Source organism: Streptomyces sp. APSN-46.1 (genome assembly GCF_022815725.1).
GTDB lineage: Bacteria > Actinomycetota > Actinomycetes > Streptomycetales > Streptomycetaceae > Streptomyces.
In genome coordinates, this window is sequence record NZ_JALGRF010000003.1 from 399,643 (window position 1) to 440,537 (window position 40,895).

Annotated in this window: 40 protein-coding genes and 3 pseudogenes (1 of these 43 running past the window's edge); 17 read left to right on the forward strand and 26 right to left on the reverse strand. The window is 72.6% G+C overall.

The genetic code is table 11. The annotated features are described in order from the left end of the window. Positions 1 to 117 carry the end of a TetR/AcrR family transcriptional regulator gene (locus tag MTF65_RS14135; protein ID WP_243629014.1) on the forward strand. The gene continues 534 nt to the left of window position 1, outside the view, so the window shows 117 of its 651 coding nt (coding positions 535-651); its start codon lies off the left edge, out of view; its stop codon occupies positions 115 to 117. Positions 118 to 345: 228 nt separating this feature from the next. On the opposite strand, the gene MTF65_RS14140 is transcribed toward MTF65_RS14135, so the two are convergent. From MTF65_RS14140 to MTF65_RS14210, 15 genes are all read right to left on the reverse strand, one after another. Beyond that, positions 346 to 609 (reverse strand): hypothetical protein, encoded by a 264-nt coding sequence (locus tag MTF65_RS14140; RefSeq protein WP_243629015.1) that lies wholly within the window; start codon positions 607 to 609, stop codon positions 346 to 348. Between the two features lie 17 nt (positions 610 to 626). Then, the gene (gene lanKC / locus MTF65_RS14145) at positions 627 to 3,164 is read right to left on the reverse strand and encodes a class III lanthionine synthetase LanKC (RefSeq protein ID WP_243629016.1); all 2,538 of its coding nucleotides are present in this window, start codon (positions 3,162 to 3,164) and stop codon (positions 627 to 629) included. A 75-nt stretch (positions 3,165 to 3,239) separates the two neighbouring features. Beyond that, positions 3,240 to 4,547: a daptide biosynthesis intramembrane metalloprotease gene (gene mpaP / locus MTF65_RS14150; RefSeq protein WP_243629017.1), complete on the reverse strand. Its 1,308-nt coding sequence runs from the start codon at positions 4,545 to 4,547 to the stop codon at positions 3,240 to 3,242. After that, positions 4,544 to 4,897 carry a hypothetical protein gene (locus MTF65_RS14155; protein ID WP_243629018.1) on the reverse strand — a complete coding sequence of 118 codons (354 nt, stop codon included), beginning with the start codon at positions 4,895 to 4,897 and terminating at the stop codon, positions 4,544 to 4,546. The genes mpaP and MTF65_RS14155 overlap by 4 nt, the downstream gene beginning before the upstream one ends. A 14-nt stretch (positions 4,898 to 4,911) precedes the next feature. Further along, positions 4,912 to 5,655, reverse strand: a complete 744-nt coding sequence (locus MTF65_RS14160) for an ABC transporter permease (protein WP_243629019.1) — start codon at positions 5,653 to 5,655, stop codon at positions 4,912 to 4,914. After that, entirely contained in the window at positions 5,648 to 6,436 is a 789-nt protein-coding gene (locus tag MTF65_RS14165) for an ABC transporter ATP-binding protein (RefSeq protein ID WP_243629020.1), read from the reverse strand. The genes MTF65_RS14160 and MTF65_RS14165 overlap by 8 nt, the downstream gene beginning before the upstream one ends. Continuing rightward, positions 6,433 to 6,627: a hypothetical protein gene (locus MTF65_RS14170; protein ID WP_243629021.1), complete on the reverse strand. Its 195-nt coding sequence runs from the start codon at positions 6,625 to 6,627 to the stop codon at positions 6,433 to 6,435. Before MTF65_RS14170 ends, MTF65_RS14165 begins: the two co-directional genes overlap by 4 nt. Before the next feature lie 148 nt (positions 6,628 to 6,775). After that, positions 6,776 to 6,931: a daptide-type RiPP gene (locus MTF65_RS14175; RefSeq protein ID WP_243629022.1), complete on the reverse strand. Its 156-nt coding sequence runs from the start codon at positions 6,929 to 6,931 to the stop codon at positions 6,776 to 6,778. Between the two features lie 53 nt (positions 6,932 to 6,984). Next, complete coding sequence (locus MTF65_RS14180; RefSeq protein WP_243629023.1) at positions 6,985 to 7,161, reverse strand: daptide-type RiPP; 177 nt, start codon at positions 7,159 to 7,161, stop codon at positions 6,985 to 6,987. 102 nt (positions 7,162 to 7,263) lie between these two features. Next, the gene (mpaC, locus tag MTF65_RS14185; RefSeq protein WP_243629024.1) at positions 7,264 to 8,445 is read right to left on the reverse strand and encodes a daptide-type RiPP biosynthesis dehydogenase; all 1,182 of its coding nucleotides are present in this window, start codon (positions 8,443 to 8,445) and stop codon (positions 7,264 to 7,266) included. Beyond that, on the reverse strand, positions 8,442 to 9,782 hold the full coding sequence (mpaD, locus tag MTF65_RS14190; RefSeq protein ID WP_243629025.1) for a daptide-type RiPP biosynthesis aminotransferase: 1,341 nt from the start codon (positions 9,780 to 9,782) through the stop codon (positions 8,442 to 8,444). Before mpaD ends, mpaC begins: the two co-directional genes overlap by 4 nt. Then, positions 9,779 to 10,639 (reverse strand): daptide-type RiPP biosynthesis methyltransferase, encoded by an 861-nt coding sequence (gene mpaM, locus MTF65_RS14195; RefSeq protein ID WP_279399029.1) that lies wholly within the window; start codon positions 10,637 to 10,639, stop codon positions 9,779 to 9,781. Before mpaM ends, mpaD begins: the two co-directional genes overlap by 4 nt. Before the next feature lie 5 nt (positions 10,640 to 10,644). Then, complete coding sequence (mpaB, locus tag MTF65_RS14200) at positions 10,645 to 11,733, reverse strand: daptide biosynthesis RiPP recognition protein (protein ID WP_243629026.1); 1,089 nt, start codon at positions 11,731 to 11,733, stop codon at positions 10,645 to 10,647. Positions 11,734 to 11,800: 67 nt separating this feature from the next. Beyond that, positions 11,801 to 12,763 carry an LLM class flavin-dependent oxidoreductase gene (locus tag MTF65_RS14205; RefSeq protein ID WP_243629027.1) on the reverse strand — a complete coding sequence of 321 codons (963 nt, stop codon included), beginning with the start codon at positions 12,761 to 12,763 and terminating at the stop codon, positions 11,801 to 11,803. Positions 12,764 to 12,809: 46 nt separating this feature from the next. Next, positions 12,810 to 13,148, reverse strand: coding sequence for a hypothetical protein (locus tag MTF65_RS14210; RefSeq protein WP_243629028.1), 339 nt, complete (start codon positions 13,146 to 13,148; stop codon positions 12,810 to 12,812). Between the two features lie 267 nt (positions 13,149 to 13,415). Between MTF65_RS14210 and MTF65_RS14215 the strand changes: the two genes are divergently transcribed. The 3 genes from MTF65_RS14215 to MTF65_RS14225 all read left to right on the forward strand — a co-directional run bounded on the left by MTF65_RS14215 (position 13,416) and on the right by MTF65_RS14225 (position 15,303). Next, complete coding sequence (locus tag MTF65_RS14215; RefSeq protein WP_243629029.1) at positions 13,416 to 14,396, forward strand: LuxR C-terminal-related transcriptional regulator; 981 nt, start codon at positions 13,416 to 13,418, stop codon at positions 14,394 to 14,396. Positions 14,397 to 14,677: 281 nt separating this feature from the next. Continuing rightward, positions 14,678 to 15,016: a DUF6247 family protein gene (locus tag MTF65_RS14220; RefSeq protein WP_243629030.1), complete on the forward strand. Its 339-nt coding sequence runs from the start codon at positions 14,678 to 14,680 to the stop codon at positions 15,014 to 15,016. Beyond that, complete coding sequence (locus tag MTF65_RS14225; protein ID WP_243629031.1) at positions 15,013 to 15,303, forward strand: hypothetical protein; 291 nt, start codon at positions 15,013 to 15,015, stop codon at positions 15,301 to 15,303. Before MTF65_RS14220 ends, MTF65_RS14225 begins: the two co-directional genes overlap by 4 nt. Before the next feature lie 42 nt (positions 15,304 to 15,345). Here MTF65_RS14225 and MTF65_RS14230 read toward each other — a convergent pair. The 9 genes and pseudogenes from MTF65_RS14230 to MTF65_RS14270 form a co-directional block, all read right to left on the reverse strand. Further along, positions 15,346 to 16,246 (reverse strand): annotated as a pseudogene (locus MTF65_RS14230) (RNA polymerase sigma-70 factor). A 176-nt stretch (positions 16,247 to 16,422) separates the two neighbouring features. Continuing rightward, positions 16,423 to 17,128: pseudogene (locus MTF65_RS14235) on the reverse strand (FAD-dependent oxidoreductase). 12 nt (positions 17,129 to 17,140) lie between these two features. Next, a complete protein-coding gene (locus MTF65_RS14240; RefSeq protein ID WP_243629032.1) occupies positions 17,141 to 17,398 on the reverse strand; it encodes a DUF6213 family protein in 258 nt (85 codons plus the stop codon). Between the two features lie 131 nt (positions 17,399 to 17,529). Beyond that, positions 17,530 to 18,777, reverse strand: a complete 1,248-nt coding sequence (locus MTF65_RS14245; protein ID WP_243629033.1) for a PP2C family protein-serine/threonine phosphatase — start codon at positions 18,775 to 18,777, stop codon at positions 17,530 to 17,532. A 191-nt stretch (positions 18,778 to 18,968) separates the two neighbouring features. Next, a pseudogene (locus MTF65_RS14250) lies at positions 18,969 to 19,271 on the reverse strand (Hsp20/alpha crystallin family protein); the annotation flags it as partial. Positions 19,272 to 19,455: 184 nt separating this feature from the next. Continuing rightward, positions 19,456 to 20,355 carry a non-homologous end-joining DNA ligase gene (ligD, locus tag MTF65_RS14255; RefSeq protein WP_243629035.1) on the reverse strand — a complete coding sequence of 300 codons (900 nt, stop codon included), beginning with the start codon at positions 20,353 to 20,355 and terminating at the stop codon, positions 19,456 to 19,458. A gap of 29 nt (positions 20,356 to 20,384) precedes the next feature. After that, positions 20,385 to 21,392 (reverse strand): non-homologous end-joining DNA ligase, encoded by a 1,008-nt coding sequence (gene ligD / locus MTF65_RS14260; protein ID WP_243629036.1) that lies wholly within the window; start codon positions 21,390 to 21,392, stop codon positions 20,385 to 20,387. Then, positions 21,389 to 22,054: a DNA polymerase ligase N-terminal domain-containing protein gene (locus MTF65_RS14265; RefSeq protein WP_243629037.1), complete on the reverse strand. Its 666-nt coding sequence runs from the start codon at positions 22,052 to 22,054 to the stop codon at positions 21,389 to 21,391. The genes ligD (MTF65_RS14260) and MTF65_RS14265 overlap by 4 nt, the downstream gene beginning before the upstream one ends. A gap of 558 nt (positions 22,055 to 22,612) precedes the next feature. Then, positions 22,613 to 23,083 (reverse strand): universal stress protein, encoded by a 471-nt coding sequence (locus tag MTF65_RS14270; protein WP_243629038.1) that lies wholly within the window; start codon positions 23,081 to 23,083, stop codon positions 22,613 to 22,615. Between the two features lie 112 nt (positions 23,084 to 23,195). Here MTF65_RS14270 and MTF65_RS14275 point away from each other — a divergent pair, with 112 nt between their 5' ends. Then, the gene (locus MTF65_RS14275) at positions 23,196 to 23,549 is read left to right on the forward strand and encodes a DUF3040 domain-containing protein (protein WP_243629039.1); all 354 of its coding nucleotides are present in this window, start codon (positions 23,196 to 23,198) and stop codon (positions 23,547 to 23,549) included. Here MTF65_RS14275 and MTF65_RS14280 read toward each other — a convergent pair. Continuing rightward, positions 23,530 to 23,889, reverse strand: coding sequence for a hypothetical protein (locus tag MTF65_RS14280; protein WP_243629040.1), 360 nt, complete (start codon positions 23,887 to 23,889; stop codon positions 23,530 to 23,532). The genes MTF65_RS14275 and MTF65_RS14280 overlap by 20 nt on opposite strands. A gap of 72 nt (positions 23,890 to 23,961) precedes the next feature. On the opposite strand from MTF65_RS14280, the gene MTF65_RS14285 reads away from it, so the two are divergent. Further along, complete coding sequence (locus MTF65_RS14285; protein WP_243629041.1) at positions 23,962 to 25,767, forward strand: hypothetical protein; 1,806 nt, start codon at positions 23,962 to 23,964, stop codon at positions 25,765 to 25,767. Here MTF65_RS14285 and MTF65_RS14290 read toward each other — a convergent pair. Further along, complete coding sequence (locus tag MTF65_RS14290; RefSeq protein WP_243629042.1) at positions 25,735 to 27,912, reverse strand: ATP-binding protein; 2,178 nt, start codon at positions 27,910 to 27,912, stop codon at positions 25,735 to 25,737. The two genes, MTF65_RS14285 and MTF65_RS14290, sit on opposite strands and share 33 nt — an antisense overlap. Before the next feature lie 558 nt (positions 27,913 to 28,470). Here MTF65_RS14290 and MTF65_RS14295 point away from each other — a divergent pair. The 11 genes from MTF65_RS14295 to MTF65_RS14345 all read left to right on the forward strand — a co-directional run. Continuing rightward, positions 28,471 to 28,638: a hypothetical protein gene (locus MTF65_RS14295; protein WP_243629043.1), complete on the forward strand. Its 168-nt coding sequence runs from the start codon at positions 28,471 to 28,473 to the stop codon at positions 28,636 to 28,638. Between the two features lie 325 nt (positions 28,639 to 28,963). Beyond that, positions 28,964 to 29,911, forward strand: a complete 948-nt coding sequence (locus tag MTF65_RS14300) for a helix-turn-helix transcriptional regulator (protein ID WP_243629044.1) — start codon at positions 28,964 to 28,966, stop codon at positions 29,909 to 29,911. Positions 29,912 to 30,146: 235 nt separating this feature from the next. Beyond that, positions 30,147 to 30,863, forward strand: coding sequence for a 3-oxoacyl-ACP reductase FabG (gene fabG, locus MTF65_RS14305; RefSeq protein ID WP_243629045.1), 717 nt, complete (start codon positions 30,147 to 30,149; stop codon positions 30,861 to 30,863). Positions 30,864 to 31,034: 171 nt separating this feature from the next. Continuing rightward, entirely contained in the window at positions 31,035 to 31,304 is a 270-nt protein-coding gene (locus MTF65_RS14310) for an acyl carrier protein (RefSeq protein WP_243629046.1), read from the forward strand. 8 nt (positions 31,305 to 31,312) lie between these two features. Continuing rightward, positions 31,313 to 32,518 carry a beta-ketoacyl synthase gene (locus MTF65_RS14315; RefSeq protein WP_243629075.1) on the forward strand — a complete coding sequence of 402 codons (1,206 nt, stop codon included), beginning with the start codon at positions 31,313 to 31,315 and terminating at the stop codon, positions 32,516 to 32,518. Continuing rightward, a complete protein-coding gene (locus tag MTF65_RS14320) occupies positions 32,515 to 33,654 on the forward strand; it encodes a beta-ketoacyl synthase N-terminal-like domain-containing protein (protein ID WP_243629047.1) in 1,140 nt (379 codons plus the stop codon). Before MTF65_RS14315 ends, MTF65_RS14320 begins: the two co-directional genes overlap by 4 nt. Next, positions 33,651 to 35,042, forward strand: coding sequence for a condensation domain-containing protein (locus MTF65_RS14325; RefSeq protein ID WP_243629048.1), 1,392 nt, complete (start codon positions 33,651 to 33,653; stop codon positions 35,040 to 35,042). The genes MTF65_RS14320 and MTF65_RS14325 overlap by 4 nt, the downstream gene beginning before the upstream one ends. 96 nt (positions 35,043 to 35,138) lie before the next feature. Beyond that, positions 35,139 to 36,125, forward strand: a complete 987-nt coding sequence (gene sbnA, locus MTF65_RS14330; RefSeq protein ID WP_243629049.1) for a 2,3-diaminopropionate biosynthesis protein SbnA — start codon at positions 35,139 to 35,141, stop codon at positions 36,123 to 36,125. A gap of 6 nt (positions 36,126 to 36,131) precedes the next feature. Next, positions 36,132 to 37,124, forward strand: a complete 993-nt coding sequence (sbnB, locus tag MTF65_RS14335) for a 2,3-diaminopropionate biosynthesis protein SbnB (RefSeq protein WP_243629050.1) — start codon at positions 36,132 to 36,134, stop codon at positions 37,122 to 37,124. Positions 37,125 to 37,166: 42 nt separating this feature from the next. Then, entirely contained in the window at positions 37,167 to 37,391 is a 225-nt protein-coding gene (locus tag MTF65_RS14340) for an MbtH family NRPS accessory protein (protein ID WP_243629051.1), read from the forward strand. Positions 37,392 to 37,437: 46 nt separating this feature from the next. Continuing rightward, positions 37,438 to 40,895: amino acid adenylation domain-containing protein (locus MTF65_RS14345; protein WP_243629052.1), on the forward strand; the 3,458-nt coding region annotated here is incomplete at its 3' end.

Here is a 40,895-nt window from a genome sequence, read left to right on the forward strand (position 1 = left end):
ATGACCCGAGAGGGAGCCCGCCTCCTCAGCTGGCTCGACTCCCTGGACACTCCGGACACTCTTCCGGCCCACGAACCGGAGTACGGTGAAGACACCGGGAGCACGACGCGCGGATAGCGGCCTGACACTTCGGACTTCAGCGACCCGACCCACTGCCGCGACCTCCCGGTCAACCGGACGGCACCAGTCGTCGAGCCCACCGCACGGTTGCCGACCGGTGAGGAACAGGCGTTCCTCTTGACCGGGACCAGCGGGTGGGCGCCCCGCGCCCACCCGCCGAATTCTCTGCCCACTCCGAAAAGAACACGCCCGCGTGAAATACATCGAGAACCCGGACGGGCCGCCCTAGTCCTCCGGCGGGTTGGTCCAGGACCAGCCTCGCAGGATGGGGTCGGCGAGGGTGCGGAACAGGACGGCGTAGGCGGCTTCTTCGGTGGTCCCGGGCGGCGGCTCCAGGATCAGCGACAGTGTCCCGTCCGGGTACTCGGGGCTGTACCGCCAGCCCGGCGGGAGTAATGAGATCAGCCGCACTGCCGCCAGCTCCGGTGCCGAGCCCTCGGGGGCGCGGCCGTCGGGGGCGACGACGAGGTGGTAGGTGCTGGTACGCATCGTGGACTCCCGGGTGGTCATCGGGCGCCCGGCGCGAGGAACGGCAGGCCGGGACCACGATCACTCAGCGCCGCCTCCACCGCGAGGAGGACGCCGGCCGTACCCGTCGCCAGGTCGGCCGACAGCCGCAGGCTGTGGTCGCCAAGGAAGGCCAGGTGGCCTTCGCAGCGCACCGCGTGCCAGCCGAGTGCGTCGAGGTGCCGGTCCACGGCTTCCTCGGTGGCGGCGGACTCGTCGTGCAGGTGCCGCAGGGCCAGCAAGGCGCCCGCCCTGCCGTGAAAGAGGCCGGAGTTGAGCATGAAGGACGGGGCGGCCACCTCCCGCAGCGCGTCCCGTGCGCCGGTGAACTCCGGGTCGGGCAGGTGGCGTGCCACCTCGTGCACCACCAGGGCCAGGCCGACGCCCCCGAAGGCCAGGAAGGGGACCTTCCACGGGGCGTCGCCGGAGCCGTCACCGGTCTCGGAATAGCCCGCCTCCGCGAGGTCGTGCCGGAGCAACTTCCCCGCGAGGTGGAGGTACTTGGGGTCCTCGGTGGCTTCGTGCAGCCGGAGCATCAGCAGCGCCCCGCCCGCCGCGCCGCGCAGCAGCCCGGGCCGCGGCTTGCCCGCGACCCCGCCCGGCGCCTGGTCGGCGAGGAGGGCGGCGATCCGGGCTGCCTCGTCCGTCCGCCCGAAGTGCAGCTGGGTCAGGCCGATCCCGGCGAGCCCCCCGAAGAGGCTGTGGTCCACGTCCTCCAGCGGGGCCGCGGTGACCCGGTCGAGGACGGCGTGGGCCTCGTCGGTCCGGCCGAGCCGGTCCAGAGCGTACGCGATCCCGCTCAGCCCGTCGTAGAAGCCGGGCCGCATGCCGGGGGTGCGCCGGGCGGCGTCGGTCAGCCAGTCCAGGTGCTCGGCGGCGGGCTCGAAGCCCAGCTCGGCCAGCGTCCACAGCACCCCGGCCGCGCCGTGGCCGAAGGTGGCCCCGCCGCCGGGGAGGGAGAACTGCTCGACGTCCCCGGGGAACAGCCGGTCCTCGCGGTGCGGGGTGGCACTGGCCAGCAGGTCGTCGGCGAGGGTGCGCCGCAGTGCGGGCCAGCTCGCCCGGGTGGGCGCCGTCCACAGCGGGAGCGGGTCCGTCTCGGCGACGTGGCCGGGGTACGGGGCCGGGCCGAGGTCGCGCCGGATCCGCGCGGCGAAGTCGTCGGGCACCGGGAAGCGGTCGGTGACCAGGTCGATCAGCTGGTCCACCTTGGCCGGGGACCAGGTGGCCATGACCGTCAGCGGCACGAACACGCCCAGCCCGACGCAGGCGAGCGCGTACCGGTCGACGGCGGTACCCGTGTATCCGGCGGGGGCGCGGAAGCCGGGGGCGCCGATGGCCTGCGCGGACTCGTCGCCGACCGGGGTCGCGGTCTCCAGGTCGATGAAGGCGACGGTGTCGTCGGGGCGGACCAGGATGTTGTTCGGGTGGAGGTCGCCGAAGACGACCCCCTTGGCGTGCATGGCCTCCACGCCCCGCTCCACCTGGTCCAGGATCTTCAGCGCCCAGTCCGTGTAAGCGGCGTACGCAGCCGCGGCTTCGGGGGTGTGGTCGTCGTTGACGAGCGGGTTGCGGCTGAGGAGTTCCCGGGCGAGCGGCTTGCCCGCCACGTACTCCCGGGCCAGGAACCAGTGTTCGTGGCCCTTGCGGTAGTCCACGACCGCCGGAATGCAGTCCAGGCCGGACAGCCGCTCCAGCGCCCAGTGCTCGCGCTCCAGCCGGGCCACGGCGTCGGCGCCGTCCTCGTCGAGCCCGGCCAGCGGGCGGGCCTCCTTCAGCAGGACGGAGCCGCCGGTGCGGGTGTCGGTCGCCTCGTAGACGCCGCCGCCGTTGGAGAAGTGCAGGGCCTTCGTGGCCCGGAACGGGAAGTCCCGCAGGGTGGCGGCGTTGCGCGCGACGAGCGCCTCGCCCAGGCAGTCGGGCAGGCTCACCCAGGACGGGGGCCGGAAGGAGGGCCCGCGCACGTCGGGCACCAGGCGGCCCTCGGGGTCCTCGACGCAGTGCACCAGTTCGCCGGTCTCGGAGCGGCCCAGGCGGGAGACGAAGCCCCCGTAGCGCACGTACAGCGGGCCGGAGCGCCAGCGCAGGTCGCTGAGGATGGTCGGGCCCCGCTCGCCGTCGAGGAGGTCCCCGAGGCGGGTGAGGATCCGTTCCAGCTGCGCTTCGTCGGTGGGGTAGACGGTGAAGAACTTGCCGCTGTTGCCCCGCTCCCCGTACTTGCTGTTGCGCTGCTTGAGGATGCCGGCGCTGCGGATGAACTTGAAGGTGACCCGCTCGGCGACGCAGAAGTCCCAGACCAGGTCGAGGATCCTGGCCGCGTTGTCGAGGGTGGCCGACACATGGATCTTCCAGCCCTGGCCGGGCAGCCGCGTGTCCGGCGGGGTCATCAGCAGCCAGTGCGTGTTGTCGGTGCGGGTCCAGCCCTCCGGGAGGGGGCCCGTCACCGCGGGGAACGCGGTGGCGTCCGCGGCGGCGGTGGCCGGTACGTCGTAGAACGGATTGCCGGGCTGGCAGTAGTTCAGGTAGCGAAGATCCATGGTGCGCTCCGTTCGTGACAGGGGAAGCAGGGGGGAGGGGGGAGGGGCCCGAGACCGCTTGGGGGAGGCGGCGGCCTACCGGCGCCAGAGCGGGGTGACGTACTTCGTGTACAGCCACTCGCCCAGCGGGAGGCTGCCGAGGTCGAGCTGGGCCGCTCCGGCGCGGTCGGCGGGGACCTGGCCGATGGTCAGCGGGTAGCCGACGACGGGCAGTTCCAGCGGCGTGGCGGCCACCGGCAGGAAGGCCGACAGGGGGGCCGTCGTCTCGGTGCGGGTCAGCGCGGCGACGGTCGCGGTGCCGGTCTGCTCGCGGGTCATCACCCCGGCCCGGTAGAGCCGGACGGTGGCGCCCTCACGGACCGCGGAGAGGTCGGCGGTGCTCGGCAGGACCAGTTCGACGCGGCCCCGGTCCTGGGCGAGGTACCCGGCGGCGACGGTGTACGGCAGCTTGACGAAGGCCAGCGCGGCCCCGGCCGCCGCGGTGAGCAGCACGGCCGCGGCGGCCGTCCGCCACAGGGGTGCCCCGGCGGTGCGGCCCTCGGTGACGAGGCGGGTGAAGCCGAGACCGAGGCGGTAGACGAGGTAGCAGACGGCCATCAGGACGGTGCTGGTGCCGATGGCGCCGAGCCGCTGGAGCAGGTCGGACCACAGGGTCAGGGCGCCGGCGATGACGTAGAGGGGGAAGGCCATGCAGGCCAGTCCGAAGGCCACCGCCCAGGGCCGGCCGGGCAGTTCGCGGGTGTAGCGGCCGCCGAAGAGGATCTTGGCGAGGAAGCGGCGGGCGTCGGTCATGGCGCGGTCGCGCAGGTGCGGGACGTCGAGGTGGCTCATGAGCGCGATGTAGCCGTCGAGCTTCACGAACGGCAGCAGGTTGACGATGCCGCTGGTGTAGGTGGCGATGGCGAAGACGAGCACGGCGTCGCGCAGGTCCGAGGGGCGCAGGAACAGAGCGGTCAGGGCCGCGGCCCCGGCGATCACGGTCTGGGTGGCGATGCCGGCCAGGGCGACCTTGACGCGCATTTCCTTGCGGGAGAGCCGCCAGCCGTCGGAGACGTCGCAGAAGAAGGCGGGCGACATGTAGAAGAGCATCACGCCCATCCGGCTGGGGCGTCCGCCGTAGTACGTGAGGACCGCGCCGTGGCCGACCTCGTGGACGGCGGTGGTGGCGAGCACCCCGATCAGGACGCCGAAGTAGGCGGAGAAGGGGAGCGGCCGGCCGAGCGCGGCATCGACGTCGGGGGCCAGGAGGGCCAGGGCGAGGACGCCGCCGAGGACGAACAGGGCGGCGACGGCGGCCGCGGTGCGACCGGCGAGCAGGTTGACGACCGGCGCGAGGCGGGCCAGCAGCCGCTCCGGGCGCAGCACCGTGAACTGGAGGGTCATCGGCGGGACGAACCGGAACCAGGGCTTCGGCGTTCGGCGGGCTTGCCGTCGTCGAGGACCTTGGTCTCGGCGAGCTTGTGCACGGCGGTGCTGACGTGATGCGCGGTCCACGGCGGTCCGAGGACCTCGGCGAGACCGGTGTGGTCGAGGGAGCCGTCCATCGCCCGCACCAGGCGCGCCATGTCGGGCTGGAGGCGGAAGTGCTGGTGGTGGCCGCGCTGGAGGACCCAGGGGGCGCCGGTCTCCAGGGGCGCGTGGATCTCGACGTTGGGGGCGATGCGCGGGCGTTCCAGGAGCGCGGGGTCCCAGTCGGCGGTGGCGGCCGGCTTGGGGGCCGTCTTGGTGGACATGTCTGGATCACGCCTTAGATGACGTCGCGGGAGAGCAGCAGCTGGCGGGCGGCGGTCCCGGCGGCGGCGAGCCAGCCGGCGAGGACCAGGAGCGCGAGCGGTACGGAGAGCAGCTCGGGCTTGCCGTCGAGGTAGACGGGCCTCATGGCGATGGTGGGGAGGTACGCGGCCACCTGCGGGGCGAGTGCCTGTAGGCCCGGCTCGACGAGGAGGGTGAGCGCCATGACGGTGACGACGGTGGCGAGCTGGCTGCGGATGATCCAGCCGAGGAGCGCGCCCCAGGGGGCGGCGAGCGCGTTGACGGCCAGGACGCCGAGCACGATGCGGGTGGTGTGGCCGGTCCAGTCGGCGCTGTAGCCGAAGTGGGCGGGCAGCAGGAAGGCGCAGAGGACGGCGAGGCCGACGGCCAGGAGGCCGTTGAGTACGCCGACGGCGGTGGCGACCAGGGCCTTGGCGGACAGCAGCCGCAGCCGGCCGCCGCTGAGCAGGACCGAGCGGGCGATGGCGCCGGAGTGGTACTCGCGGGTGACGAGGATGCCGCCGAACACGGCGGACATCAGGAAGGTCATCATCCAGGCCTGCGCCATGTCGTCGGTGACGGCGGAGGCGGTGGTGCTGCCGAGGGCGATGGACTCGTCGCCCGTGGAGGCGTAGCCGAAGCAGGTGAGGAGGGACATGAAGATCCCGGCGGAGGCGAGCACCAGCCAGGTCCGGCCGGTCCAGGCCTTCATCCACTCGCCGGAGATGACGTTACGCATGGGTGAGCCTTTCGGTGCGCGGGCGCGGGCGCGGGCTGGTGTCGGCGCCGGTCTCGGCGCCGGTCTCGGCGTCCTCGTCCACCAGCGCGAAGAAGCGGTCCTCCAGGCGTTCGGCGCCGTCGGAGGTGAGCTCGGCGAGGGAGCCCGCGAAGTGCAGGGTGCGCTGGATGATCACCACGTCGTCCACGGTCTGCTCGACCTCGGACAGCAGGTGGCTGGAGACCAGGACGGTCCGGCCCTCGGCGGCCAGGGCGCGCAGGGTGTCGCGCAGCCAGCGGATGCCGTCCGGGTCGAGGCCGTTGGCCGGCTCGTCCAGGATCAGCAGTTCGGGGTCGGCGAGCAGCGCGGTGGCCAGGGCCAGGCGCTGGCGCATGCCGGTGGAGTAGCCCTTGGCGGAACGGTCGGCGCTGTCGGTGAGTCCGACGCGGTGCAGTACCTCGTCGACGCGGGCGTTCGACACGCCCAGGGTGCGGGCCCAGATCCGCAGGTCGCGGCGGCCGGAGGCGCCCGGGGTGGGGCCGATGCCGTCCATGCAGACCCCGATCCGGCGGGCGGCGTCGGGGAGTTCGGTGTACGGGTGGCCGAAGACGGTGGCGGTACCGGCCGTCGGGCGGACCAGCCCGAGCAGCATCCGCAGGGACGTCGACTTGCCGGCGCCGTTGCGGCCGAGGAGGCCCGTCACCCGGCCGGGACGGACCTCGAAGCTCAGGTCCCGCACGGCGGTGAACGGGCCGAAGTCCTTGGTCAGGCCGGTGGCGCGGACGACACCCGCGGCACTCATCGCTTGTCCGCGCGGGCGTTGGCGCCGAGGCGGGCGACGCAGCCGAGCAGGCCGAGGCCGAGGACTGCCATGACGGCCACTTGCGCGGCCCCGGACAACTGCGCGCCGGCGACGGCGAGTGCCAGCGCGAGCAGCGCGGCGGTCGTCCCCAGCTGGCCGTTCGACCCCTTGCGGGAATGGTTCTTCGGCATGGTGTCTCCCTCTTCCTTCAGCTCTGTGCGTGTCGTGCGTGATCCGGCGTTCGTGATCCGGCCAGGGGCCCGCGGCGGTGGCTGTACGCCACCGCCACGGGACCAAGTCACCCTGGGAGACCGGGGGTCCGGTCGGCTACCGGAGCGATCAGGTGGCGAGCGTGGCGCTCGCCACGGCGACACCGCTGATGACCAGGCCCTGCTTGAAACCGGACCAGAAGCCCGGGGCCTCCATGGCCTCCAGCTCCTGCATGCCCAGCTCCAGACCGGGGGTGGGGATCTCCTGCTTCAGAACGTCCTGCATGGTGTGCTCCTGTTGCTGTAGTGGTTGATCGGGGCTTCTCAGGTGCGGGCTTCTCAGGTGGCGATGAGGGCCGCGGAGCCGACGTAGCTGCCGTAGGCCGCCGCGGAGGCGACCACGACACCGGCGCCGACACCGATACCCGTCCACCAGCCCGGAGCCTCCATGGCTTCGAGCTCCTGCATGCCCAGCTCAAGGGCGGGGAAGGCGTCCAGCGCGAGGTTGTCCTGCATGGTGTGCTCCTGTTTCCGTGTGGATTGATCGGAGGGTGTGTTCTTTCGACCGCACCGCGCGGCGGGTGCCTGCGGGTGCGGAAGCTTGGGGTGGGGGCAGCGTCAGGCCGCGGCCTCGTACAGCAGCCCGTACACGTCGTCGGTCCGCAGGCCGCCGAGCATCGGCAGCCCGGCGCCCCAGGCGCGGACCGTGCGGCCCGCGATGGCGGCGAGCCGGTCCGGGCCCGCGGTGATCGTCCGGCCGATCCGCCAGGAGTCGACCAGGGCCTCGATGCCCGCCGCCGGGTCCAGGGGCAGGGTGTCCGGGTCGGTGGCCCGTAGCAGCGACCACATCCGCTCCAGCCGTACGGCCGACCCGAGACGGCTCTCGCCGGCCGCGATGGCCCGCCACAGGTGCGGCAGGATCGCGGCGACCGCGGTCATCTTGCGCACGCCGAGGGCGGAGGACAGCTCGTTGGCGATGAGCCAGCCCTTGACCGCGTACAGATCGCGGCCCAGGTGCGCCCACTCGGCGTGGCTGAGCCCGCTGAGCTTCGCGATCTCCAGCCGCAGCCGGTCGTCGGTGGGCCGGCCCGCGCACCGCGCGTCGCGCACCTCGTGACCCAGCACCACCAGCCGCCGCGCGATGGTCTCCACCAGCGCGTCCTCGGTGGGCAGGTCCCCGTGGTCGCCCACGTAGGGGCTGACCACACGGAACAGTGCCTCCAGGACTCCCTCGGCGATCAGTTCGTCGTCGAGGGTGCCGGTCGCGACCGGGTCCAGGACGGCCGCCGTGGGCCGCAGTGCGGTGCCCATGACGAGCCGCTTGCCCTGCCCCGGGTAGCTGAGGCAGGCGACCCCGCTGAACTCGGTGCCGGTACCGACCGTGGTGGGGACGGCGACCAGCGGGAGTCCTCGGGCGGTGCCGGGTCCGAGGACCAGCAGCCCACTGCGCTGCGGCACCGTGAGGCGGGCGTACGCGTCGGGGTTGGCGCGGAGCAGGGTGGCCAGCTTGGCCTGGTCGAGGAGGGAGCCGCCGCCGATCCCGACGACGAGCTCGGTGCCCGCCAGCCGGTCGGCGAGTTCGGCGACCGTCCGCAGGTCTCCGGCACCGGACAGTTCCAGCACCCGCGTCCGGTACCGCTCCCCGTCGAGGAGGGCGCGGACCCTGGCGGTCACCGGGGCGGAGGCGACGGCTTCGTCCACGAGGACGGTCACCTTCCGCTCGGCGCGGCCGGTGAACCAGGGGCCCAGGCTGTCGCAGCCGATCAGCTGCTGGGCCGGGGCGTGCCAGCCGGCGCTCACGCGCGGACCTCCGTCGGCCGGTCGGCGGCCCGGTCGGCGGCCCGGTCGGCGGCCCGGTCGGCGGCCCGCGCCAGGTGGATCTCCAGCCCGGCGGTGACGCGGGCCAGCAGTTCGGCGAGGTCGCTGTCGGTGTAGGTGAGGGCGGGGATGAGCTGCACCCCGTTCACCCCGGGGTGGACGATGGCGCCGGCCTCCCGGATCGCCTGGACCAGGGCGTGCACCTCGCCCTGCGGGAACGGTGTCCCGTCGGGTGCGCACAGCCGCACGGAGCGGAAGCAGCCCAGTCCGGTGGTCGCCGCCACCCGGGGATGCCCGGCGACGAGCGCGGCCAGTTCGGTGTCGAGGCGGGCCGACAGCCGCTGCCCCATGGCGACCGCGTCCAGCCTGCGCATCTCGTCGATGGTGGCGAGGATCGCCGCGCAGGTGACCGGGGTCCCGGCCTGGGTCTCTCCGTGGGTGAGCAACGCGCCGGCCTCGTTGAAGGCCGCCGCCACCTGGCGGGAGGCGATCACGACGGCCGCCGCGCTGGTGCCGTTGGTGAGTCCCTTGGACGAGACGAGCAGGTCGGGCTGTTCGGCCCACCGCTGGGAGGCGAAGAGGCTGCCGGTACGGCCGAAACCGGTGGCGACCTCGTCGGCGACCAGCAGGAAGCCGTGCTCCCGGCGCAGCCGCAGCAGCTCCCCGAGGTACTCCTCGGTGAGCGGTACGGCGCCGCTGCCGAGCACCGGCTCCACGACGACGGCCGCGATCTGGCCGCCCTGGCGGGCCATGAGCGCGCCCAGCTCGGCCGGGTCGTTGGGGGCGACGTGCCGGACGAGGCGCTGGTCGACCCCGTAGAGCTGCTGGCCGAGGTCGTCGCCCGTCAGGCCGAAGCTGCCGTAGGTCAGGCCGTGGTAGCTGCCGCGCAGTCCGACGACTACCTTGCGCTGGGGCTGTTCGCGGAGCGCGTGGTACTGCCGGGCGACCTTCATGACCAGGTCGTTGGCGGCGCCGCCGGAGGTGGAGAACAGCACGCGGCCGTAGTGGGCGGGGCCGCACAGGTCGATCAGGGCCCGCGCCGCCCGGCGGGCGTAGACGTTCTCGTAGCGGAAGACGCTGAGGTACGAGGCTTCGAGGAGGGCGTCGGCGGCGGCGCGGGCGATCCGCTGGTTTCCGTAGCCGAGGTTGGTGTTCCACAACCCGCTGGAGCCGTCGAGCAGTTCGCGGCCGTCTGCGAACGTGACCCGTACGCCCTGGGCGGAGACCGCGCAGAGGTCGTCGCGGCCCTGGTCCCGCGGTGCGGTCAGCGAGGGCCACAGCGGGTGGCCGACCGGGTCGGCGGACGTCGTGTCGCTCACCGGGTCACCTCCGTTTCCAGCAGTACGTCGTGGTGGCGCTCGCCCACGGCGGGCAGCGGGTGGCGGGACAGGACCGAGAAGCCGGCGGCGGCCAGTTCGGCCTCCAGGAGTGCGGCGGGCAGCACGCCGATGGTGGTGGTGCAGACCTCGACCGGGCCGTCCTCGCCGATCACGGCGGGGAAGAGCGTGACGGTGCGGCTGCCGGACTCCGGGGTCCAGTGTTCGAAGAGGCGGTAGGCGCGTCCGCTGTCGGTCGCGATCTCCATCTCGGCCTCGTCCGGACCGGCGTCGGCGGTGTTCATGTCCACCGTCGAGAGCAGGAACCGGCCGCCTGGCGCCAGGTGTTCGCGCACCGCCCGATACAGGCCCACGCGGCCCTCGGCATCGAGCAGCGAGATCGTGGTGGTGCCCAGCACGATCACACCGAACCGCCGGCCGAGCGCGAAGTCGCTCATGTCGGCCCGTACGGGCACGCAGCGCTCACGCAGCGCGGGCGGCGCCTCCGCCAGCCGCTCGGCTAGCAACTCCAGCATGTACGGGGACAGTTCCAGCGCGGTGACTTCGCGGCCCAGCGCCAGGAGCGGCAGCGTCAGGCGTCCGGAACCGGCCGCCAGGTCGAGGACCGGGCCCGGGACTCGGCGGACCAGGCCGAGCAGCTCGCGCACCTCGTGGGTGCCGGTGCCCGCGAGGTCGTGGTACACCGAGGCACCCACCGCGTCGTACAGGTCGCACAGGACTCCGCGCTCCCCGAGCGAGGCCAGCAGCTCGCCGGCCCGCCCCGGGACGGCGGCGGGGTCCGGAACCCGGCTCGCGGGAACAGCGGGGTCCGTCGTCAAAGTCGTCGTCATCGTCGTCATGGCCGTCAGTTCCCCGCCGTGACGAGGTCGTCGGCGCGCGTCGGGGTGCGTGTTTCACGTGAAACACCCACTCCCTTCGGCGACGCCTCGGCCGCGCACAGCGCGATCCCGGCGTCCGCGAAGGACGCGGCGACCCGCTCCAGCCCGTCCCGGTCGGCGTGGGCGGAAGCCGCCGCCACCGAACCGGACACCAGGAGCGCCTCCGCGAGGGCTCCGGTGACCGGGTCGAGCCGGAAGGTCCGCCCGCCCACGGGGTCGTGGACGTAGACCGTCTCCCCGGACCACAGCAGCAGCGGCAGCAGCGCGTCGGCGGCGTCCGCGGTGGCGTCGGTGGCGTCGGTGGACAGGGAGGCCGCGGCGGCACCCAGCCGGCCGCCGAATCCGGAGACCTTCACGTTGATCACACCGCGGGCCCGCAGGTCGCGGATCGCGCCGACGGCCGCGAGGTAGCGCCCCAGCCAGGGGCGTTCCGCCGTCGGGCGCTGTCCGGCGGCGGCGTCCAGCAGCAGCCACCGCGTCTCCAGCTGCTCCAGGGTGTCCTCGCCGAGCACGCCCAGGCGGGGGCCGCCCGGTGCGGTGGAGAGGATCCCGTCCTGGTCGGCGTACAGCCGGCGGCGCGGGCCGTCACCGGCCGTGGCGGCACCGAGGGCCGGCAGGTCGGCGAGCTGGATGACGGGGTTGGTGAGGAAGTCGGGGAAGACTCCCGTCTGCCGCGCCTGGTCGGCGTCGGCGAGGTAGGCGTCGAGATCCATGGCGTCGGCGACGCGGATCAGCGTGGGGCCGACGACCGACATGTAGGCGCTGATGCCGTAGTTCTGGATCTGGAGGTAGAAGTCGGAGCCGAGGGAGCATTCGGCGCCGGGCTCGCTCAGCGAACCCTCGTAGCCGGCGATGACGGGCCCTGCCGGGTCGTCCGTACCCTCCACATGACCGGGCACGAACACCACGGAACGCGTGCCGACGAGATCCGAGCCGAGCAGCGCGGGCAGGTGGGCCGGGTTCTCCAGAACGACTGTCGCGGCCCCCGTCGCGAAGTGGTCCGCGACGGGCCTTCCCGTACCCCAGAGCATCAGATGCCGTTTGATTCCCGCCATGGCTCCCCCTTATTTCCGAAAATGTCGATGCCCGCGTTGAACGCGATGAGCACGTTGAAGTGAAGCTCTAGGCCAGAGCGGCCAGGATGGTCTTGAGTTCGTCCGTGGCCGCCTGCGGGCCGTGGAGATGGGCCACGCCGGTGACATTGAGGACGATCTCGTCGACGCCCGCGTCCTCGTACTCCTTCAGCTGCGCCACGAGTTCCCCGAGGTCGCCGCTGAGGAATCCGCGGCCCTCGACCAGTGCGCGGGCGTCCGATTCCCGGTCCGTGCCGGTGATTCCGATCCCGGACTTGCGCAGCATGTCGATGTAGTGCGGCAGTCCCAGGTGCACGGCGTTGCTGGCGAGCGCCATCTCACCGGGTGTCCGGTCGGTACGGCTCAGTGCCAGCGGCACCATCGCCGTCAGCCGGGGTACGGGCCGGCCGGCCTTCGCCGCGCCTTCACGCAGTGCGGGCAGCACGGTGTCCCGCAGGTACGCGGCCGGTGTCAGCCAGGTGATCGCCACGTCGGCGACCTCACCGGCGAGCCGGGCCATCGCCGGGCGCAGCACGCCGAGCCCGAGCTCCACCGGAGGCGAGGGGAACGGCACGAGCGCCGCGTCGCAGGAGACGTACTCGCCCGCCATCCGGACCGTCTCACCGGCCAGCAGGCCCCGTACGGCCGTCAGGTACTCGCGGGCCGCGGTCAGCGGACTGCGGTACGGGGCTCCGAGCAGCCCCCGCTGGAGCGACGGGGCCCCGGGCCCGAAGCCGGCGACCACCGGCTGCCCGGTGGCCAGGGCCAGCGAGCGGGCCTGGAGGGCGGCCTCGTAGGGGTGGCGCAATGGCATCAGCGTCACCCCCAGCCCGGTCGGGACCCGGAAGCCGGCGCCCGCCGCGTGGACGAAGCCGTGGTGCGGTTCCACCATCAGGGACTGTCCCTGCCAGAGCCGCTGGGCGTGGGTCCAGTGCACGAGGCCGGCGTAGGGGAGGACTTGTTCCGGCCGGCGCGGCAGGAACGGAATGAGAACCGAATGGGCGGTGGTCATGGTGGCGTGCTCCCCTCTCCTTCGTCTTGCCTTCGTCGTCCGTCGCTCAGATCCAGTCGAAGGTCTCGCGCCGGTCGACGACCGGCTCCTTGCCCGGCTTGCCGATGCCGCCGAAGCCCGGAATCCCGTCGGGCCGCCGGCTCGGCTCGAACACGTCGGTGCAGTCGCCTTCCACGAAGTCCACGAGGGAGAGCACACAGCGCGCCCGGTCCGCCGCCGAGGGCGAGCCGGAGACCGAGCCGGAGACCGTAGTCCGGGCCGAGGCCGTCACCGTGTCCTGGACCGGCGGGTGGATGAACGGGCCACCGAGCGTGAGACCGGCAGCGACCGCGAACCCCGCGGTGGCGGAAATGATTCGTGCCCGCCTGGTGAACGTGTTCTCCATGGTGCTTCCCCCTGTGTGGATCATCGTTGTTCCGACAAGGAGAAGACTGCCGACCGGATGCCTCCCGTTCGAGGCATTAAGGGCGCAGCTTCCTGCGCCCGTTCGTGCAGCAAGCTGCACGGCCTCCGCCCCGGGGGCCCCGCACCGGCTTATCGGGCGACTCGTCAGCCGGTGTCTGGATTCGTATGATCAGCGCACCGTGCTGACCACACGGGGCACCATCAAGTAGGGGGAACCATGCGAGCAGGAAGCCTCACGCACTTGGGGATGACAGCCGAGGACGAGGACCTGTACCGATGCCTGCTCCGCCTCTCCGAGGCCACGCCCGCCGACCTGTCCGACCACCTCGGCTGGCCGCTGTCTCATGTGGAGGAATGGCTGGCACGACTGGAGTCGGTGGAACTGACGGCCCTGGCCGATAACGGATGCATCCGGCCCGCCCCGCCCGCGATCGCCGTACAGCGGCTGATCGATCTGCGGCTGCGGGAGCTGCGCGAGGAGTTGCAGCGGGTGGCCGCCGAGCAGCGGGTCGTCGAATCGCTGCTCGCGGAGCGCCACGCGGTGCGTCCGGTGGCGGGCGAGATGTCGGAGCGGCCGGCCATCGAGCGGGTGGAGGGCACCCCCAACGTCCGGGCGGTGATCGACGAGCTGACGTTCTTCACCCGGCAGGAGGGGCTGACCACCCAGCCGCACGGCGCGCTCAGCGCGGCCAGCATCGAGGCGTCCCGGCCGCTGGACGCCCGGATCCTGCGGCGCGGCATACAGATGCGCACGATCATGCGGTCGGAGGCCGTGGAGGACGGCCCGACCCTCGCCTACCTCCAGGAGATCTCGGCGATGGGGGCGGAGATCCGGATCTCGGACAAGCCGCTGGAGCGGATGCTCGTCTTCGACCGGGCCGCCGCGCTGACCCCGATCGACCCGCAGAACCCCCGCCTGGGCGCGCTGGTGATCCGGGAGGCGGGGCTGGTAGCCAATCTGGTCTCGCTGTTCGAGCGGATGTGGTCGGACTCCGTCGACCTGCGCGAGGCGGTCGCGGCCCGCCAGGGCGCGGGCGCCACGCTGACCGAGATCGAACGCAAGGTGCTGGCCACCATGTACGAGGCGGAGAAGGACGAGAGCGGGGCCCGTGAGGTGGGTGTCTCCGTCCGCACCTACCGCAAGTACGTGGCGGACCTCATGCAGCGCCTGGGGGCGACGAACCGCTTCCAGGCCGCACTGCTGGCCCGCGACCACGGCTGGATCTAAGACTGGATCCGCCATTCACCAGAGGGTGAGCTGCGGTTGCGGCAGGGGCGGTGACCGGGCTTTCCGGCGGCGCCACACACGGGGCGTGTCTCATCCGGGGTCGCTCGGTGCCGCTGCCCGGCCGTTCGGTTTCGGGCTCTGCGCCCCCTTCTCCCTCACACCTTTGGCCCGCGCTTGAGTTTCTACGCCGCATTCGGGACGCTGAAGCACAACGGCGACTCCGACAAGACGAGGCAGGCCACATGACGACCGCCTGGGGCCCTCCATCCGGCGCTGCCCGCATGCCGCAGCCCGCCAGCACCCCCGAAGGTCTGCGCGCCGCCCTCGCGCTCCTCGCCCCCGAGACACTGGCGACATTCGACGCAGAGCGCGCCGCCGCCCTCCAGCAGGCCCGGGCGCAGGTCAGCGCTGCGCCGATGCGCCGCTTCGTCGGCCAATGGGCCGTCTACGTCGCCGTCGAACGCCACCCGGAGCGCGCCGCACGACTCCACGAACTCGAAGCACGCGTCACTCAGGCCGCCGACCTCTCCGAGGCCCGCGCCATCGCCGCCGAGATCGGCCGCATCATCGACACCGCGTGCGCCGAAGCCGGAATCGAGCGCGGACAGGGCGCGGCGTGAGCGACGAGGAACTGTGGCGCTGGGAGTACGACCCCGATGCCGAGCACGTCATCTCCGGCCTACCCCAGCACGTCATCCATGAAGTCGAGCGGCTCTCCGGCGAACTGGTCGCCCTCGCCGAGGTCGGCGTCGACATCTCCGACATCGGCGCCGGACCCAGCCACGGTGGCCCTGGAGGTCTGCGCCGCATCCCACTGCTGACCGACGGCTGGTTCTACGCCCTCCCCGTACCCCGCATGAAACTCATCGCAATCATCCGGGTCATCCCGCCCTTCGCCGACCTGTGAGCTTGCGACCCGCAAGACCACACCCCAACGGGCAGGCGGGGTTCATCGCAGGGTGAGTGGGGTCTCGGATTCGATGCGGGAGAGTTTTTCCGGGTTGCGGACGTAGTAGAGGCCGGTGACCGCGGGCGTTCTCGACGCGGATCGCCATGATGCCGTCGATCTCGCCGTCCAGGTGTACGAGGAGTGCCGGGTTGCCGTTGACGACGGTGGGAGCGACGATGATCGGGCGTTTGTTCTTGCCGAGACCGCCGACCATGAAGCGGGCCACCTTCTCGGCGCCGGTGATCGGCCGCAGCGCGGCCTGCTTGATGCCGCCGCCGTCGCTCACCAGGACGACGTCCGGGGCGAGCACGTCGAGGAGGTCCTGCGGGTTCCCGGTTTCGAGTACGCGCCGGAAGGACTCCAGAGCCGCCCGGGTCTCGCCGGCGGAGACCGCCTGGCGAGGGCGGCGGGCATCGACGTGCCGGCGGGCCCGGTGGGCGATCTGCCGGACGGCCGCGGGGCTCTTGTCGACGGCGGCCGCAATCTCGTCGTAGCCGACGTCGAAGACCTCGCGCAGCACGAAGACGGCGCGCTCGGTCGGCGACAGGGTTTCGAGGACGAGCATCATCGCCATCGACACGCTCTCGGCGAGCTCGACGTCCTCGGCCACGTCCGGCGCGGTGAGCATCGGCTCGGGCAGCCAGGGGCCGACGTACGCCTCCTTGCGGCGACTCATCGTGCGCAGCCGGTTGAGCGATTGCCGGGTCGCGATCCGGACCAGGTAGGCGCGCTGGTCGCTCACCTGCGCCACATCGACCTTGACCCATCGCAGCCAGGTTTCCTGGAGGACGTCTTCGGCGTCGGCCGCCGATCCGAGCATCTCGTAGGCGACGGTGAAGAGCAGGTTGCGGTGGGCGACGAACATCTCGGTCGCCGGGTGGTTGGTGGCGTGGCCGCTCATACGCCAGCTGCCAGGGGATGCCCTTGCAAATGAGCTCCTTGACCTTCGCGCCCGGGAGGCCGCCGAGGTAGTACCTCTTGGCGGTGTCATCCCTGTGGGTCAGCTGAAGGACGCCGGCGCGGCGGCCCAGGCTGATGCACTGGCTGACGAATGCCACGTCGAGGGGAGTGGGCCGCTCACCGTTGATCCGGCTGAGCACGGTCTCGGCGGCCTGCGGGCCCAGTTGGACCGCGGCCTGGCAGCTCATCCGGAACGGCAGGTCCGACGGCGCCGCCGAATCCCCGGCCGCGACGATGCGTACGTCGTCCACGCTGGTCAGCGTCTCGTCCGTGAGCAGGCGGCCCAAGGTGTCGGTGCTCAGCCCGCTGCGCGCGGCCAGGTCCGGCACGCCGAACCCGGCGGTCCAGATGGTCACCATGCTCGGCAGCTCGCGTCCCCTCGCCGCACACCAGGGTCACGGTGCGGCCCGCCTCCGCCAGCTCGGCGGCGGTCTCGATGCCGGTCGTACCGGCTCCGACCACCGTCACCGCGGCCGTCGCCGGCGCGGCGTCGATGACCGGGCGCAGCCGCCGCACCTCCTCCAGAGTCGCGATCAGGTAGGCGAACTCGGCCGCTCCGGGCACAGCCCACCGCGTAGATCAGGTAGTCGTAGCCGACCGTGCCGCCGCTCGCCAGCGTCACGCCGCGCTCGGCCGCGTCGATCCGTGTCACGGTGTCGACCACCAGAGCGATGCCCTCGGCCAGGACCTTCCGGTAGTCGATGACCGCGTCGTGGGACCCGCCCACCAGTTGGTGCGGGCGGACCCGCTCGACGAAGGTCGGGCGCGGGTTGATCAGAGTCACCGTCACGTCGTCACGCTGCGTCAGGCGATTGGCCGCCATGACTCCGGCGTATCACGCGTCGCCCTCGTCCTCCCCCTCGTCCTCGTTCCGGACCGGCATGAACGCGATGCATTCCACGTCGATCTGGTCGGCGAGCTCCATCAGCACACCGGCCAGGCCCAGCGTGGTCCCCGGATCGAGTTCGATTTCGCCCTCGGACACCGAGCGCAGCCACCCCGACGCGAGATGCCGCAGCAGAGCGGTGACCTCGTCGGCGGGGATCAGCAACCGGCCGCCCGGCAGAGAGATCAGGGGCACTGACGCGTTCACGGCGACATCTCCTTCACTCCGCCGGATGGCCGGTCATCACCTCGTGGACTCGCCGGGCCATGGCTCCTCCTGTTGCCGGAAGCGGCTCCTGCCGGGCGTCTACCCGCCCCGGCGAGCGGTAAGCGCCTCCGTCAGGCGGCTGAGTCGGCGGTCTGCTCCGACCGGGGGTGCCATTCCGCGAGGAGGATCGTCGCGTCGTCCCTGAGGTGACCGTGATGGTGGTCGAGGATGCCGCGTACCAGTCGGCGCAGGGCTTCGGGGGCCGCCTCGCCGGCGGCTGTCGCACGGACGACGGTGTCGATCAGCCGCTCCTCCCCGAACTGCTCGCCGGTGTCCGAGCGTGCTTCGGTGACGCCGTCGGTGTGGATGAGGATCCGGTCGCCGGGCTCCAGCTGGGCGTGATGGATGACGTTCGGTACGCGCGGCGCGTGATGGGGGTTGATGCCGAGCGGGAGTTGCGCGTCGCGTCGGAGGGCGTCGGCCACCACATGGTGGCGGCGGATCAGAAGCGGTGCCGGATGGCCGCAGTTGACCCAGCTGAGGTCTCCCGTTTCCACGTCGAGGTCGGCGAAGATCGCGGTGAGCAGCCGCTCGGGCAGCCACTCGTTCAAGGCCTCGTCCACCGTCGCGGTGATGTCCGTGAGGTCGCCTCCGGAGCGCCGCGTGGAGCGGCAGCCGGCCAGCGCCACGGCCGCGCACAGCCCTGAGGCGAGGTCGTGTCCCATGGCATCGACGACGGTCACGTGCAGGCTACGGGCGGTGAGGCTGTGGTCGAACGCGTCGCCGCCGATCTCGTAGGCGGGCTCCAGCACCGCGCTGGAGGTGACGCTGCGCGTGCCGATGGTCCGCGGCGGCATGAACGCCCAGGCCATTTCGGCCTGGAGGGTCATGGGCTGTGTGCGGATGCTGCGCAGGAGCATGTCACTGAAGCCGGCTTTCGACATGACGACCTTGGCGACCAGCGCCGCGAGGCTCTGGCACTGCTCCAATGTGGTGGCGTCCATGGCCGGCGCGATGAGCCGCAGGACACCGATGCGCTCGGCGCCGTCCACCAGTGGAACCCACATCACCAGCTCGGACCCGGACGCCAGCTCCGTGGCCCCGGTCCGGTACGCCCAGCCGGCGAGGGTGCCGTCCACCGCCAGACCCGCCGCTTCACCGCCGACGGCGCCGGGGGCGGGCACGCCCGCACGGACTCCGGCGAGGGGGGTGAGCCTCATCTGCTGGAGATCCGCCAGGTAGATCACCGCGTCGAGCAGCCCCAGCTTCCGCGTGGTGTCCCGCACCAGGTCGGGCAGCTCACCGGGGGTGGCCCGCTGGGAGACGTCCAGCAGCGAACTCAGCAGGTCTGAGAATTCCTCACCGTCCACGACGGTCACCGCCTGTCACCGTCCATCACCGCTGGCAGCGGTCCCGGCGGCCACCGAGTTCGCCACGGTTCTCCTCACCAGTCAAGCACTCCGCGCCCACAATGACGCCGCCTTCAGCACCTCCGTTTGCGGACACGGCCTGCAAACGGAGCGGGGCCGGCCCGCAGGCCAGCCCCGGCTCCGCCGGTTTACTTCGCGTCCTACTTCATGTCCTTCTTCATGTCCTTGCCGTGCAGCTTGACCTTGCGCCGCTTGGACTCTCCTGTCTTGGGGATGCGCACGGTGAGGATGCCCTCGCTCAGATCCGCGTCGACGTGCTCGCTGTCGGCTCCGGCCGGCATGCTCGTGCAGTAGTAGAACTTCCCGGACCGGCGGCTGAGAACCTTGCCGCGCTGCTCCTCGCTGATCTCACCGCTGATGCACAACTCGTTCGCGTCGATCTCGATGTCGACGTTCTCCCCGGGCACGCCCGGCAGCTCCATGCGGACGACGTAGGCGTCTTCGGTATCTTCCTCCTCGGCGAGGGGCGCCCACCGCCCGTCACCTCGTGGAACAAATACCGCCCCCGCGTCGGATCGGCAACGTCATGACCAGCGCCTCCTGATGCTGTGATGGCCGGGAGGCGAGTGCAGCAGACCACCTCCCATTTCTGGCACCTTTCCGCTCAAACCATCACCAAACCCCACGTCAGAGTTCGGCGAGTCGGCGGGCGGCCGCGGTCAGAGAACGGCCGCGCGGGGCATCGGCCCACGGGTTCTCCTTCAGGAGCCCGTCCACGTCGGTGAGGGTCCAACGGCGCGCGTCCAACTCCGGGTCATCGAGGTCGTCCCAGCTCAACGGGGCTGCGACGGGGGCGCCCGGCCGGGCCCGGACGGCGTAGGGCGCGACGGCGGTCTGCGCGTACGCGTTGCGCTGGGCGTCCAGGTAGAGCCGGCCCCGGCGGGCCTGCTTGCGCGGCGCCGTGGTGAGGCGGTCGGGATGCCGGGCGGCCAGGACCTCGGCGAGGTCGCGGGCGAAGGCGCGTACCTCGTCGAAGGACGCGCGCCGGTCCAGCGGCACGACGACGTGGACGCCGCGCGAGCCGGTGGTCATCGGCAGCGACGGCAGCTCCAGCTCGTCCAGCAGCCCGTGCAGGCTCCGCGCCGCGTCCCGTACGGGCGCGAAGTCCTCAGCCGGCGGATCGAGGTCGAAGACGAGCCGGTCCGGGTGATCGGGGCGGTCGGCCTTGGAGAGCCAGCGGTGCGGAGTGACGCATCCCTGGTCGGCGAGGTAGAGGAGGGTGGCGGTGTCGTCGCAGAGGACGTGGGTGACGGTGCCGCCCTCCTTCGGCAGCTCGGCCCGGTGGATCCAGTCCGGGAAGTGGTCCGGGATCTCCTTCTGGAAGAAGCCCTCGCCGTCGATGCCGTCCGGATGGCGCTCCAGCATGAGCGGCCGGTCCCGCAGGTGGGGCAGCATCGGGCGGGCCACCGTGCGGTAGTAGGCGACGAGGTCGGCCTTGGTGATGCCGTCGTCCGGGAACAGCACCTTCTCCGGACGGCTGACCTCGATGGTGTGCCCGCTCGCCCGTACGGTCTCTTGCGTGGTCATCGTTACCTCCGGCCGGTGCGTGGTCATCGTTACCTCCCGGCGGGCCGTTCGCGGATCACCTCGCGGGCCGGCTTGTCGTCGCGCAGCCCCAGGTAGCGGGGGTGGCGGAGCATGCCCGCGGTGGTCCATTCCGTGAAGCCGATCTGGGCGACGAGCTCCGGCCGTACCCAGTGCGCGGCTCGTTCCCGCACGTCGTCGTGGAAGGGTGCGCGCTCCCGCGCGAGGCGGTCGAGCTGTTCGCGCAGCCTCCGCAGGGTGGAAGTGTCGTATCCGGTACCGACCTTGCCGGCGTAGCGCAGCCGACCGTCCTCGTCGTAGTAGCCGAGCAGGAGGGCGCCGAAGCCGATCCGGCTGCCGGCGGGTTCGGTGAAGCCGCCGATCACGAACTCCTGGCCGCCCGAGCACTTGAGCTTGAGCCAGTCGGTGGAGCGCCGGTGGACGTACCTGGCATCCGCGCGCTTGGCGATGAGGCCCTCCCAGCCGCGAGCGCACGCCTGGTCCAGCAGGTCGTGGCCGTTGTGGTTGCGGTGCGGGGTGAAGCGCAGGGGCGGGCGGAAGGTGAGGACGTCGCGCAGCAGGGCCTTGCGGGTGCGCAGCGGCAGGCGCGTGGTGTCTTGGCCTTCCAGGCGCAGCAGGTCGAAGACGTAGTAGGTGACGGCGACCCGGCTGGCCCGGACGGCAAGCGGGGCGGTGAGCTGGCTGCGCTGCTGGAGGAGCGCGAAGTCGGTGCGGCCGTCGCGCAGGGCGACCATCTCCCCGTCGATGGCGAAGTCCCGGCAGTCCTGGGCGGCGAGGGCGTCGGCGACCTCCGGATACGTCGCGTTCAGCAGTTTGCCGCCGCGGGAGAGCAGGCGTACGTGGTCCTCGTGGCGTTGGGCGGTGACCCGTACGCCGTCCAGTTTCCGTTCGAAGACCCAGCCGTCGTCGAAGTCGCGGCGCTCGCTCAGTACGGCCAGCATCGGGGCGCCCGGCGCGGGCGGTGCCCGGCGGAGCGCGCCCCGCTGCCGCTCGGGCAGCCGGTCCAGGAGGCCGCTCACGACGGTCCGCCGCCGCCCGCCTCGGCCACCTGTCGGAGGGTGCGCCTGGAGCGCGTCGAACGGGCCAGCCAGGGATCCGGCGTGCCCTTCGCGGAGGCGCGGTCGTCAGCGTGCTTGACCAGCAGCCAGGACTCGCGCCCGTCGCCGGCGCCGTCGTCGTCGTCGTCGGCGGTGCGGAAGCGGGTGAGGGAGTAGCCGCCGTGCAGTTTGCGGCCGTCCAGCCAGAAGGAGGCGTGGCCGTCCGCGAGCGCCTCGGCGAACGGGATCTCCGTACCGCCCCGGCCGGTCGACAGGTTGCGGTACGTGCCCTCGACCCAGATGATCACGCTGCCGGCGCCGTACTCGCCCTCGGCGATGACGCCCTCGAACTCCCGGTATTCGAGCGGATGGTCCTCGGTGGGCATGGCCAGCCGCTTGTCGTGCGGGTCGCTGGACGGGCCCTTCGGTACCGCCCAGGACTTCAGTACGCCGTCCACCTCCAGCCGGAAGTCGAAGTGCAGGGCGGTCGCGTCGTGGATCTGCACCACGAACGAGGGCCGGTCCTCCGGCTCACGGGCGGTGCCGGTGCCGGTGCCCTTGCTGGTGCCGGTGCCCTTGGGCTCCTTGGTCTTCGAGAAGTCACGCCGGCGCCGGTACTCCGCGAGACCGTTCTCGGGGGTCATGGCCACCTACCTCCAGGATGCGCGTGGGGCGCCGCCCCTCACGTGACCGGTTCCGGCGCCGGCACGGGCCCGGGAAGGGGCCCCGGCTGGGGGTGCGGCTCGGGCCGCGGCGCCGGCGGCGGCTGGGGATCGGGTTCCGGCTGCGGTGGTGCCGGGGGCACCGGATCCGGCCCGCCCGGCGCGGGGACCGGGCCCGGCACCGGCCCGGGCTGCGGACCGGGGCCCGGGCCGGGCGCCGGAGTGGGGCTGGGCGGTACGGGGTCGTTCGGTGGCGTACCCATCTCCCCCGCGCCGTCCTGAAGGGGCGGCGGCTGTGGTGGTTCGGGCGCCGGCTCCGGGTCCGGGGCGGGCCTGGGGGCGGGTCGCGGCGTCTGGGGATCACTGGGCCGGGGGTGCGTGGGAGGCGGCGGATGCGGAACCGAGGGATCCCCCGGGAAGGGATGGGTAGGCGGCGGACCGGGCTTCGGACGGGTCATGGTGCGCTCCGGTTGTTCATCAGGGGACCGGCGGCGGGGCCGGTCCCGCACGGTGGTCAGGCCCGGTGGTCAGGCACAGTGGTCAGGCCCGGTCGGTGGTGTCCTTGTCGCCGGTCGTGCCCGCGCGGACGACGACGACCGGGCAGGACGCGTGCGTCGCGCACTGGTGGCTGACCGAGCCCAGCAGCAGGCGGGCGAAACCGCCCCGGCCCCTGCTGCCCACGACCAGCAGCTCGGCGCCGGCCGATGCCGCGATCAGTGCGTCCGCCGCGCCGCCCCGCACCAGATGCTGCTCCAGCGGCACCTCGCCGACCTGGCGGAGCACGTTCTGGATCTCATCGTTCATGGCCAGTCTGGCCTGCGTCTCGTCGAACTCGGCGTCCACCGCCGGAGCGGACCAGCCCACCGCTCCGGGCAGCTCGAAGGCCGCCACGGCGTCCACCGTCGCCGCGATGGACCGTGCGTACCGCACCGCCCACCGGAGCGCCTCGTACGAGGCGGGCGACCCGTCGACACCCACCACCACTCGGGGAGTGCGACCACTGGTATCCATGCCCTGCGCCTACCCGGGTCGCGGAGCCGTAGACGCGACGGCCAGGACGAAGAGCCGCCTGTGTGAGGAGCCCCCGACGGGGTAGGCGCATCAGGCAACCCACGTCACGGAAGTGTCAGCGAGGGACACCATGGACGGCCCCGAGCTCTCCAAGCAGGAGCGCATGATCCTCAACGACATAGAAGGCGACCTGCGGGCCGACCGACGACTCGACCGCAGGCTCCGCACGCTGCGCCGCGGGATCAGGCCGTGGACCGGCTCCTGGCGCAGCGCGCTCACTCACCGCCTGGGCCTGTGCACGTGCCTGCTCGCCATCGCCAGTACGGCGCTCTTCGTACGAGCCGTAGCGACGGCCGCACCGGTCGTGCTCTGGCTCTTCGCCGGCCTGTGGGTCCTCACCGCGACCTGCCTGCTCCTGCTGCTGTGCCGTTGGGGCCGCGACAGGTTCAGTGCTCGGAGTAGCTGAAGTCGCCCACGGTCCAGGCGCTGACATCCTCGATCGCCACGCGGTACATCCCGCCCGTCTCCGGGATGCCCACCATGCCTTGCAGGATCCGGGCGACGTGGAAGTGCAGGTGCGTGGACGGTCCGTCGCCGCGTGCGGAACCGGTGAAGACGGCGGCGAACTCGCCCAGGCGAGCGGAATCCGTCAGGACCTCCGACACCCGCTGGCGCCACACGGCTTCGGGGGCCAGCCTGCCGGTGATGACACCCCCACCGGTGACCACGGTCAAGGACATCTGGGTGCTCTGTCCGGACTCGACCAGGTCGGCGATGTCCACGAGCAGCTCGTCATGGTTCGACATGAGACCCGAGTCTATTCATCGGCGCGTGGCTAAGGTGATCACGCGAGACGTCGCGGGCTCAGGAGGTGACACGTGGGGGCAGTCGAACCCCTGCCGATACGGGTGCCGGTCGGGGCAGGGTCCGACCGGTGGGTCAGCCGGGCGACGGACCGGCGGGTGCTTCTGGTGGTGCACAACGTGACCTCCGCCGGGCGGCTGCTGGATGTGCTGCCGCTGTTCCATGACGACTTCCGGGTGCAGTTGCTCGTCACGTCGACCGGGTCGTCCGTGTTCCAGGGCGGGGTCGGCGAACTCTTCGCCGGGTTGGGGCTGCCTGTGCTGCCGTGGGAGCAGGCGCTGGCGACACCGGTGGATCTCGCGATCTCGGCGAGTTTTGGCGGTCAACTGGCGCGGGTTCGGGGGAAGTTGACGGTCCTCTCGCATGGGGTTGGATATACTAAGACGCTGGCGAAGCCGGGAGCCGGGAGCCGGGAGCCGGGAGCCGGGAGCCGGGAGCCCACGTTCGGGCTGTCGGCGGAGTGGCTGCTGGAGGACGGCAAGCCGTTCGTCGACGGCCTCGTGCTGTCCCATCCGGAGCAGCTGGAGCGGTTGCGCCGCGCGTGCCCCGAGGCCGAGGACGCGTCCGTACTCGCCGGGGACCCGTGTTTCGATCGCCTGCTCGCCGCCCGCCCGTACCGCGATCGGTTCAGACGGGCCCTGGGCGTACGCCGGGGACAGCGGCTCGTCGTACTGAACTCGACCTGGAATCCCGAGGGGCTCTTCGGGAACGGCGGCGGGCGGGACCTGCTGCCCGGCCTGCTTCCCCGCCTCGCCGCCGAGCTGCCGTCCGACGACTACCGGCTGGCAGCCGTACTGCACCCGAACATCTGGTACGGGCACGGCCCGGGGCAGATCCGGGCCTGGCTCGACCGGGCCCGCCGCGGCGGGCTGGCCCTGATCGACCCCGTTCACTCCTGGCGGCAGGCCCTGCTCGCGGCGGACGCCGTGGTCGGGGACTTCGGGGCGGTCAGCTACTACGCGGCCGCGCTGGGCATCCCGGTCATGCTGGCCGCCGCCGCGCAGGACAGGCTGGACCCCGAGGCGCCGCTCGCGGCATTCGTCCGCGAGGCCCCCGGGCTCGACCCGCACGCCTCCTTGCGGGAACAGCTCGGGTCCCTGCTCGCCGGGCACCGTCCGCTCGCCGGTCCGGCGGAGTTCGTCACCTCCGCCCCGAGCGCCTCGGCGGCGCTGCTGCGGCGGCACTTCTACGCGCTGATGGATCTCCCCGAGCCCGCGGCTCCCGCACTCCTCGAACCGCTGCCCCTGCCGCCGTACGATCCCCCGCGGCGGACGGCCCCGCTGCGCGTGCGGACACGTCACGACGGAGCGGACATCGCGATCGAGCGGTCCGCGGTGGTCCCCTACGGCGCGGACGGCGAGACGCACCTCGCCGTACACGAGGGCACCCGGGACCCCGGCGCTCTGGAGACGGCCGACGTGATCGTGTGCGAGGCGGAGCCGGACGATCCGCGCCTCGGCGGTCCGGACCTGTGGACGGCGGAGGTGCTGCGCCGGCATCCGCACTGCGCGATCGCCGCGTACGTGACCGGCCCGGACGGCTGCACCGTGCGCAGCCGGGACCACGGAATGTTCCGGTTGTCCGCGGGCCCGGGCGCGGACGCCGATCCGGCGGCGTACGCCTCCGCGCTGTACGCGTGGCTGGCGGCGGGCGGCGCGGTACCGTCCGACGGCGCCACGCTGCGGATGCGCGCGGCCGGGGGCACGCATCCGGTGCTGGTCGAGCGGCTGCCGCCGCTACCCGGCGGACACCTCTACTCGGCAGATGCCCCTACCCGGCAGATACCCCTACCCGGCGGACACCTCGCACCGCAGCCGTAGGCCGGCGAGGTAGTGCAGGTGCGTCACCGCCGCCGGGGTGAGCAGCCGCTCCGCCTCGGCGATCTTCGTCAGCGCCTCGGCGTTCTCCCCCGCGTCGTGCAGGGTCTCGGCGAGGTCCGTGAGGGCACGCGCCTGGTTGTACGCCTCGCCCTGCCGCGCGAAGAAGGCCGTGGCGGCCTCCAGGAGGCGTCGGGACTCCGCCGGCCGCCGCATGCCCCGCAGGGCACGTCCCTGGTGGCGTTCGGACAGGGCGAGGGCGCGCGGGACGTCCGCCTCGCCCTCCTGGCCGGACGTGATCCGCCGGTAGAGGAGCTCCGCCTCGACGAACCGCTCATGAGCCGACTCGTACCGCCAGCGGTGCAGATCCAGCAGGCCCAGCAGCTCCACGGACGACGCCTCGCCCCGCAGGTGCCCCGCCGCGCGCTCGGCGGCGACGGCGGCGAGCGCCGCCGCCTGCGCCTCGTCCCCGCGCCCCAGTTCTCCCAGGCAGTGCCCGAGCTGGAAGTGCAGCGCCCCGGCCGTCCGCGGATCCGGCCGGTGCTCCTCGACGCACCGGACGGCGACGCGCAGGGCGGGCAGCACCTCGTCCCAGTACCCGGCCTTCAGTTGGAGCGGCCACAGCGCGCGGGCCAGGCTCAGCGCCGTGGTGATGTGCTGGTACTCCTCGGCCACGGACACCGCGCGGACCACGTTGCCCACCTCGGCGGCCAGTACCGCCAGGCCCTCGGCCTCGTCGCCGCAGGCGTCGCCGCCCGCCGGGGCCGGCTCGGTACGCCAGCTCTGGGGCAGGGCGGCGTGCGCGGCGTGCGTCACCCGCGTGTGCAGGGAGTCCAGTACGCGCCGTACGGCCGCGGCGCACTCGGGGATGCCGTGCTCCAGGGCGGCGGTGTCGGCCAGGTAGCGGCGTACCTCGGGCCGGAAGCGGTAACGGCCGTCCGGCACGAAGTCCAGGAGCTGGACGTCGGCCGCTTCGGCGAGCATCCGGGCGGCCTCCCCGCGGTCCACGTCCGCGGCGGCCCCGGCCAGCCGGGCGTCGATGGCGGGCCAGCCGCCCAGCGCGGTGAGCCGGCAGAGCCGGGCCGTCTCGGGCCGGAGCCGGCCGCAGGCGTACCGGGCCGCGTCCCGCACCGGATCGAGACCCGGCGCGGCGGTCACCGGCTCTCCGCGCTCGGCGGCCGGCCGCTCCGGTCGCGCGGGCCGCTCCGGTCCGATGTCCTCCTCGTTCAGCAGGCACAACGCCTGGGACTTCAGCGCCAAGGCGTTCCCCGCACAGTGGTCCAGCAGCCGCGGCAGCCGCGCCTTGGCGCGCGAGACCGTCTCGCGCCCCGCCACCTTCGTCATCATCTTCACCGCGTAGCGGTCGCTCAGCGGAGGAACGGCCACGCGCTCCGCCTCCAGTACGAAGGGACGGCCCGACACGACCACGAGCAGGAAGACATCGGGTGTGGAGGGAACGAGCGCGCGCACCTGGGAGGCCGACGACGCGTGGTCGAGCACCACCAGCACCCGGCGGCCCGCGGTGAGCCGCCGGTAGAGCTGTTCCCGGCCCGATCCGGTGGGTGGGACGTGCTCGGGTTCCACGCCCATGGCACGGAGCAGGCGCAGCAGGACCACGGACGGTTCGAGACCGGTCTCCGCGGCGCCGTCGCGGAGGTCTACGTAGAACTGTCCGTCGGGGAACCGCGCGTAGTGGGTGGCGCCCAGGTGCAGGGCCACCGCGGTGGTGCCGATCCCGGGCGGACCGTGGAGCAGGGCGACGCGCGGCCGGCCGGCCGCGGGGCGGGTCGCCTCGCGCTTGAGCTGCTTCAGGACGGTCTGGCGGTTGGTGAAGTCGCGCGGCGCGGGCGGGAGTCCGCCGGCCACCGGCTGGGCCACGGCCTGGGCCACCGCCGCCCCCGAAACGCTGCGGACGAGAGCCGCCCACTCGGCCGCCTGCCGCGGATCGCGGCCCAGCCGGGCGTGCATCTGCTCCGCCAGGGTTCCCCACCCCTCCGGGCTGGTCGGCAGCGGCGTTTCGCGCCCCATGGTCCTTCTGGCCAGCGCGCCGATCGACAGGAGCAGCTGTTTGCCCATCTCCCCGGCGGCGCCGTTGCCCACCGAGGTGAGAAAGGCGGTGAGGACGCTGAGCGCCACGATCTCCAGCACGTCGGCCCCTCCCTGATCCCCGATCCGGCCCTGGCCGGACTGTATCCCCGCCTCCGGAGCCGCAGGAACAGTTTCGGCCCCGGCTCCGGCCCCGGCCCCCGGCCCGGCCCCGGCCCCGATCGCCGGCCGGCGCGGCGCGGCGCGGTACTGCGGAGGCCGCCTGGGGTTACCCCCGGTACGGCGGCCCGGGGGTGCGTGCGGAGCGGTGCGTACGCGCCGGTCAGGGTCTTGCGACGTTCGCTTGTGCGACTTTCAGTCAGCAGCTGCCGTTCATGAATTCATTGACCGACAAGTAACAAGAGGATCCTCGATCCCCCGCGTCTCTAATGCCGTGCATATATGCCATACCGACGGGACGGTTGTGTATGAGAGATCATTCCCGACCCGCCCGGCGCACGCTCCCAGCCATGCGGGATAGCTGGCAGCACAATGACACCGCAGGGTCCTGACACGTGTTCGAAGGGGCGTGGCGGCGAAAGGCATGCAGAATTTCAGCCAGGGGGCGAGGAGCAACGCCTCGTTAAACAAACAGAGCTTGACTGAGGGGAGTTCAGTTCTATGAACAGCAAGCACCGGGTGGTTGCGGTCGCGACTGTCGCTGTCGCCGCGATGATGGGCCTCTACGGGGTCGCCGTCGCCGCTCCGACCAGTCCGCAGGCCGTATCTCTCGGCATGTCCTCGCAGCAGACGCCCGTGTCGGCGACGCCGGAGGACTTCAGCTGGTAGCAGTCCGGCGGGTGGGCTCGTACGGGGAAACGCCCTCCGCCGCCACGTGAGCCGACGCCGCGCGTCGGCTGAAAACACCTCGTGAAGCCCGCCCGGTACCGGGCGGGCTTCGCCTGTTTCATCCCGGTCTCGCACCCCCGTCAACTGCCCTGAAATCGCCGATGTCACGGTTGGATCTCGCCATGTAACGTGACGCCCGTGCGGCCGGGGCTCAGGGGGAGCCCGGGAACCGCACGCCTTGGAGGACACAGTGCTCGGCGGACTGGGAATTGGGGCTCGCGCGGTACAGGTCTACCGGGAATTACTGACAGCTCCGAACCGCAGCGTGAACGACCTCGCGGCCTCACTCGGCTGGCCCGTCGAAGAGGTCGAGGCCGCGCTCGAAGAGTGCATGGAGCTGTCCCTGGTGCGCCCCTCGTGGAACGACGCCGACCGACTGCTGCCCGTCCATCCCGATGTGGGACTGCGCGCGCTCCTCGCGGAGGAGGAAGCCGCCCTGCTCCAGCGGCAGCGGGAGGTGATGATGGGCCAGGTGGCCGTGGACCGGCTCGTCGAGGAGTTCACCTCCTCCTGGCAGGCACGCCGCGCCGCGCAGATCGAGCAGCTGGCCGGCATCGACGACATACGGCTCCGTATACAGGAGTTGGCGAACGACTGCCAGAGCGAGGCGATGGCCTTCATCACGGGCGGCGGACTGCCGCTCGCGAGCCGCAGCCTCGGCCGGCCGCTGAACGAGGCCCTGCTGGAACGCGGCGGGGAGATGCGCAGCGTCTACCTGCACAGCCTCTACAACGATCCCGCCTCCGTGGCGCACGTGCGCGACCAGGTGGAGCGCGGGGCCAAGGCGCGTACGGTGGCGGCCCTGCCCACCCGGATGATCATTTTTGACCGTCAGCACGCGATGCTGCCCACCGATCCGGACAACTCCGAACTCGGCGCGATGGTGTTCAGCGGCAAGACCGTCGTGATGTTGCTGTGCGAGTTCTTCGAGAACGTCTGGCGGGACGCCAGCCCCTTCGCGGGCTCCCGGCCTCAGCGCGGGCCCGGCGAGCGCGCGGACGGGGACGATCTGGACGACCGCGAGCGGGCCGTGGTGATGCTGCTCGGTGAGGGACACACCGACGAGGTGGTGGCCAAGAAGCTGGGCGTCTCGGTGCGTACGTCGCGCCGGATCACCTCGGAGCTCATGGACCGGCTGGGCGCCAAGAGCCGTTTCGAGGCGGGCCTGCGGGTGGCCGAGCGGGGCTGGCTGAGCCAGGTCTCCTCGCGCTGATCCGGCAGACCGAGATCCGCCCCTCCCACCGCCTCCCCACCGGGGCGGGGCATATAGGCGGCGTATAGCGGGAGAACGCATGCTCGAACTCCTTGAACGGATGGCGCAGCCGCGGACGGCCCGAACGTCCGCTCGGCCGGGGGCCGTTGATCCGGCCGCCCGATCCTCCTCACCGGCCGCGCAGGCTGCACCGGACATGAATTGAGGGGTAGTGAGCGAAAGATCATCCGCACTCGTGACCGGTGGGTCGCGCGGCATCGGCCGGGCCATCGCCGTGCAGCTGGCCAAGGACGGGTTCGACGTCGGCTTCTGTTACCGCAGTGACCACGAGGCGGCCCTGGAAACGGCCCGGCTCGTCGAGGCGGAGGGCGGCCGCGTCCACCACCAGGCCCTGGACGTCGCCGACTTCGAGTCGGTACGGGAGTTCGTCGAGGCCTCCGAACAGAAGCTGGGCCCGACCCGGACAGCTGTGGCGTGCGCGGGCCTGACCCGTGACCGGAGCCTGGCCCTGATGGACCCGAACGACTGGTCCACCGTGATCCGCACCAACCTGGACGGTGCCTTCAACCTCAGCCGCAGCGTCATGTTCGGCATGCTGCGCCGGGGCGGCGGGTCGCTGGTACTGGTCTCGTCGATCTCCGGGCTGAACGGCAACGTCGGCCAGTCCAACTACGCGGCGTCCAAGGCCGGCATGCACGGGCTGGCCTCCTCCCTGTCGAAGGAGGTCGGCCGCCGGGGAGTCCGGGTCAACGTGGTCGCCCCGGGCTTCATCGAATCCGACATGGTCGCCGGTCTGGCGCCCAAGGTACGCAGCACCGCCGAGGGCAGCATCCCGCTGGGCCACTTCGGCGCCCCGCAGGACGTCGCCGACGCGGTGTCCTTCCTGGTCTCGGACCGGGCCGCGTACGTCACCGGCGCGATTCTCCGCGTCGACGGCGGCCTGACGCTCTGAGGCTCTGACGTTCCGCCGCTCTGACGTTCCGCCGGTCCCCACCCGGCCAGTTCCCGATACAGCCCTGCCCCGGCACGTCCGACCGGGCGCGCGTCCGGCTGTCGCCGCACAGGACACACCACACGCACGCGTCACACCAGGCGCACCCACCACACATCGAGGAGCCGCACCATGCAGCAGACCACTTCCGGCGACACCGCCATCGCCGCACGGCTGGCCGAGATCCGCGACATCGCCGCCGACCTCTTCTCGGTCGAGCCCGAGGAGGTCGAGGCGGCCGAGTCCTTCGTCAACGACCTCGACGCCGACTCGCTGCTCGCCATCGAGCTGCTCTCGCAGCTGGAGAAGCTGTACGACATCCACATCCCCGAGGGCGACGTGCCGCGGATGGTCAACCTCCGCGCCACGTACGAACTGGTGGCCGAGATTGCGGGGTGGTGACGGTGACCATGGCCCGTCGGATCGTCATCACCGGCATGGGGCCGGTGTCCAACATCGGCACGGGGATCGAGGAGTTCTCCGCGGCCCTGCGCCTGGGCAAGAGCGGCGTCGGCCCGATCAGGAGCTTCGACTCCACCGGGTTCCTGCGCACCGTCGCGGGTGAGGTCGAGGACTTCCGCCCCGAGAGCATCGTCCAGCGCGTCGTCCCCGAGCAGTGGGGCCGGTCCTCGCTGTTCGCCGCCGCGGCCGCCCGGCTGGCCGCGACGGACGCGGGCATCGACCTGTCGGGCGACCGCACCGCGGTGATCATGGGGACGACCTCGGGCGAGATCGTGCCGATCGTGGACATGGCCGAACGCTGGCACCACGAGGGCATCGGCCTGCCCGACCCGGACCTCGCCTCCCGGGTGCCGGCCTCCCGGCTGGCCCTCGCCGCCGCCCAGGAGCTGGGCGCGCGGGGTGAGGTCATGACCCTCGGCACCGCCTGCTCGGCGGGCAACTACGCCCTCGGCTACGCGTACGACCTGATCAACGCCGGTGAGGCCGACGCGGCCGTGGCCGGCGGCGCCGACTCGGTGGCGCGCTTCACCCACGCCGGCTTCCACCGGCTCGGGGCGCTGGCCGAGGACTGCTCGCACCCCTTCGACCGGGACCGCGACGGCATCATCACCGCCGAGGGCGGCGTGGCGCTGGTGCTGGAGACCCTGGAGTCGGCGCGCGCCCGCGGGGCCCGCGTCTACGCCGAGATCCTGGGCCACGGCATGAGCTGCGACGCCAAGCACCCTGTCGCGCCCGACGCGGACAGCATCGCCCGCTGCATCCGCACCGCGCACGAGCGGGCCGGCGTCACCCCGGACCAGATCGACTACATCTGCGCCCACGGCACCGGGACCAAGACCAACGACCTGGTCGAGTCCAACGCCGTCCGCGCCGTGTTCGGGCAGAACCCGCCGCCGATGAGCTCCATCAAGTCCATGCTCGGGCACGCGATGGGCGCCGCGAGCGGATTCGGCGCGGTCGCCTGCGCCCTCAGCATCCACGAGGGCTTCCTGCCCCCGACGACCAACCACCGCAACCCGGACCCCGAGCTGGAGGGCATCGACCCGGTGCCCAACGTGAGCCGCGAGGCGGAGGTCCGGGTGGCACAGAACAACGGCTTCGCCTTCGGCGGCAACAACGCCATCGTCCTGCTGGGAAGAGTTGACGTGACATGACGAACATAGTGATCACCGGTGTGGGGTCGATCAGCGGCTCCGGACCGGTTCCGGTGGCCGAGTTGGCCGGGACCGCCGGGGCCCCGCTGCCGGTGGAGCGGGCCTTCGCGGTGACGGACTTCGACGCCACCGCCCGCCTGGGCCGCAAGGTGGCCCGCTTCAACCACCGCTCCACGCTGCTCGCGATGGCGGCCTGCGAAACCGCCGTGGAGGGCGCCGGCCTCCAGGTCGGCGACGAGGTCCGGGACCGCATCGGCATCACGATGGGGACCACCTCCGGCAGCATCACCGGCACCGTCGACTTCGGGAAGGACACCTTCCGGGAGTCCCGCCCCTACCTGGTCGACGCGGCCAACTTCCCCAACTCCGTCATCAACACCACGGCCGGGGCGCTGGCCATCAAGTTCGGCATGCGCGGCGCCAACTCGACCGTCGCGGCGGGCCCGCTCGCCGGGGTCGCCGCGCTGCGCCAGGCGCAGGTGAGCCTGCGCGCCGGGCACGTGGACACCGTACTGGCGGGCGCGTCCGAGGAGTTCACCGCGCCGAACGCCTGGTGGTCCGCCGCCGCGCGGAACACCGGGCTGCCCGGTGAGGGGGCGGCGATGTTCGTGCTGGAACGGCCCGAGGTGGCCGCCGCGGCCGGCCGGCGCCCGATCGCCGAACTGGTCGCCACCCTGGTCCGCGCGGTGGACACCGCCGACCGGTCCGCCGTGGTCCGGGCCGTCGCCGAGGTACTGGACCGCGCCGGGACGGCGCCCGAGGAGATCGGCGTGGTGGCCGTACGGGCCACCGGGGTCGAGGCCGTGGACGAGGCCCAGCGCGCCGCGCTGACGGGGCTGTTCTCCGCCCCGCTGCTGTGGAGCGAGGAGCTGACGGGCGACTGCTACAGCGCGCACAGCGCCCTGCAGCTCGCGGCCCTGCTCGACGCGGGGACGGAGGTGCCGTCGGGCGGGCGGACGGTCCTCGTGGTCTCGGTCGACCCGGAGGGCGCGCTGGGCGTCGCGGTCGTCCGCGTCCTGGCGCCCCACGGCGGTGCGGCCGCCAGTGGCGCGGCTGCCAGTGGTGCTTCCGCCGACGGTGCGCCCGCCAGCGGTGCGCCCGCCGACGGAGCCGGCTCCGGCCGTATCGCCTCGTGAGCGGCGCGATCCCGGAGACGGAGCCGGAAGCGGGAGCCGACGGCGTGGACGCCGCCGCCCTCCCGCTCACCGCCGGCCAGGAGTCCCTGTGGTTCCTGCACTGCCTGGCCCCCGCCAGTCCGGCGTACAACGTCGTGGCGGGCCTCGCCGTACGCGGCGTCCTCGACACCGGCGCGCTGGAGCGGGCGGTGGCCGCGGTCGCCGACCGGCACGAGCTGATGCGCTCGGTCTTCACGGAAGGGGCCGGCGGCCCGGTACGGCTGCTCGCCCCCGGCCTGCGGCCCCCGCTGGAGATCCGCGAGGTCGAGGGCGTCGGCGACGAGCGGCTCAAGGAACTGGCGCGCCGGGCCGGTCAGGAGCCCTTCCGGCTCTCCGAGGAGTGGCCGTTCCGGGTGGTGCTGTTGCGCCGGGCGGCCGACGACGCGGTGCTGGTGGTGTCCTCGCACCACATCGCGAGCGACGCCACCAGCCAGTGGCTGCTGGTCCGCGACCTGGCCGACGCCTACCAGGCGGCGGTGGACGGCGCGGACCGGGCGTGGGAGGCGCCGGTCGCCTCGTACGCCGACCACGTCGCGCGCGAGCGCGATCGGCGCGGCTCGCCCGGCAGCGTCCGCGCCGGTGCCTACTGGGCCGAGGTCCGGGACGGCGCGGTCGCCGCGACGCTCCAGGCCGACCGGCCCCGGGGCGGCCAGGTGGTGGCGCGCGGGGCGACGTACCAGCGCGACCTCGGCGCGTCGGCCGCCCTGCTGCTCAGGAGCACGGCCGCCGAGGCCGCCGTCTCGCCGTTCGGGCTGCTGCTGGGCGCGTTCCAGGCGGCCGTCCACCGCGGCACCGGGCTCGACGACTTCCTCATCGGGTGCCCGGCCTCCGTCCGGTTCGGCCGGGACAAGGCCGACATGGTCGGCTACCTCGTGGACGCCCTGGTGCTGCGGTCGCGGTTCGGCCCCGGCACCACCTTCCGGGAGGCCATGGTCAGCGCCCACCGGCAACTGCTGCGGGGCATGGCGCACCTGCGCTATCCCGCGGCGGCCGGCCCGGCCGGGGCGCCGCCGTTCCGGATGGCGGTCACCCTCGTGGACATCGACCGCCTGCCGGTGCCCACGCTGCCGGGCCTGCACTTCACCCTGCTGGACCTTCCGCACATGGAGGGCCAGTCCGATCTCAACGTCGAACTGCGCAGCGGCGGGGCCGGTTTGACGATCGTGCTGCGGTACGCCACCGATCTCTTCGACGAGGCGACCATCGCGCGGTTCGCCGGCATCTACCTCCGCCTGATCGAGGCGGCCGTGGAGAACCCGGACGCCGTCGTGGCCGCCGTACCGCTCGTCGAATCGGCGCAGTACGCGGACCTGCTCAGCCTCGGCGTCGGCGGGGACGACGACTGGTGAGCGCCGTATACGTATAGGCCGGATATAGCCGGTCCCGCGAGAATCGCATCGTTCGGTCGGAAGTTCGAAGCCGGTACCTTCCACGAAGGGATAGTCGTGCCGGGTGCACCGTTTAGAGGAATTCTGGAAACCATCGGGAACACCCCGCTGGTGGAGTTGGAAAGCCTGCTGCCCGGCTTCCCTTCCGCGGTCTACGCGAAGGTCGAGAGGTTCAACCCGGGCGGCAGCATCAAGGACCGGTCCGCGGTGCGCATGCTGATCGACGCGGTCCGCAGCGGTGAGCTGGAGCCGGGCCGGTCGGTGGTCGTCGAGTCCAGCTCGGGCAACCTCGCCGTCGGCCTGGCCCAGATCTGCCGCTACTTCGGCCTGCGCTTCATCTGCGTCGTGGACGGCAAGACCACCGGCCAGAACCTGTCCATCCTCGCCGCCTTCGGCGCCGAGGTGGAGGTGGTCACCGAGCGGGACGAGCTCACCGGCGAGTACCTGCCGGTGCGCCTGCGCCGGGTGCGCGAGCTGGTCGAGAGCACCCCGCACTCGTTCTGGCCCAACCAGTACGCCAACCTGCTCAACCCCCTGGCGCACGAGGGCACCATGCGGGAGATCGCGGACGCCCTGGGCGGCCGGGTGGACTACCTGTTCGCCTCGGTGAGCACCTTCGGCACCCTGCGCGGCTGCGCCGACTACATCCGTGGCGAGGGCCTGGGCACCACGGTGGTCGCGGTCGACGCGGTGGGCAGCGCGATCTTCGGGGGGCAGGAGCCCACCCTGCGGCTCATCCCCGGCCACGGCGCCTCGGTGGTGCCGCCGCTGATGGACCCGAGCGCCCCCGACGAGGTCGTGCACGTCACCGACGTGGAATGCGTGGCCGCCTGCCGCCGGCTGGTCGGCCGTGAGGCGATCCTCGCCGGAGGATCCTCCGGCGCGGCCGTCGCGGCCCTGATGAAAATGCGGGACCGCATCCCCCCGGGCTCCAATTGCGCCGTGATTTTCCCGGACGGCGGGGACCGGTATCTCGACACCATTTATTCGGATGACTGGGTGCACCGGAATTTCGGTGAGATCGCCCATCTCTGGAAGGACTGAATCCACGTGCTTGTCATTCGCCACCACGACGTCGAGGAGATTCTCGAAGGGCGTGAGCCGGAGAACATCCGTGCCGTGGCCGACGCCTACCGGCTGCACGAGACCGGCGGGACCGTCGTGCCCCACTCCGTCTTCCTGCGCCTCCCGGACCAGCCGCGCGACCGCATCATCGGCCTGCCGGCCTTCCGCGGCGGGGACCGCCCGGTCGCCGGCATGAAGTGGATCTCCTCCTTCCCCGGGAACCTCGACGCCGGTCTCCAGCGCGCCAGCGCCGCGATCATTCTCAACTCGACCGCCACCGGGCACCCCGAGGCCTTGGTCGAGGGCTCGGTGATCTCCGCCCGCCGGACCGCCGCCAGCGCCGCGCTCGCCGCCGAGCTCCTCACCCGGGGTCGCCGCTCCGCCGGAGTCTCCCTGCTGGGCTGCGGGGTCATCAACTTCGAGATCCTGCGCCACCTGCGGGCCGCGCTGCCCGAGCTGCGCGAGGTCACGCTGTACGACCACTCCGCCGAGCGAGCCCGCGCGTTCGCCGCCCGGATCGCCGAGGAGGCGCCGGGTGTCGAGGTCGGGTACGCCGACTCGCCGGAGGCCGCGCTGGCCGCGCACACCCTGGTCTCCTTCGCCACCACCGCCGGGGAGCCCCACATCGGCCTGGAGGCCGTCCGGCCCGGGACCGTCGTCCTGCACATCTCGCTGCGCGACCTGCGCCCGGAAGCCCTGCTCGATGTCGTCAACATCGTCGACGACGCCGACCACGTCTGCCGGGAGCGCACCTCGCTGCACCTCGCCGAGCAGCTGACCGGGGGCCGCGACTTCATCACCGCCTCGATCGGCGAACTCCTCCAGGACGAGGCCGGGTTCGTCCCGGACCCGGGCGAGACGGTCGTCTTCTCGCCGTTCGGCCTCGGCTTCCTCGACCTCGCCCTCGCCGACCTCGTCCACGCGACGGCCCGCGAGAAGGGCCTGGGCGTCCAGGTGGACGGCTTCCTGCCCGCCTGACCCTCGTTTCGCATCCACCGCACTTTCCGACAAGGAGCAGCCATGTCCACTGCCGCCGAGCAGACCGAAGACCGCATCCACCGCGTGGTGCTCAACGACGAGGAGCAGTACTCCCTCTGGTGGGCCGACCGCGAACTCCCCGCCGGCTGGCACGCCGAGGGTACGGAGGGCACCCGCGAGGAGTGCCTGGCCCGTATCGCCGAGGTGTGGACCGACATGCGCCCGCTGAGCCTGCGCCGGCGCATGGACTCGTCCGCCGCCGCGTAACCCCTCCCTCCCGCTTTCCCACGCCCAGGTCTTGACAGGAGTTTGCGTGAACACCGAACCGCTGCCGGCGCGCTTCGCCGAGCAGGTTGCCCGGACACCGGACGCCATCGCCGTGGTGGACGGCGCGCGAACGGTGACGTACCGGGAGCTCGACCGGGCGGCCACCCGCATGGCCGGCTACCTCCGGGGTCTGGGCGCAGGCCCCGAGACCCTGATCGGCGTCGGCCTGGAGCGCGGCACCGACCTGGTCGTGGCGCTGCTGGGCGTATGGAAGGCGGGTGCGGCGTACGTACCGCTGGACCCGGGTCAGCCGGCCGCCCGGCTGGCCGGTCTGGCCCTGGACTCGGGCGCCGCGCTGGTGCTGGCCGAAGGCGCGGTCGCGGACGCGACCCGGGACGCGGGCGTACGGACGCTCCGTCCCGGGCAGCTCGCGGCCGAGCTGGCCGAACTGCCGGACATCTGCGAGGAGTTCGCGGTCGATCCGGAGAACCTCGCGTACGCCGTCTTCACCTCGGGCTCGACCGGCCGGCCGAAGGCCGTCGCCGTCACCCACGCCGGCATCGGCAACCGGGTCGGCTGGACCGTGCGCAAGCACGGCCTCGGCCCGGGCGACCGCGTCCTACAGAAGACCTCGATCGGATTCGACGCCGCCGGCTGGGAGTTCTTCGCCCCGCTGGTCAGCGGCGCCACCGTGGTCCTGGCCCCGGCCGGTGCCGAACGGGACCCGGCGGCCATGCTGCGGGCGATCGCCGACCACCGGGTCACCGTCCTCCAGGGCGTGCCGTCCGTCCTGCGGCTGCTCGCCGAGGAGGAGGACTGGAGCGGCTGCGACGCGCTGCGGCTGCTCTTCTCGGCCGGCGAGCCCCTGCACGGCGAGCTCGTGGAGCTGCTGCGCAAGCGGGCCGGATCGGACCTGGAGGTGTGGAACACCTACGGTCCCACCGAGTGCTCCATCGACATCACCGCGCAGCCGGTGGCCCAGGACTTCACCACCGGCCCGGTCCCGATCGGCCGTCCCCTGCCCGGCCTGCGCGCCCTCGTCCTCGACCCGGCCGGCCACCCCGTGCCGATCGGTGTCGCGGGCGATCTCTACGCGGGCGGCGTCGGCCTGGCCCGCGGTTACCAGGGCCGGGCCGACCTGACCGCCGAGCGCTTCGTCCCCGACCCGTACGGACCGCCCGGATCCCGCCTCTACCGCACCGGTGACCTGGTGCGCTGGCGCGAGGACCGGACCCTGGACTACCTGGGCCGCCTGGACCACCAGGTGAAGGTGAACGGCGTCCGCATCGAGCCCGGCGAGATCGAGGCCTCGCTCGCCGCGCACCCCGCGGTCAGCGGCGTCGTCGTCGGCGCGTACGCCGCCGAGCAGGACGAGACCCGCAAGCAGCTCGTGGCCCACCTGACCATCCGGTCGCAGGTGACCCCGGCCGAGCTCCGCGCGTACCTGCGGGAGCGGCTGCCGGACTCCCACGTCCCCGCCGTCTTCAGCGTGCTGGACACGTTCCCGCTGACCGTCAACGGCAAGGTGGACCGGGCCGCGCTGCCCGCTCCCACCAGCGCCGCCGAGGCCGGCGGCACCGCCCACGTCTCCCCGCGCACCCCGGCCGAGATCCTCGTCGCCGAGGTGTGGGCCGGGCTGCTCAAGGCCGACCGGATCGGGGCCACCGACGACTTCTTCGCCCTCGGCGGCAACTCCCTGCACCTCACCCGCCTCGCGGCCCGGCTGCGCGCCGCGTCCGGCGAGCAGATCTCCCTGCGCGGCCTGTTCACCGCCACCACCGTGGAGGCCCAGGCCCGGCTGCTCGGCGGCCCCGCCGCCGATGGGGCGGCCGACCGGCCCGGCGCGGACCGGCCCGTCCTCCCCGTACCGCGCGACGGCGAGCTCCCGCTCTCCTCAGGCCAGCGCCGGCTCTGGTTCCTGGACCGGATGCACGAGGGCAGCCCCGAGTGGGTGGCCCCGAGCTACCTGCGGCTGCCCGCCTCCACCTCGGCGGCCACCGTCCAGCGGGCGCTCGACGCGCTCACCGCCCGGCACGAGATCCTGCGCACCCGGTACGTGGACACGGGCGGCGAGCCCCGCCAGGTGATCGACGCCCCCGGCACCGGCGGATCCGGCACCGGCGGCTCCGTGGAGCTGCGCGTCGAGGACACCGGGCGGAGCGGCCTGGCCGGCCTGTTCGGCGAGCAGTTCCAGCGCGGCTTCGACCTCGCCAACGGGCCGCTGTGGCGGGCGCTGCTCGCCCGCATCCCCGGCGAGGACCACGTCCTGCTGCTCACGCTGCACCACATCGCCTGCGACGGCTGGTCCACCGTCGTCCTCGACCGTGAGCTGCGCGAGCTGTGCGCGGCGTACGAGGCGGGCCGCGAGCCCGCCCTGCCGCCGGTCGCGGTGCAGTACGCGGACTACGCGGCCTGGCAGAGGGAGCAGCTCACCGAGGAGTACGTCGGCGCCGAACTCGCCCACTGGCGCGAGGCGCTGGCCGGCATCGAGCCGCTCCACCTGCCGACGGACCGCCCGCGTCCCGCCGAGCGCGACCCGCGCGGAGCCGGCGTCCTCTTCCACGTCGAGCCGGCGCTGGCCGCCCGCTTCCTGGAGCTCGGCCGGGCGCGCGGCGCCACCCCGTTCATGACGCTGCTGACGGCGTTCGCGACGCTGCTGGCGCGCTACACCGGCCAGTGGGACGTCCCCGTGGGCACGCCCGTCGCCGGCCGCTCGCGGCCCGAGGTCGAGGGCACCCTCGGCTTCTTCCTCAACTCGCTGGTCGTGCGCTGCGGTCTGCACGGCGGGCTGGCCTTCACCGACGCGCTGGCCCTGGTCCGGGACGCGTCCCGGCAGGCCTTCGCCCACCAGGACCTCCCCTTCGAGCGCCTGGTGGACGAGCTCCAGCCCGAGCGCGACCTGTCCCGTACGCCGCTCTACCAGGTCGCCTTCGACCTCCACAGCGAGGGCACCACCACCATCGCGGGCGAGGCCGAGGACCTGGCCGCGTTCGGCGAGGTCTGGCAGGTCGCCAAGACCGACCTCTCGCTGTTCATGCGGCAGCTGGCGGACGGCTCGCTGGAGGGCGTGCTGGAGTACGCCACCGCGCTGTTCGACCGGGCGACCGCCGACCGGCTGGCCGCCCACTTCACCGCGGTGATCGAGGCGGTCACCGACCGGCCCGAAACCCCGCTGGGCGCGGTGGAGCTGCTCTCCGGAGCCGAACGGCGGCGGCAGCTGGTGGAGTGGAACGACACCGCGCACGAGCCGGAGCAGCCGGACAGCGTGCTGGAGCTGTTCGAGGCGCAGGCGCGGCGCAGCCCCGGGGCGGCCGCCGTGGTCCACGCGGGCGAGGCCGTCCCGTACGCGGAGCTCGACGCCCGGGCCAACCGGCTCGCCCACCAGCTGCGGCGGCGCGGAGTAGCGGCGGAGTCCCCGGTCGGCGTCCTGCTGGACCGGGGGCCGGAGCTGCTGGCCACCCTGCTCGGCGTGTGGAAGGCGGGCGGCGCGTACGTGCCGATCGA

Bases quoted from the DNA above. Each gene is read 5' to 3' on its own strand.
- MTF65_RS14140 (WP_243629015.1), bottom strand. From the start codon at position 609: ATGCGTACCAGCACCTACCACCTCGTCGTCGCCCCCGACGGCCGCGCC.
- lanKC (WP_243629016.1), bottom strand. From the start codon at position 3,164: ATGGATCTTCGCTACCTGAACTACTGCCAGCCCGGCAATCCGTTCTAC.
- mpaP (WP_243629017.1), bottom strand. From the start codon at position 4,547: ATGACCCTCCAGTTCACGGTGCTGCGCCCGGAGCGGCTGCTGGCCCGC.
- MTF65_RS14155 (WP_243629018.1), bottom strand. From the start codon at position 4,897: ATGTCCACCAAGACGGCCCCCAAGCCGGCCGCCACCGCCGACTGGGAC.
- MTF65_RS14160 (WP_243629019.1), bottom strand. From the start codon at position 5,655: ATGCGTAACGTCATCTCCGGCGAGTGGATGAAGGCCTGGACCGGCCGG.
- MTF65_RS14165 (WP_243629020.1), bottom strand. From the start codon at position 6,436: ATGAGTGCCGCGGGTGTCGTCCGCGCCACCGGCCTGACCAAGGACTTC.
- MTF65_RS14170 (WP_243629021.1), bottom strand. From the start codon at position 6,627: ATGCCGAAGAACCATTCCCGCAAGGGGTCGAACGGCCAGCTGGGGACG.
- MTF65_RS14175 (WP_243629022.1), bottom strand. From the start codon at position 6,931: ATGCAGGACGTTCTGAAGCAGGAGATCCCCACCCCCGGTCTGGAGCTG.
- MTF65_RS14180 (WP_243629023.1), bottom strand. From the start codon at position 7,161: ATGCAGGACAACCTCGCGCTGGACGCCTTCCCCGCCCTTGAGCTGGGC.
- mpaM (WP_279399029.1), bottom strand. From the start codon at position 10,639: ATGACGACGATGACGACGACTTTGACGACGGACCCCGCTGTTCCCGCG.
- mpaB (WP_243629026.1), bottom strand. From the start codon at position 11,733: ATGGCGGGAATCAAACGGCATCTGATGCTCTGGGGTACGGGAAGGCCC.
- MTF65_RS14205 (WP_243629027.1), bottom strand. From the start codon at position 12,763: ATGACCACCGCCCATTCGGTTCTCATTCCGTTCCTGCCGCGCCGGCCG.
- MTF65_RS14210 (WP_243629028.1), bottom strand. From the start codon at position 13,148: ATGGAGAACACGTTCACCAGGCGGGCACGAATCATTTCCGCCACCGCG.
- MTF65_RS14215 (WP_243629029.1), top strand. From the start codon at position 13,416: ATGACAGCCGAGGACGAGGACCTGTACCGATGCCTGCTCCGCCTCTCC.
- MTF65_RS14220 (WP_243629030.1), top strand. From the start codon at position 14,678: ATGCCGCAGCCCGCCAGCACCCCCGAAGGTCTGCGCGCCGCCCTCGCG.
- ligD (WP_243629035.1), bottom strand. From the start codon at position 20,355: ATGACCACGCAAGAGACCGTACGGGCGAGCGGGCACACCATCGAGGTC.
- MTF65_RS14265 (WP_243629037.1), bottom strand. From the start codon at position 22,054: ATGACCCCCGAGAACGGTCTCGCGGAGTACCGGCGCCGGCGTGACTTC.
- MTF65_RS14270 (WP_243629038.1), bottom strand. From the start codon at position 23,083: ATGGATACCAGTGGTCGCACTCCCCGAGTGGTGGTGGGTGTCGACGGG.
- MTF65_RS14280 (WP_243629040.1), bottom strand. From the start codon at position 23,889: ATGTCGAACCATGACGAGCTGCTCGTGGACATCGCCGACCTGGTCGAG.
- MTF65_RS14295 (WP_243629043.1), top strand. From the start codon at position 28,471: ATGAACAGCAAGCACCGGGTGGTTGCGGTCGCGACTGTCGCTGTCGCC.
- MTF65_RS14310 (WP_243629046.1), top strand. From the start codon at position 31,035: ATGCAGCAGACCACTTCCGGCGACACCGCCATCGCCGCACGGCTGGCC.
- MTF65_RS14315 (WP_243629075.1), top strand. From the start codon at position 31,313: ATGGCCCGTCGGATCGTCATCACCGGCATGGGGCCGGTGTCCAACATC.
- MTF65_RS14320 (WP_243629047.1), top strand. From the start codon at position 32,515: ATGACGAACATAGTGATCACCGGTGTGGGGTCGATCAGCGGCTCCGGA.
- MTF65_RS14340 (WP_243629051.1), top strand. From the start codon at position 37,167: ATGTCCACTGCCGCCGAGCAGACCGAAGACCGCATCCACCGCGTGGTG.